Annotated in this window: 42 protein-coding genes, 7 tRNA genes and 1 pseudogene (2 of these 50 cut by a window edge); 8 read left to right on the forward strand and 42 right to left on the reverse strand. The window is 38.8% G+C overall.

Translation table 11 applies throughout. The features are described from left to right. The 14 genes and pseudogenes from ND2E_RS10960 to ND2E_RS10900 form a co-directional block, all read right to left on the reverse strand. Positions 1-2,853, reverse strand: partial view of an NAD-glutamate dehydrogenase gene (locus ND2E_RS10960; protein ID WP_033093865.1) — the 5' portion only. It extends 2,013 nt beyond the left edge of the window; 2,853 of the gene's 4,866 nt are visible here — the first part of the coding sequence; it begins with the start codon at positions 2,851-2,853; its stop codon lies off the left edge, out of view. A gap of 493 nt (positions 2,854-3,346) precedes the next feature. After that, positions 3,347-5,665, reverse strand: coding sequence for an efflux RND transporter permease subunit (locus ND2E_RS10955; RefSeq protein WP_033093866.1), 2,319 nt, complete (start codon positions 5,663-5,665; stop codon positions 3,347-3,349). Between the two features lie 62 nt (positions 5,666-5,727). Next, positions 5,728-6,759, reverse strand: a complete 1,032-nt coding sequence (locus tag ND2E_RS10950; RefSeq protein ID WP_033093867.1) for a WD40/YVTN/BNR-like repeat-containing protein — start codon at positions 6,757-6,759, stop codon at positions 5,728-5,730. 121 nt (positions 6,760-6,880) lie between these two features. Further along, complete coding sequence (locus tag ND2E_RS10945) at positions 6,881-8,242, reverse strand: DUF1329 domain-containing protein (protein ID WP_033093913.1); 1,362 nt, start codon at positions 8,240-8,242, stop codon at positions 6,881-6,883. A 27-nt stretch (positions 8,243-8,269) separates the two neighbouring features. Next, positions 8,270-10,378: a DUF1302 domain-containing protein gene (locus ND2E_RS10940; RefSeq protein WP_033093868.1), complete on the reverse strand. Its 2,109-nt coding sequence runs from the start codon at positions 10,376-10,378 to the stop codon at positions 8,270-8,272. Positions 10,379-10,755: 377 nt separating this feature from the next. Continuing rightward, on the reverse strand, positions 10,756-10,998 hold the full coding sequence (locus tag ND2E_RS10935) for a DUF2835 domain-containing protein (RefSeq protein WP_223303606.1): 243 nt from the start codon (positions 10,996-10,998) through the stop codon (positions 10,756-10,758). Between the two features lie 185 nt (positions 10,999-11,183). After that, complete coding sequence (gene pepN / locus ND2E_RS10930) at positions 11,184-13,802, reverse strand: aminopeptidase N (RefSeq protein WP_033093869.1); 2,619 nt, start codon at positions 13,800-13,802, stop codon at positions 11,184-11,186. Between the two features lie 29 nt (positions 13,803-13,831). Further along, positions 13,832-15,313 carry a Na+/H+ antiporter NhaC gene (nhaC, locus tag ND2E_RS10925; protein ID WP_033093870.1) on the reverse strand — a complete coding sequence of 494 codons (1,482 nt, stop codon included), beginning with the start codon at positions 15,311-15,313 and terminating at the stop codon, positions 13,832-13,834. A 175-nt stretch (positions 15,314-15,488) separates the two neighbouring features. Beyond that, the gene (gene prc, locus ND2E_RS10920) at positions 15,489-17,540 is read right to left on the reverse strand and encodes a carboxy terminal-processing peptidase (RefSeq protein WP_033093871.1); all 2,052 of its coding nucleotides are present in this window, start codon (positions 17,538-17,540) and stop codon (positions 15,489-15,491) included. A gap of 86 nt (positions 17,541-17,626) precedes the next feature. Continuing rightward, a complete protein-coding gene (gene proQ / locus ND2E_RS10915; RefSeq protein ID WP_033093872.1) occupies positions 17,627-18,289 on the reverse strand; it encodes an RNA chaperone ProQ in 663 nt (220 codons plus the stop codon). Positions 18,290-18,398: 109 nt separating this feature from the next. Beyond that, positions 18,399-18,686 (reverse strand): hypothetical protein, encoded by a 288-nt coding sequence (locus ND2E_RS10910; RefSeq protein ID WP_033093873.1) that lies wholly within the window; start codon positions 18,684-18,686, stop codon positions 18,399-18,401. A 42-nt stretch (positions 18,687-18,728) separates the two neighbouring features. Beyond that, on the reverse strand, positions 18,729-19,205 hold the full coding sequence (locus ND2E_RS10905; RefSeq protein ID WP_033093874.1) for a GAF domain-containing protein: 477 nt from the start codon (positions 19,203-19,205) through the stop codon (positions 18,729-18,731). Between the two features lie 116 nt (positions 19,206-19,321). Beyond that, positions 19,322-20,164 (reverse strand): annotated as a pseudogene (locus ND2E_RS22175) (SIMPL domain-containing protein). A gap of 186 nt (positions 20,165-20,350) precedes the next feature. Next, the gene (locus ND2E_RS10900) at positions 20,351-21,016 is read right to left on the reverse strand and encodes a YccT family protein (protein ID WP_033093875.1); all 666 of its coding nucleotides are present in this window, start codon (positions 21,014-21,016) and stop codon (positions 20,351-20,353) included. Positions 21,017-21,173: 157 nt separating this feature from the next. Between ND2E_RS10900 and ND2E_RS10895 the strand changes: the two genes are divergently transcribed. The 3 genes from ND2E_RS10895 to ND2E_RS10885 all read left to right on the forward strand — a co-directional run bounded on the left by ND2E_RS10895 (position 21,174) and on the right by ND2E_RS10885 (position 25,942). Then, positions 21,174-21,722: an RNA polymerase sigma factor gene (locus ND2E_RS10895; protein WP_033093915.1), complete on the forward strand. Its 549-nt coding sequence runs from the start codon at positions 21,174-21,176 to the stop codon at positions 21,720-21,722. Positions 21,723-21,750: 28 nt separating this feature from the next. Further along, positions 21,751-22,872, forward strand: coding sequence for a FecR family protein (locus ND2E_RS10890; RefSeq protein ID WP_033093876.1), 1,122 nt, complete (start codon positions 21,751-21,753; stop codon positions 22,870-22,872). A 223-nt stretch (positions 22,873-23,095) separates the two neighbouring features. Beyond that, entirely contained in the window at positions 23,096-25,942 is a 2,847-nt protein-coding gene (locus ND2E_RS10885) for a TonB-dependent receptor plug domain-containing protein (protein WP_033093916.1), read from the forward strand. 86 nt (positions 25,943-26,028) lie between these two features. Here ND2E_RS10885 and prpF read toward each other — a convergent pair whose 3' ends face one another. The 16 genes from prpF to ND2E_RS10805 form a co-directional block, all read right to left on the reverse strand. After that, a complete protein-coding gene (gene prpF, locus ND2E_RS10880) occupies positions 26,029-27,207 on the reverse strand; it encodes a 2-methylaconitate cis-trans isomerase PrpF (protein WP_033093877.1) in 1,179 nt (392 codons plus the stop codon). 186 nt (positions 27,208-27,393) lie between these two features. Then, entirely contained in the window at positions 27,394-29,997 is a 2,604-nt protein-coding gene (acnD, locus tag ND2E_RS10875; protein WP_033093878.1) for a Fe/S-dependent 2-methylisocitrate dehydratase AcnD, read from the reverse strand. A 205-nt stretch (positions 29,998-30,202) separates the two neighbouring features. Next, entirely contained in the window at positions 30,203-31,327 is a 1,125-nt protein-coding gene (gene prpC / locus ND2E_RS10870) for a bifunctional 2-methylcitrate synthase/citrate synthase (RefSeq protein WP_033093879.1), read from the reverse strand. Between the two features lie 37 nt (positions 31,328-31,364). After that, on the reverse strand, positions 31,365-32,255 hold the full coding sequence (gene prpB, locus ND2E_RS10865) for a methylisocitrate lyase (protein WP_033093880.1): 891 nt from the start codon (positions 32,253-32,255) through the stop codon (positions 31,365-31,367). Positions 32,256-32,268: 13 nt separating this feature from the next. Beyond that, complete coding sequence (locus ND2E_RS10860; RefSeq protein WP_033093881.1) at positions 32,269-32,988, reverse strand: GntR family transcriptional regulator; 720 nt, start codon at positions 32,986-32,988, stop codon at positions 32,269-32,271. A 363-nt stretch (positions 32,989-33,351) separates the two neighbouring features. Then, positions 33,352-33,891, reverse strand: a complete 540-nt coding sequence (locus ND2E_RS10855) for a DUF924 family protein (protein ID WP_033093882.1) — start codon at positions 33,889-33,891, stop codon at positions 33,352-33,354. A 68-nt stretch (positions 33,892-33,959) separates the two neighbouring features. After that, a complete protein-coding gene (gloA2, locus tag ND2E_RS10850; RefSeq protein WP_033093883.1) occupies positions 33,960-34,346 on the reverse strand; it encodes an SMU1112c/YaeR family gloxylase I-like metalloprotein in 387 nt (128 codons plus the stop codon). A gap of 56 nt (positions 34,347-34,402) precedes the next feature. Beyond that, positions 34,403-35,317 carry a patatin-like phospholipase family protein gene (locus tag ND2E_RS10845; protein WP_052056528.1) on the reverse strand — a complete coding sequence of 305 codons (915 nt, stop codon included), beginning with the start codon at positions 35,315-35,317 and terminating at the stop codon, positions 34,403-34,405. Between the two features lie 56 nt (positions 35,318-35,373). After that, positions 35,374-35,793 (reverse strand): GFA family protein, encoded by a 420-nt coding sequence (locus ND2E_RS10840; RefSeq protein ID WP_033093884.1) that lies wholly within the window; start codon positions 35,791-35,793, stop codon positions 35,374-35,376. A gap of 175 nt (positions 35,794-35,968) precedes the next feature. Continuing rightward, positions 35,969-36,044 (reverse strand) — tRNA-Glu (locus tag ND2E_RS10835). Between the two features lie 208 nt (positions 36,045-36,252). Next, a tRNA-Glu gene (locus ND2E_RS10830) sits at positions 36,253-36,328 on the reverse strand. Positions 36,329-36,415: 87 nt separating this feature from the next. After that, a tRNA-Glu gene (locus ND2E_RS10825) sits at positions 36,416-36,491 on the reverse strand. A gap of 87 nt (positions 36,492-36,578) precedes the next feature. Next, a tRNA-Glu gene (locus ND2E_RS10820) sits at positions 36,579-36,654 on the reverse strand. 172 nt (positions 36,655-36,826) lie between these two features. Further along, positions 36,827-36,902, reverse strand: a tRNA-Glu gene (locus ND2E_RS10815). Between the two features lie 191 nt (positions 36,903-37,093). Next, positions 37,094-37,169: transfer RNA gene (locus ND2E_RS10810), tRNA-Glu, on the reverse strand. A gap of 103 nt (positions 37,170-37,272) precedes the next feature. Further along, positions 37,273-37,348 (reverse strand) — tRNA-Ala (locus ND2E_RS10805). A 593-nt stretch (positions 37,349-37,941) separates the two neighbouring features. Between ND2E_RS10805 and ND2E_RS10800 the strand changes: the two genes are divergently transcribed. After that, positions 37,942-38,856, forward strand: coding sequence for a gluconeogenesis factor YvcK family protein (locus ND2E_RS10800; protein ID WP_033093885.1), 915 nt, complete (start codon positions 37,942-37,944; stop codon positions 38,854-38,856). 42 nt (positions 38,857-38,898) lie between these two features. On the opposite strand, the gene dcd is transcribed toward ND2E_RS10800, so the two are convergent. Together dcd and apbC are read right to left on the reverse strand one after the other, a co-directional pair. Next, positions 38,899-39,489, reverse strand: coding sequence for a dCTP deaminase (gene dcd, locus ND2E_RS10795; RefSeq protein WP_033093886.1), 591 nt, complete (start codon positions 39,487-39,489; stop codon positions 38,899-38,901). Between the two features lie 27 nt (positions 39,490-39,516). Beyond that, positions 39,517-40,677, reverse strand: coding sequence for an iron-sulfur cluster carrier protein ApbC (gene apbC / locus ND2E_RS10790; RefSeq protein ID WP_033093887.1), 1,161 nt, complete (start codon positions 40,675-40,677; stop codon positions 39,517-39,519). A 112-nt stretch (positions 40,678-40,789) separates the two neighbouring features. Between apbC and metG the strand changes: the two genes are divergently transcribed. The 4 genes from metG to ND2E_RS10770 all read left to right on the forward strand — a co-directional run bounded on the left by metG (position 40,790) and on the right by ND2E_RS10770 (position 45,028). Beyond that, the gene (gene metG, locus ND2E_RS10785) at positions 40,790-42,916 is read left to right on the forward strand and encodes a methionine--tRNA ligase (protein ID WP_052056530.1); all 2,127 of its coding nucleotides are present in this window, start codon (positions 40,790-40,792) and stop codon (positions 42,914-42,916) included. 163 nt (positions 42,917-43,079) lie between these two features. Beyond that, complete coding sequence (gene rcsF, locus ND2E_RS10780; RefSeq protein ID WP_033093888.1) at positions 43,080-43,502, forward strand: Rcs stress response system protein RcsF; 423 nt, start codon at positions 43,080-43,082, stop codon at positions 43,500-43,502. A gap of 1 nt (position 43,503) precedes the next feature. Beyond that, on the forward strand, positions 43,504-44,250 hold the full coding sequence (tsaA, locus tag ND2E_RS10775; RefSeq protein WP_033093889.1) for a tRNA (N6-threonylcarbamoyladenosine(37)-N6)-methyltransferase TrmO: 747 nt from the start codon (positions 43,504-43,506) through the stop codon (positions 44,248-44,250). Between the two features lie 94 nt (positions 44,251-44,344). Continuing rightward, entirely contained in the window at positions 44,345-45,028 is a 684-nt protein-coding gene (locus ND2E_RS10770) for a carbohydrate-binding family 9-like protein (protein ID WP_033093890.1), read from the forward strand. Between the two features lie 25 nt (positions 45,029-45,053). Here ND2E_RS10770 and ND2E_RS10765 read toward each other — a convergent pair whose 3' ends face one another. The 10 genes from ND2E_RS10765 to ND2E_RS23090 form a co-directional block, all read right to left on the reverse strand. Beyond that, a complete protein-coding gene (locus ND2E_RS10765; protein WP_033093891.1) occupies positions 45,054-45,623 on the reverse strand; it encodes a methyltransferase domain-containing protein in 570 nt (189 codons plus the stop codon). 6 nt (positions 45,624-45,629) lie between these two features. Continuing rightward, complete coding sequence (locus tag ND2E_RS10760; protein WP_150113741.1) at positions 45,630-46,049, reverse strand: hypothetical protein; 420 nt, start codon at positions 46,047-46,049, stop codon at positions 45,630-45,632. 232 nt (positions 46,050-46,281) lie between these two features. After that, a complete protein-coding gene (locus tag ND2E_RS10755) occupies positions 46,282-46,785 on the reverse strand; it encodes an FKBP-type peptidyl-prolyl cis-trans isomerase (RefSeq protein ID WP_033093892.1) in 504 nt (167 codons plus the stop codon). A 179-nt stretch (positions 46,786-46,964) separates the two neighbouring features. Beyond that, a complete protein-coding gene (locus ND2E_RS10750; RefSeq protein ID WP_033093893.1) occupies positions 46,965-47,864 on the reverse strand; it encodes a DMT family transporter in 900 nt (299 codons plus the stop codon). 26 nt (positions 47,865-47,890) lie between these two features. Beyond that, positions 47,891-51,784: an SbcC/MukB-like Walker B domain-containing protein gene (locus tag ND2E_RS10745; RefSeq protein WP_033093894.1), complete on the reverse strand. Its 3,894-nt coding sequence runs from the start codon at positions 51,782-51,784 to the stop codon at positions 47,891-47,893. Continuing rightward, entirely contained in the window at positions 51,781-53,313 is a 1,533-nt protein-coding gene (sbcD, locus tag ND2E_RS10740; RefSeq protein ID WP_033093895.1) for an exonuclease subunit SbcD, read from the reverse strand. The genes ND2E_RS10745 and sbcD overlap by 4 nt, the downstream gene beginning before the upstream one ends. Positions 53,314-53,617: 304 nt before the next feature. After that, positions 53,618-53,845, reverse strand: a complete 228-nt coding sequence (locus tag ND2E_RS10735) for a hypothetical protein (protein WP_052056534.1) — start codon at positions 53,843-53,845, stop codon at positions 53,618-53,620. Between the two features lie 7 nt (positions 53,846-53,852). Then, positions 53,853-54,464, reverse strand: a complete 612-nt coding sequence (locus tag ND2E_RS10730; protein WP_033093896.1) for a hypothetical protein — start codon at positions 54,462-54,464, stop codon at positions 53,853-53,855. 8 nt (positions 54,465-54,472) lie between these two features. After that, positions 54,473-57,232 (reverse strand): hypothetical protein, encoded by a 2,760-nt coding sequence (locus ND2E_RS10725; RefSeq protein ID WP_033093897.1) that lies wholly within the window; start codon positions 57,230-57,232, stop codon positions 54,473-54,475. Between the two features lie 2 nt (positions 57,233-57,234). Further along, positions 57,235-57,671, reverse strand: part of the annotated coding region (locus ND2E_RS23090; protein WP_033093898.1) for a hypothetical protein (this coding region is incomplete at its 5' end). The annotated region continues 2,082 nt past the right edge of the window; 437 of its 2,519 annotated nt are in view.

The following is a 57,671-nucleotide window of genomic DNA, read 5'->3' on the forward strand; positions in this document are numbered from 1 at the left end:
ATGGTCATAACCTACACTACCACCTGAGGCAAAGGCATCACCCAACCAAAAGTTATACTCATCTGATATAGCATTAGCAACATCTGAGAAAGTTGCTGTGCCTTTATCAGCTGCAACAACTAAGTAGGCATCATCTTCATCTAAACGGAGTACATCCTTAGGGGGTACAATTTCACCGCCAACTATATTGTCGGTGATATCTAGTAATGCACGGATAAAGGTACGGTAACACTCTTTACCTGCTTCAAAGATTTCTTGACGAGAGCCATTTGGAAGTTGCTTACAAACAAAACCACCTTTTGCGCCAACAGGCACAATAACACTGTTTTTAACTTGCTGAGCTTTAACTAAGCCAAGTACCTCGGTACGGAAATCTTCACTTCTGTCGGACCAACGTAAACCACCACGAGCAACCTTACCACCTCGTAGATGAACCCCCTCAATTTGAGGAGAATAAACAAATATTTCAAATTTTGGTATTGGCTGAGGCATTTCACTGATTTGATCAGGCACAATCTTAAATGAAATGTACGATTTATCACCTTTAACAGGATCCGCTTGGAAATAGTTAGTACGAATGGTGGCATTAATCATTTCAACAAATCGACGGATTATGCGGTCATCATCTAAATTCGCAACATTATCAAGTGAACTTTCAATGTCAGCTAAAAGCTTATTGGTTGCCTTTTCTTTTGCAACAGCCGTCGATTTACTTTTCGGATCAAAACGTAAGGTAAATAGTTTAATCAGTTGTTCAGCAATTTCTGGGTAACGAGAAAAAGTATTTTCAATATAGCTTTGGCTAAATCGACCAGCAATCTGACGGTCATACTTAGCAAATGCTCGTAAGATTGAAACAGCTCGTCCTTCAATACCTGCACCTAAAATAAGACGGTTAAAACCATCGTCTTCTAAATCACCGCTCCAAACTTTAGCAAATGCATCTTGGAAGAGCGTTCTTACTTTATAAACATCAAACTTCCCTTCGCCCGTCAGATACATTGAAAAATCTAAAATCCAACTCGTATCTTCATCTGTTGTTCTGATGCCATAAGGTCTTTCACCAATAACTCGTAAACCAAAGTTTTCTAACATAGGCAACACATCACTTAAGTGAATAGGTTCGCCTTTATGGAATAACTTCAACTTAACAAACCGGCTATCAGGCTTTTCTTCAAGCGGTTGATAAAACAACATTTCTAGCTCATTGTCAGTACTGATGCTTTCCAGTTTTTCAATATCAACAATGGCTGAGCCTGGTAGCACATCATCTTTATAGGCTTGAGGAAATTTCACGTATTTACGGCTTAAAGCTTTCGCTGCAGCTTCACCACGATTTGCCCCTAAAGCGCTGACTAATTTATCATCCCAATTACGCGCCGCTTCATTTAAATTCTTTTCAATTTCTTTCACATCAATGTCTGCTTTCGTTGAGTTCACTCGAACAATATAATGGGTTCTTGCATGAACCGATTCAGAGAAGAAGGTAGTGAATTCGACTTCTTCATTACTATCAAATACTTCCTGTAATAATTTTTGAGTGTCCATACGTAACTGGGTGTTGTAACGCTCTCTTGGCACATAAACCATACACGAATAGAAACGATCAAAAGTATCACGACGAACAAATAATCCGGTATAATCCCGTTCCTGCATCTGCAAGATACCCGTTACATTATGCAGTAACTCATCAACAGAAGACTGTAGAATTTCATCTCTTGGATACGTTTCTAATATGTTAATTAACGCTTTATAATTATGAGTACCCTTGGCAAAAGGAGACGCCTTACAAACAGACATAACTTTAGAGTTAATAAAAGGCAAATCTAACGCACTATTGGTGTAATAAGCAGAACCGAAAAGTCCGATAAAACGTTCTTCACCAACGACATTTCCTTTGTCATCAAAACGTTTAACACCAATATAATCAAGCTGAGCAGGACGATGAACACGCGAACTAGAGTTGGTTTTAGTTAAAATAAGATGATTTTGACCCAAAGCAACTTCACGCCCTGTTTCACTTAAACTTGATACTAACCGAGACTTTGAACCTTGCGAGTTTTTCATCAAACCAAGGCTTGATTCAATATTCGCTTCTAAAGAAATATCACCCTTAACAGCTTTAACGTCATATGAACGATAGCCCATCAAAGTAAAGTTATTTTCAGAAATCCAATTTAAGAAACTTAACGTATCTTCTTTTTCTGCTTTAGAACCAGGTAATTGCCCTTTTTTAACCTTTGCAATAACGTTGTTTAAACACGCTAACATCGGATTCCAATCACTAACCGTTAAGCGAATATCTTCAACAACTGACAGTAAGGCCGTTTTGATAGTATCTAACTCATCTTGACTAGACTGACGGTCAATTTCGATTAAAAACACGGTTTCTTCTGAACTTGCTTTAATGCTGTTATCTATAATTGGTGCTAATTCAGTCACTTCATGCTTTTTATCACGGATAATTTTAAGCGGAGCGTTTAACATTAAATGCGGTGATACACCTAATCGATTTAAGGCGATACGGATAGAGTCGACTAAAAATGGCATATCCTGAATGATCACTTCAATAATAGTATGACTTGATTTCCAGCCATTTCTACTTACTGAAGGGTTAAATACATGAATAACAGGAGCATCGTCTTTATGCTCGTTTAGTGAACTCCATAAACTTAGCACCGCACCATACATATCACTTTCATTACGATGATCTAGGTCTAAAGATGACAAGTTTCCATAAAGCAAATGGGCGAACTGCTCAACTAAGGGAGCTGTTTTGTCGTTTACTTTGTGTTGGATGAGTTGTGCAACATTGCTAAGTATAACCGAGGGTGAACCGTTTACTAACGCCATGGATGTTCCCTTTTAAAAAAAGCTTGAAATAATTTATTTTTGGTTTTGATAAAGCTTATCTCTTTGACTAAAGCAGTCGCAAGAACAACCTTTATACTTTATATTTTTATGGATTGTCTATCAGAATAGACTATCAATCGGATTTTATGAATAAATTTAGGCTTTTGCGAGTGTTATTTTGTATTTTAGTTAGTTAATTCTTAAGGGATGTAGCACTAATTGAACAGTTTATTTTACAGCTAACTATGTTTATGCAGTTATGATAAATAGATAGTGATTAAACGGCTTTTTTATTGTTTATTTATGCAATATTTCCGAGCAAATTTTATTTATATTTAACCATAAAAAAAGCACTTAAAAATACTGGTAGGTATTTAATTAAGTGCTTTTTTCAATAATAGTTAAACTAGCGGAAATAAACTCGAGTATTTAACAAACGTCGTAAATTTATTATTAACATTGTCGAGCTAAATAAGTTACGACTTTTGTTTGTCTATTTTTTATCATGTCCCTTCGTTGGCCATAAAAAGGCAGAGAGTGCAGGTAAAACAATAATGGCTGCTAACATATTTACCAGAAACATAAAGGTCAGCAATATTCCCATGTCAACTTGAAACTTCAAGTCTGAGAAGAACCAAGTAGAAACACCTATGGCTAACGTTAAGCCGGTAATAAGTACTGCACTACCGCGCTCCTTTAAAGCCTCAAGATATGCATCATGAACATTCAAACCTTCTTTCAGTTTAATACTCATAGTAGACAGTATATAAATACCGTAATCCACACCAATACCTACACCTAGCGCAATGACAGGTAAAGTCGAAACTGTTAAACCTATATCAAGCGCGGTCATTAACCACTGAGCGAGTGTTGAAACGACATATAAAGGTAAAACCACGACTAAGGTTGCTCTGATACTTCTAAAACTAATTAAACATAATGCAATCACAGCACCGTATACATAAAGCATCATTGGTAGTTGTGCTTCTTCCACCGCTTCATTTGTCGCTGCCATCACTCCAACTGGACCAGAGGCTAATTTGAACTGGACTTGTTCACTACCTAATTCATTGGCAGTCGCTTTAACAGCTTCAATTACAGTATTAATGGTATCTGCTTTGTGATCTTCTAAGAATAAAATCACTGGCATAACACTACAGTCACTATTAAGAAGACCGCTAGACGATGGTACTCGTGCAATTGACTGTACTAATGTTTGTTGATTGCGAGGAATAACACGCCATTTAGGATTACCTTCATTATATCCAGCATTAACGATCTTGGATATAGAAGCCAAACTCACGGCAGATTGAACACCTGGAATATTTTCCATCTGCCATTGAAAGCGGTCTATCGTTGACATGGTATCGTAATAAGTACAGGCATTCGCATTAGTTTCAATAATGACTGACATATAATCAACACTGATCGCGTACCTATCTGTAATTAAAAAGGTATCTTGGTTATAACGCGATGATTCATGTAAAGCTGGAGCGCCTGCATGTAATTCACCTATTTTCAAACCTTGACCTTTATAGAAGCCGACAACAAATAAAATTGCCGTTACAAGTAGAATAACTCTCGCAGGGCCTTTACTAGCGAAACCTGCCATAAAAGACCAAACAGCACTTTGTTCACTGAGCTGTCCAACCTTAGCGTTTACTTTAATGTTAGTGAATGAAAGTAAAACAGGAAGTAAAACTAGGTTAGTTAAAATAATCATCGCCACACCGATTGAAGCGGTAATAGCGAGCTCTTTAATGATGCCAATATCAATAGATAGTAGTGTTAAAAAACCAACAGTGTCGGAAAGTAATGCCACACCACCTGGGATCAAGAGTGCTCTAAAACTTGCTTGGGCTGCTGAAGCAGGCGTTAGACCAGAAGCGACTTTTTTAACAACCGAATTTATCATTTGTACACCATGACTAACGCCAATGGCAAAGACTAAAAAAGGGATCAAAATCGACATAGGGTCAAGACCAAAGCCAAGACTTGATAGCATGCCCATTTGCCAAACCACCGCAACTAACGAACATAGAATAGGCAAGATTGTTAACCGAATTGAATGGCTAAAAATGTATACCATCACGGCAGTGATAGCGATTGCTAGGGCAAAAAATAATACTACTCCCTTAGCACCTTCAGCAACATCACCAACCATTTTAGCAAAACCAATAATGTGAACACTAATATTATTATGCTCATACTCTTGGCGAACTTCTTGTTCTAACTTTTCAGCTATCTCAAGGGTATCTAATTTTTCTCCAGTATCTGGATTAAACTCTAGTAAAGCAGCTTTGACCATGGCACAACTGTAATCATCTGCAACAATACTACCAACAATACCTGCTTTTTCGATGTTACCTTTAACAATGGCTAAGCCGGCTTCTGTTGGTTGAAAGTCCGCAGGAATCACTGGACCACCAGCAAAACCATCCTCAACAACTTCAACAAAACGAGTGTTTGGCGAGAATAGAGATTTAACTTGAATTCTATCTACCCCAGGGATGAAAAATAACTTGTCATGTACACCTTTCAATGCGTTAAAGAAGTCCGCATTAAAGATATCGCCATCGCTATCACAGACAGAAATAAGGATATTATTAGCACCGCCAAAATTTGCCCTATGCTTCAAATAGGTTTTCATGTAGCTATGATTTAGCGGTATATTTTTAGTAAACGAAGCGTCGAGTCTAATTTGTGTTGCTTGAAAAAGAAAAAAGGCACTGGTGATAATGAATAACATTAGGACCAGGATTTTATGGCGAAATAGGCCTACTTCAATACGGTTAGCCAGAGAAATTTTCATATTAATACGTTCCGAACTTTAATAAATTGATAATATTGGTGCGTTCTACATCATTGTATTGACTATTGTGCTAAATCAATGACCTTAATACCCACATCAGAGACTGCTATTAGCTTCCCTTTAAACCAGACACCAGCAATCAATGTTTTCCCATCTTGTTGAGGCCTTTTACTAAAGCTTTCGCCATCATCAGTGCTAACAAGCAACATACCATTGTTTCCTAAAATAAAAATACGCTGATCATTAGCAAAAACAATATCATTTAACAATGCCGTGGTATCAGTGGAGATCTCATTCCATTGGGAAGAACGCTTATCGCTACGATAAACATGACCACGAAGACCTGCGACTAAAACATTACCCGCTTTTGTACGAGCCAGTGAAAAAAATGAACCTTGATAAAAAGCATCAAATTGTTGCCAAGTTATGCCAAAATCATCACTTTTAGCTAATAAACCTGTTTCTCCTAATAGAAATAAGCTATGGCCATCTTGAACTAAGCCATTAAAATGCGGAAGAATGAAGGCAATTTCATCTAAATAAGCCGCTTCATCTTCAGCCTTGACTTCATTAAGGTACTCAACATCATCAGCTAATAAAAATTCTTGATGAAACTCACTTTTCCACGTATTCCCGCCATCAAGGGTTCTAAAAACCTGCCCATAAGCACCAACAGCGATCCCTTGTTGTGAGTCCTTAAAATACACATCAAAAAGTGGTTTTTCTAATAAGGGTAAATATTGTTGAACTTGCCAATTTAGCCCGCCGTCCTGGCTGTGTAAAATCGTTGAATCATGACCAACAGCCCAACCGAGTTCTTCATTTAAAAAAAACACACTGGTTAAGGTTACCTGTACAGGCACATTTGCTTGGCGCCATTTGTTACCATCACTGGAGACTAAAATATGTCCATGCTGGCCGACCGCGACTAGCTTATTTTTTCCAATAGGTGAAATATCTAATAATAGTGATTTACTTGCTAATGGTGACTCTGTCGCTGGGATTTGCTTAGCGATAGTTGACGCTGTCGTATCAGCAAAAACAGGAGAAAGGGATATAAAATAAATAACTGCAAAAGCAACTGATAAACGCATAACAACACTCTTTTCTTTTGATTTTCTAATGATAATTATATATGACTGAATTACGGAGATGATTAAAGTGAGCAGTAAAAAAAACGGCTGACATATGTCAGCCGTTGTTTTTAGTTAGTGATTATCTACGACCTTCACGTCTTAATGCTGCAGGGGTAAAGTCCCGTTCATTAAGCTTTTTCGAGAAATCATACATTTTTGTTTCATTATCTAAGCCGATAGCTAAGTAACGACGTGATTGAATATCATGATACACATCTAATGTAGACCAAAGTGTCGGTACTTCATAATAGTTAATTGCATGAGCAATGCCTACGCGGTAAAGCTCATCACGGTTATCATAAATATCAGTTACCGCTACTTGCCAGCTATCTTCATCAATATAAAACACACGCTTTTTATACGTATGACGAGTATTTTCTTTCAGATTCGCTTCAACAACCCACACACGATGCTTTTCATAGCGAACTAGATCTGGATTAATATGTCCTGGCTGTAGAATATCAGCATACTTCACTTTATCACTATGCAGGCGATAGTCATTATAAGGGATCAATAACTCTTGTTTACCCTTTAATGTCCAGTTGTAACGGTTTGGTGCACCGTTATACATATCAAAATCATCTGTTGTTCTTAAACCATCAGCTGCTGTACCTGGTGCATCATAGGCAACATTAGGCGCACGACGAACGCGACGTTGACCTGTATTATAAGTCCATGCTTGACGAGGAGTTTTTACTTGATCCATCGTTTCATGTACCAATAACGCTGTACCGGCTAGGCGTGCAGGCTCAGTAACTTTTTGTTTAAACTTAAATAAAATATTGGTTTTTTCTAATTCCTCTGCTGAAGCTCCCTTCACATTATAAGGTAATAATAATGTTTCATTTAAACCAACATAGGTATAACTACCAGAAGCGGTAGGTGCTGCTTGACCACCAGAACGACTCACACTTTCACCACGATAGCGTAAAGTATGGTTCCAAATGGCTTCTAAACCCGTTGCCGGCACAGGGAAAGGAATACCAACCGCTGCTTGCTTAATGCCATTACCACCTTCAACTAACTCTGAACGAGTAGCATTATCCTTAACCGCTTTATACACATGGTCGGGATAGGAAGCACTACGACGAGTTTGGTAAACATTCATCTTATAAGTATCAGGATATGTTTCAAATAATTTGATTTGACCTGGTGTTAACAACGATTTGTACTCTGCAAGGTTACTCGCGGTGATTGTGTATTGAATCTTGTCTGTTGGATAAGGATCAACGTGATGATCGCCTACAGTGTAGCCTGCTGGAAGCTTAGTAATTCCACCTGTCCACTCAGGAATTGAACCATCTTCATTGGCAGCTCGTGTTGCACCTAATGGGGTTAATTCTGATGATAATGTTGCCGCCTGCTCGGCCGGTATTTTTGCTAAAGCGCCGGCTGATAAGACCATTGAGATGGTCAATGATAAAAGTTTGACTCTATTCATGTTATTTCTCATGATTTCTGCCTTAAATTAGATTGAATATTTGACGCTGAAAGAAACATAATCATGATCTTCCATCTTGTTTGTAGTGCCAACACCACCGAAGAAGCTGTTATAGTTAACATCTGCTGACCAACGACTTTGGTAATCAAAGGTTAATCCTAGCGACATTGACTTTCTGTCCTCAATGAACATAAATAATGGGTCAGGTGTAATGCCTTTAACATCATGAGAAAATACTACGCGCGGTGCAATATTTACACCGGCAAAAACGTTGGTATATTCAAACTTAGCAATGGCACGGTAACCCCAAGCGAATTCCGTTGGGAATGGATTAGTCTCTACACCATCTTGTAAAAGTTTGTTTAAGCCATCTGCGCCATTACTAACACCGCCACTACGTGCAGTACCAGGACCATTTAAACGTAGTTCACTCTGCTCAGGCATATCATTAATATTGATACCACCAACTTCAATGAGACCTACTAATTGACTAGCACCGAAAGTGGGGCCAAATAAATGTGTTAATGTCATCTGTGCTTGTACGGTATCAGATAATATATAGCCATTTGCCGTTTGACCTGGTTGATATGGCGTGCCATCAGCTTGAACCATCTGAGATAAACCGTCTAAAGCAGCATAAGCAGGGTTACCCGTATTGGCAAGTTGTTGAGGTACAGCAGCAAATAAGAGTTCAACATCATCAATTTGCAGTGGCTCATCTTGACGGTAGCTGACTTCACCCGCAAAGGCCGTAGTACCCAATGTTGTGTTAAAGCTCATAGCGTACATTTTAATGTCTTCGACATAATCTAACTCAACACGAGAAAAACTATTTAAATCAGTATAGTTATCTTCGTTAATTTGATTTGCTGTTATGTAGCCTAGATCACCGCCTATTGATGCGGTACTGTAATCGGCAGTCACACCTGAAAATATCGGGCGACGACTATGGTAATTAACATGATATAAACTAATTTCAGTATCGTTTAATTCAGGTAAGAACCAAGATAACCGTAAACCATATTGACCACCATCATCAGGTTCATTTTCAGCTTTAGAACCGGGAGCCCTCAAAGTAAGGTTGCCAGCATAAGCAGAGTACATCCCGCCAGCTTGAGCTTGAGCCTTAGCAATGGTTTCAGGGTCACCTGTTGCTAACGCAGCTCGAACCACATCACCAATTTCATTAAGACCAGCCATTAGGTAATCCAAATTCATATCAGGGTTGCCACCGAAACCAAGTTGAACATTATTGTACTGTCCACCGTCACCGGCAAAATCATTGGTAGAAAAATAACTTCCCGGTGGTGGTAAGACTGTCTTTTCCCAAGAGTATTGGTAAAACATCTCAATGTTAAAGTTATCTGTCACACCTAAAGATGCCCACAAGGCACCAAAAGGAATAAATGCTTCTTTTACTTCAGCGCCGGGCGCACGTAAACGAGCAATATCAACCGGGTTTATCTCACTAATACCGTGAGAAATTAACGTACTTTCACCCCAACTAATCACCTGGTCACCAAGACGTACAGAGAAAGGCATTTCACCAATATCGAAGTCACCATAAACGTAGGCATCAAGAAGGCGAACATCTTTACACACTTGTTCTCGTGCTTCGCTATCTCGGCAAGGATCAAATACATTACCGGTTAATGCATTAGAAGATGCTCGATCGTCATCCATCATGGCATAATCATAAAAATACATACCACGAACAAAGACACCTACATTTTGATAGTGGATGTCTAATTCGTGAACGCCTTTAATAATCTTCGAAAAACTTTCGCCTGCATTGTAATTTAGGTTGCCGTTATCGCCATTAGTAGAATATCCACCGGGCCCCTTCCAAACATCTTCTTTGATAGGATTCGGTGCAAATACTTTATAATTACTAAAATCTAAACCGCTATTCGCATTATTAGACTTGCCTATATTGTCATTCCAGTTTCTATCTTCTGTTCGCCAGCTTGAGCCGACACTGAAAGTAGAATCAAAACTGATCTCTACATCGCCGAGCTCCCATCTTGCTGCTTGAGCAGTATTAACCACTGAAGTTAATAACGACATTGAAAGTGCAGCAGCAATACCTACAGCTAAAGGTTTTTTGGCAAAGCCATGTTGAGGCTTGTTTTTCATCTATTCTCTCCCCTGTTCAGAACATGATGCTAAAAGATAAAATATCACCGAAAGTTCAGATACATTAGTGTAATCAAAAGTTAGTTCTTGTTTTATTATTTATCTAACACCAGCAATAATTACATCATTTCACTTAGGTAGCAAGCGTAAAGATACGAGTTAAAGCGCTATATTTTAATGACTTGCACTCAAGCAATTACGCGCTTGAATTCACCGTTTAAAACGATTGTTTGAAAATTATAAATAGTTAAACTAGGTTTGTTTTATAAGCTCATAAAATAACGATTATTTGTTTATTGTCGAGTAGTAAATGCAGAAGAGTAATGGTCCGACCACTGTTTCAAGTGATTACTCTATTTAACCTTACTCAATCGAAATTAATTCATTTTAGATAAGGATAAAAATTTATTTTGGTGAGTTTGTAAACAAAAATCACCTTGAATGCCATTAACAGTAAGGTATTTTCTTAAGTGCATAGCGGGAAATTGGACTTTAACACCTTTGGTGGTTGTGACCACAACATTCTGAATTGTACCTTGGTAATAAGGAAGGAATTCATTGGTGGTTATCTTGATAGAAAAGTAATATTTCATTTCTTTATATCCGTGATCAGGCAACATATATGCCTTAAATTCAGTGACTCACAAGTATATTTCAATTATTCACTTAAGCTAACATCATTCATCTTGTCCATGAAGTTCAGCTTGCTTAAGTACCTTGAGTAGATGACAGTAACGTGTTTATCCAGTAAACAAACACGTTACTTAAAAAGAATAGACCTATTCCTGGACTCTAATGAGTTAAGTTAGTCTAGGAGTGCAGCATCAAGTTTCTCTTTTAAGTCATTAGACAGGTTAGTTAATCCCTGCAACTTAATAAGTTCTGCTTTCATTAACTTTTGATGTACTGGAGCATAGCTTTTAAATTGAATAAGCGGTGTAATGAGTCTCGAAGCAACTTGAGGGTTAATCTCATTTAATTTAGCGATTTGCTCCGCTAAAAATTGATAACCTCTTCCTGTCTTGCAATGAAAATATTTAGGGTTGTTCATCGCAAAAGCACCAATTAAAGATCGAGCTCTATTTGGGTTTTTCAAACTAAATTGAGGATGTTCTAACAGTTTTTCAAGTTGAGTGAAAACATCTTCACTAACGACACTTGCACTTAAGGCAAACCATTTGTCCATAACCAGAGTTGTTTGTTGCCATTTATTCTCAAAATGCAATAACTGTTCTGACAAGTCATCTAGATTATGCTTTGAACTACAAGTTAAAGCCGCCAGGCTATCAGTCATATTCTCTTGTAAGATGTCATCATTATTCGTAGCTTGCTGATATTGTTGTGTAACCAAGTACTGATATTCTGGTAACTGGCTTAAATAGCTCAAACAAACATTTTTTAATGCCCTATTCGCGACAGCATTTTCTTTTGAACTTTCCTGCTGACAAGCTTTATAGCTTGCTAGTAACTGCTGTTGAGTTCCTCGTGCAATAAAAGCTGACAGCACAGCGATTGCATCTGTCAATGCTATAGGGTCTATATCAACAATTAAACTCGCGGCTTCATCAAAGCTAGGTAATGATAATTGCTCAGCAAGAAAGGCGCGATCACCGCCACTATGCAACATTTCATTAATTGCATTGGTTAACTCTTCAGGGATAGTGTAATTGATATCAAAAGTTAATTGATGAATGTATGACATTAATAGTTTTTGACCTGCATCCCAACGACAAAAACGATTATCTGCTTGCTTCATTATGGTAAATAGACTGGTATTATCTTGCTCAAACATCAACTTAACAGGCGCGCTGAAATCAGCAAGCATCGCTAGAATTGGTTTAGAGCTGAAACCACTGAATTGCCAACTCTGTTCTGTTTGGGTTAATTCTAATAATTGATTTTGAGATGCCTCAACATTATCTTCAGAGATTAACTCTATTTTAATTGGGATATGTAACGCTTGTGGATTTTGCTGATTTTTTGTTACAGGGGATTGCTGCATTAAAGTTAATGTATATACATTAGTTTTCGGATCAAATTTTTCTTGTGCTTTTATGACAGGAGTACCTGACTGGCTATACCACAATTTAAACTGCGACAAATCCTTACCACTCGCATCACTCATCGCATTGATAAAGTCATCACACGTCACCGCCATGCCATCGAAACGGGAAAAATACAAATCCATACCTTGTCTGAATTTATCTACACCAATTAATGTATGCAACATACGAATAACTTCAGAACCTTTTTCATAGACTGTTAAGGTATAAAAATTATTCATTTCAAGTACTTTTTCAGGCCTTATCGGATGAGCCATAGGACCTGCGTCTTCCGCGAATTGCTGTGAACGTAATAAACGCACATTTTGAATACGGGTTACTGCACTTGAATGCATTTGCGCACTAAATTGCTGATCACGGAACACCGTAAGGCCTTCCTTTAAGCTAAGTTGAAACCAGTCTCTACAAGTGACTCGATTTCCTGTCCAATTATGAAAATACTCATGAGCGATGACCGCTTCAATGTTAAAATAATCACTATCTGTTGCACAATGACTGTCTGCTAATACATATTTAGAATTAAAAACATTTAAACCTTTATTCTCCATTGCCCCCATATTAAAAAAGTCCACAGCAACAATCATGTAAATATCTAAGTCATACTCAAGACCAAAAGTCTCCTCATCCCACGTCATTGATTTTTTTAATGACGCCATAGCATGTTCGGCTTTGACTAAGTTGCCTTTATCAACAAATATTTCAAGAGAGACTTCTCGTCCAGATGCTGTCTTGAATTGATCTTCAAGAAGATCAAAGTCACCTGCCACAAGAGCAAAAAGATAACAAGGTTTTGGAAAAGGGTCGTGCCAAGTAACAAAGTGTTTGTTATCTGCTATTTCACCACTTTCTATTTTATTACCATTAGATAATAAATAAGGGTAAAGCGTTTTATCGGCAATAACCTTAGTGGTAAATGTTGCCATCACATCAGGTCGGTCTAAGTAATAACTAATTCGGCGAAACCCTTCTGCCTCACATTGTGTACAAAAAGCATCTCCTGACTTGAATAATCCTTCTAACGCGGTATTTTCTTGAGGATTAATTTCCGTCGTTATAATAAGAGTGAACTTATCCCTTTTAGGTAAGGTACTTGCGGGAATAATTAACAAGGTATCCGTTAATTGGTATTGCTCTTTACTTAATGCTTGATTATCAAGTACCAAAGATACAAGCGTTAAATGTTCACCATTTAGTTGCAAAGCTTGCTGGCTCTCCCCTGCTCTCTCTATAGTCAACTCACTAATAACCTGACTACAGGTATCATCTAAATTAAGAGTTAAATCAACTGTGTTAATTGTATAATCAGCTGGGCGGTAGTCTGCTAAAAAACGTGGTGCAGTGTCTGATGAAATAGTTGACATAATAGAGCCTTACTTTGGGAAATAAAAAATTAAACCGTAGCTTCTTGAATTGTTACTTTAGTCTTCTTAGACGTCAGCTTTTTAATATTAAAACCAATAAAGCCATAAATAACAGCAAGAATTGGATTTATCCAGTTAAAGAAACAATAAAACATATAATCAAGTGGATTCACTAATAGCACACCTGACATATAAACAGCACAAGTATTCCAAGGAATTAAAGGTGAAGTAATAGTAGCTGCATCTTCTAACGTACGACTTAATACCAAAGGGTCTAGACCTCTTCGCTCATATTCTTCTTTATACATTCGACCTGGCATAACTATCGCCATATATTGGTCCGCAGTTAAAATATTGGTACCAATACATGTAGCTACTGTGCTTGCGATCAAGCTTCCTGTTGTTTTAGCCGACGCTAAAATAGTTTCAACAAACTTTTTCAACATGCCTAAGTGCTCTAATACCGCACCAAAACTCAACGCACACATGATCAACCAAACCGTATTTAGCATACTCGACATGCCGCCACCGCTGAGTAATTTATTTAATTCATTATTACCCGTTTCAATGCTAACGCCATCAAAAAATGTCGTCCATACCACCATAATATTTGCAGTTAATGAATCAGTCTCCCCATTGGCTAAACGTAAGATGAGCTCTTGTTGAAAAAATACAGCCCATAAACCACCAATTAATGCACCAATAGCAACCGCGGGAAAAGCAGGTACTTTTTTAATTGCTAAGGCCAACAAGACAAACAAAGGTACCAGATTGAGTAAAGATAAATTAAATTGTTCGCTAAGTTGCTTACTTAATAGTTCAATTGACTGATCATTACTTCCCGTTGTTTCAGTAAAACCTAAAATGAGAAAAAGGACTAATGCTGTTGAAATCGAAGGCATAGTTGTCCAAAACATATAACGTATGTGACTAAACAGCTCGCTGCCTGCAATAGCGGGAGCTAAGTTGGTTGTCTCTGATAAAGGAGATATTTTATCACCGAAATATGCCCCTGAGATCACAGCACCTGCAGTAATAGCAGGCGATAAACCTAACCCTTGCGCTATACCTATTAAAGCAACACCAATCGTAGCGGCTGTTGTCCATGAACTGCCAATACTCATGGACACAATGGCACACATCACACAAGCTGCAGCATAAAACCATGAAGGGTCTAATACCATCAAGCCATAGTAAATCATGGTCGGGACAGTGCCTGATAGTAACCAGGTACCAATAAGTGAACCTACGGCTAATAAAATGAGCACAGCACCTAAAGATAGAGAAATACCATTGATTATAGCTTTTTCGATATCATGCCACTTATAGCCATTTTTAATCCCTATCGCTATAGCGACCCCCATCGAAACTAATAATGCTATTTGATTCGGCCCATATGATGAGTTATCTCCAAAGTAATTGACTGCTAAGGTAAGTAAAGTTATCAGGGTAAAAACAGGAATCAAGGCATCTAACATAGTAGCCTTTTTGGTTTGATTTAACTCAGACATGAAATGTAAACCTTTTTTTATTGTAGTTATTTAACGGTAGGCTATTTTATTGCGTTTAACCCAATTCCCAATCAAACTGCAGGCTTCAAGGAAATTGAATACTTTCAATACAAATGGTTGAATAAATTAACAAACAAAGCCGCCTCGATGGGCGGCTTTAGCTTGCATTTATGCATTATTTTTTGGCGATTTTGCCTAGCGAAACAAAATCAAATGTGATTCGTGCTGCTTCATCCAAAAATGGGTCTAAATCATCAAGTTCATCAGACAGGTCATCTAAATCAGTCACTTTATCTTTACCTAAAAGAGTAAGTTGTTCATTTACACGTACTAAACGTTTCGTTTTACGCTCTTTACGTTCTGATTGTCGAGTCGCAAGATTTAAAGAAATCGTTTTATCATCTTTCTCTGCTTGATAAATACTTATATCTTCTAGTAAATAATTAAATTCTGGATTGTCTTTGATACGCTGTTGATAAAGTGAACTTAAGTATTCAATATCTGTATTAAGTTCATTCAACGGTGTATATCTTGCTTGCTGAATTTGATCCCAAGGTAAGGCGTTTTCTTCTTTACTCTCCCCCCAATCTTCAGGGTTAATTGCAGTAGGAAAAGCTATATCAGGTAAAACTCCACGATGCTGAGTACTACCACCATTTATCCGGTAAAACTTAGCAATAGTATATTGAATACTACCCAGTGGTTTTTCATATAAGTCATATACCCGACCCAAACCGCGATGTTGTTGTACAGTGCCTTTACCAAACGTATGTTCACCAACAATAACACCACGTCCATAATCTTGGATGGCAGCAGAAAATATTTCAGAAGCAGAAGCACTGTAACGGTCAACCATTACAGTTAACGGGCCGTCAAAAAAACTCACACCATCGCGATCACTGTTTACTTGGATACGATTAGCGCCATCTCTGATTTGAACAACTGGCCCCTTATCTATAAACAAACCAGTTAATAACGTTGCTTCACTCAACGAACCACCACCGTTACCACGAAGATCAACTATGATGCCTTCTACTTTTTGCTCTTTAAGTTTAGCTATTTCTTTTTTTACATCTTTTGAAAGATTATTATAAAAACTGGGTATCGTAATAACACCTAATTTTTTGCTATCTGCTACATCTGGGTTTTCAAGATAAACCTCTGACTTAGCGGCTCTATCTTCTAACTTAATAATATCTCGGACAATAGAAACTACTTTGATATTAGCTTCATCATCACTATCACCCGATAAAATCTGCAGACGAACAGTTGTACCTTTCGCACCTTTAATTAATTCGACCACGTCATCTAAGCGCCAACCAATCACATCCTCAAAGTCTTTATCACCTTGAGCAACACCAACGATTTTATCTTTTGATTTTAATTGCTTGGATTTATCTGCTGGGCCACCCGTAACAACACGGTGAATTACAGTATAATCTTCAATTGAGCGTAACTCTGCGCCAATACCTTCAAGTGATAAATTCATATCAACTTGGAATCGTTCTGCATTACGAGGGGATAAATACGAAGTATGTGGTTCAACAACACGTGCAAAGCTATTCATTACAAGTTGGAATGCATCTTCACTTTCACTCTGTTTCAACCGTTTTATCGCATATTCATAGCGTTTAGTTAAGACTTCTTTAATCTTTGGCCATTTTTTCTTAGTTAACGTCAGATTTAACACATCTGACTTAACCTTCAAACGCCATAATTCATTTAACTCAGCTTCACTGGCAGGCCAAGGGGCTTCTTCCCGATCAAACGAATAAATTTCTTCTTTGGTAAAATCGAAAGGATTTTTATCACCTTTAGAACTCAATAAATTGACAGCATATTCATAACGTTCTAAACGTCTTTGCATATTCAAATTATAAATATCGTAAGCAGTATCTAACTTACCACGAGTCAATACAGAATCAAATTCAAGGCGGTACTTTTGAAAATCATCAATATCAGTTGCTAAGAAAATATTTCTTGCATAATCAAGCTGTTTAATAAAGCGATCAAAAATCTCACCTGACAAAGCATCATCAATAGTGACTTTTTTATAATGTGCACGTGTAAATCGTGCCGTAATACGCTTGCTAGCTGTTGCATGCTGAGTTTCAGGCATGAGCACAGGGAGTTCTTCTGGAGTATTCGGTTTTTCAAACGCAATAGCGCTAACAGATAAACCAAACGATAAAGATACGGCGAGAGCGATACGACAAAATTTTTGCATGCATTAACTTCCTATTCTATTTCTATATACCCTAGCATTTATGCTGGGCCTAGCCGCCTACTCTACTGATGGCGACTTTTAACTTCTTATAAGTAGATATTTTGAAGTTGAGTCTTGATCACCATGCCAGAATCAAGCTGAACACTGATATCTTTACCTGATATTTCAGTAATGGTGGCATTCATTGGTGAGTTGCCTAGCTGTACTCTAACTTTACTACCTACACTAATTGTAGTTGATTCGACAGATTTAAGTGGCTCTACTTCTTTTTTTACAGTTTTTTTCGTTGTTGACTTAACTGTTTTAAACTTAGTTGATTCACGTTTTTTGTCAGCTGGCTTGCTATTAGCTGCTTCTGTTGAGCCCTGCTTACCTTTATAAGGCTTTTTAGTGTCATTGTCTGTTGCTTTTTTGTTACCAAATTTTTCTTGGCTTTCTTTAAGCGTTTTGCTGGCATAAGCAGCTTGATCTTCATCAATTTCAGCAACATCTTTACCATCAATGCCCACACGAAAAGTGCCAACTTTGATAACTTTTAGGTAACGCCAACTACTAGTATAATGTCTTAATGCTTGACGTAAACGAGTTTTACTGACCGTTTCATCATCATTAAGTTGTTCTGCTAGATCTTGGAATATACCAATTTTAAGAGGTTTAACGGGACCTTTAATTGAAAAACACTCAGGGAATTTTTCACTTAAATAAGCAATGATATCTTTCGTACTTGTACGTTTAATTTCAGTTTCCATAACTACACTTTTTTACATTTAAATTAAATTAAGCTAACCTTATTTTTGAACAAGAATCACTCTGTAAGAGTTACTCTAGCAAGAAAATAGCGCCACTGTTTATCTTTCTTTATTCTTCAGGATGGAGATATTGCTCTGGATTATCAAGCACATGTTTACACCAATCATAAATATCATTTGTTTCTATTTCAGCAATGGCTTCTTGGCCTATCCAGGTATCCCAAATGAGAGCCAATAACTGTTCTAAAACTTCCGTATCGATGTCTTCATCTGCTAAATCGTACAAGGTATGATAAATTTCATTCATACGCTCAGCAACTTCTTCTTCCCGACCATCCCAATCCCCGACAATCTCTTGGGTGACCAGATAATCATGAATGACCACAAACTCTTTCATTAAACCTTCACTATCTCTCTAAATTTAGACTATTGCTGAAATTTATGCATTAACCATATCAGCAATATTTTGCTCTAAAGCCTGAACTATCAACATAACACCTTGCTCGTCTTGTAAATCAAATCGATCAAATGCCGTGCTATCAATATCTAAAACAGCAATGACTTTACCAGCAACTTTTACCGGGACAACGAGTTCCGCATTACTGCTTGCATCACAAGCGATATGACCATCAAACTGATGAACATCTGAAATACGTTGAACCTCTCCGGTTGATGAACACGTACCACAAACACCAGTACCAACTGGAATTCGAATACACGCAACTTTACCTTGAAATGGACCGAGTACCAATTCATTGTCAATAAGACGATAAAAACCAACCCAATTGACTTCAGTTAATCGCTCAAAAAGCAAAGCGCTAATATTTGCCATGTTAGCAATAATATCAGATTCGTTGTTTATTAGCGCCTTAGTTTGCCCTAATAGCTCTTGATAAAATTCAGCTTTATTACTCATATAAAGACACCATTAAAGAAAGCTTTGATAAAAAGCGCTAACATACCTAAAAACACTCGACAATTAAAGCTTTTCTCGAACAAATGGTGAACTATTACGAGTTATTAGCTCATTATTCAATCTTTAAGACTGAATTTGACTGAAACACTGGCAGTAATGGTCTGACTGCCTGTCAAAGATGCATGTCCTTCTGGACTTGCATCACTCATCATTGCTTTTGCATACATAGGTCGATAATGATTACTTGATTGTTCTCTGATCATTTGTAATTTTTCTATTTTTCGCCCTGCTTGCTTTGCCATTCGTTGTGCTTTTTCCTTGGCATGACTAATAGCTTTCTATAATGCTTGTTGATAGTACTCATCTCTTCCCTCAACACTCATTGACAAAGAAGAGATATGACTGACATTTATTTTAATAATTTGAGTTAGAAACCTGTCGTATTCATCAATGCTGTTAAATTTCACAGTAATTTGTCGGCTTAGTTCAAATAATGGACGTTTATGCTCATTCACACTAGTCGTTTGCTGATTAATACTTTGCCCATCAATATACACACTGCCTTGCCTAGTCTTGTTAACCTCAATGCCTTGTACTTGAATTGATGGTTTTTCTTTTATTATTCGCAAGTTAACTCGAGCGGAAGTAATATTTCTTTCCTTTACTGATAGACTTTTCGCTGCATTGACAACTGAATTACTTTTCTTATCGACTAGTGCTTTTAATTTAGTCGGCACTCTACCACGTTCAGTAATGGTCAACGTTAATGAAAACTGATCTGGGATAACGATGACACTGCCTTGTCCCGAAACTTCTATCCCGGAGTCATCAAAAGAGAAAGCTTTGCTTGGTAGCATTATACAAACTAAGAGTGCCGAGTAAGAGCTAATTTGCTTGAGGTTTAAATGTAAATTCAATAAATTATTGCCTGGCGAACGAATAAGAGATAACAAATGCATGTTAATACCTTAATTGATTAGTTAAATGGGTTGACTTGTAGCCTGTAAAATAATGGTAAGAATAGTTTGCATCCTTTCAATGCAGTAATGAAGTTAGGATTCAGCCTGACATCATTACTGCATTTATCACTATAAAAGGCTAGGTAACGTTTATTAGGATTATGGGTAAAGAACAGAGGTCTATCTCTAATTCTCTGTTTTATTAATAAAATTTAGGAAATCTTCTTTTTCACTTTTATTAGCTTTCTGCCACCAATACTTAAGCATGGGGACAGTGTCTACTTTATTGATGACTTGACTATTAAAGTCTTGCTTATCTGGCATGCTTGCTGTGCCATTATCTTGAACATTAACCGCTGGAGTTGCTAATGTCGTTACCACTTTAGTCACCTGTAGCCCTAATTTGTAATCACTTAGCGTTTCTAGCTCTAAAACCAATTCTTGTTTAACCTCATCGGTCAAAATCAGTTCTGGATTTTTAGCAAAGCGTTCGGCCGAAGCTAAATCACTAATTTTGCTTGTAGATAATAATAATTCTTGCTGATTGGTCACAACAAATTTAACGACGAAATAATCAGACTTTACCAGCCTATCTTCACCCATATCTAAATCTTCAAAAACATCTTTATATTGTATGACTAAAGCATGCTCCCCTTGAGTTAAATCAATCGTTTGCTTTTTTGATAAAAAACCATGTTCAACAGCTTTATTATCAACATCACGCAATACTAAGTTATCGGTAACGGTCAATGAAGCGGCGTTAACCTTAACAGCAACAAAACTGCATAACAGAATAGTGGCACAGAAATAACTTACTAGTGAATTGTTCAAAAATCTTACGGGGTTGGTCATTGTAGTCAAGCTCGAATCCTTTATAGCGATGAAAAGTAATTACTCTTTATAAACTGCCTAGCGAATAAATAAAAGTAAAAAGATGTCAGAAAGGTTAGACATTTGTCCAACCCCATGCGTATTATCCATGCAAGTTAAAAGTATTGAGCAAACATGGATGGCAAGAAACTCGACATTAACAACGCTTTTTCTAAGTACCAAAAGAAATATTGGGCGATTAATTCGTCATATTGTTAAAACTGACGATATCGATGACATAGTTCAAGAAACCTTTATTAAAACTTATGAAGCTGATTTAAAACAAGAGATTAAATATGTTCGTAGCTATATGCTAAAAACGGCTAAAAATCTCGCTTTAAATCATGTTGCTCGTTGGGATAATAAATATAATGATTCTTTAGAGGATTTTGCTCAGCCACCTGTTCAATTAACTAGCCGTAAAATTGAAGACGATTACGAAAGTAAAGAACAGTTCTTATTTTTTTGCCGTGCAACAGACCAGCTATCTGGGTCAGTGCGTAAGTGTTTTATTCTAAAGAAGGTTTATGGTTTAAGCCAAAAAGAGATTGCTAGCTATTTAGATTTAAGTGAAAGCACTGTTGAGAAGCATATAGCGAAAGGTCTACTAAAGAGCACAAAATATATTAAACGAATGAACCTTGATCATGGTGATGTGAGTGTAAACAAGAACATAGCCAGCAAGTAAAAAACAGTTTTGAAATAGAGTATTAAGAATGAGTAATGTCAGCCAACTTTTCGGCGAAGATAAAAAACAACAAACAAATAGCAATAACGATGAAGACAGTATCCAAGACCTCGCTTGCCTTTGGATTAGTCGTATGGATAGAGGCTTAAGTACCGCAGAAAAACAGCAACTTGTTGAGTGGTGTAAGCAAAAAAGCCAACATTATAATGCACTTCTTGAAATGGCTTCTTATTGGGATGATTTAAGTGTTTTGAATGAATTAAGTGATTTATTTCCGTTAATTCACACAAAAATAGATAAAAGAAATAAATACACTGCAATTGCGCTAGCAGCTAGTGTCACCATCATTTCTCTTCTCGGTATCAATACATTCCTCGATAAATCATTTTTACCTTATTTACCTTCTCAACATGAACAAAGATTAACATACACTGACACCTTAAAAGCTGATGTAGGTAAACAAGCAATCTTTACCTTACAAGACGGCTCTCAAGTACAATTAAATACAAATAGTCTGCTCGAAGTAGATTATAGCCCTACAAAACGTCAACTGACACTCGTCAGAGGAGAAGCGCGTTTCGACGTTGCTAAAGATACAAATCGACCATTCACTGTTACCGCAGGTGAGAAATCCTTTACTGCTTTAGGTACGATATTTAATGTCCAAAAAAATACCGACCAAGCTATGGAATTAGTTGTTACCGAAGGAAAAGTATTAATCACCAAAGCAATGACTTCAGTAAGCGATATTAAAGACTCCTTACTCTCTGTTTCTACATCGATAAAGCCAGATAATTTAGAAGCAACCCTGGTTATTTCGGGTGAAAAAGCAGTAATAGCTGAAAACTCAGCTTCACTGGTGAATACGCCTATAGAGAAAATATCTTTAGATCAGATTAATCGAGATCTGGCTTGGCAACAAGGCATGCTTATTTTTGAAGGTGAGCCTTTATCAACAGCATTAGCAGAAATTAGTCGCTATACCTCCAGTAGTTTTGAGATCGTTGATAGCCAACTCGCAGAACTTACTGTCGCTGGTTATTTTAAAGCAGGTGACATTGAAGGGCTATTAAGCTCTTTACAAAGTAGTTTTGGTATTGATTATCACAAAAACTCTCACGGTACTATTTTACTTACCAGCAAAGAATAATTCCCTAGCTACTCCTGTAACCAATTTTATTTCCCTGATAAATAGCTGGTATTTTTACTGGCTATTTCCTCATACATAGAACAAGATGAAAAAAACAAAAAAATAAATTAGAGGAATTCCCCTGCTTAGTTGTTTATTACTATTGCACAGTTGGCGAAAAAATTTTCGTCTGAATCAAGACTCGTTTAAACGTGCATCGTTATTTACTATCATTTTACAAGTGATGTTCTTAACAATGGATCACGCCAATGCGGAGACACTGATTCGCTTTGATATTAATAAACAACGAGCTGATAAAGCTTTAATCGCATTTGCGCAAAAGGCCAATCAAACCATTCTATTTTCTTTTGATTTAGCCAAGCAATATCAAGCAAATACATTAAAAGGTTTTTATCCTGTCAACTCAGGCCTAAAAAAATTATTAAATGGCTCTGGTCTAATCGCTGTTGTTAATACCTCTGGTCAACTGAGCATTCAAGTTGATTCACATAATAAGAGAGATATAACAATGAGAAATAACAACATGCATGCCGCCCTGATACCCGTGTTACTAGGTACAGCCAGTCAAACCGCATTAGCTCAAGAACCTGCACAAATACAAGAAGAAGAGGTAGAAAAAATATCGATAGTTGGCAGCCGAGTAGCTGGTCGCTCCGTCGAAGACTTACCAGTTCCGGTTGATATTTTATCTGCTGAAGCACTCGCAAATACGGGGCAAACAGAAGTTGGCCGAATGCTGCAGTCCATAGCCCCATCATTTAACTTCTCGAGCTCATCTATCAGTGATGGTACCGATGCCTTACGTCCGGCAACTTTACGAGGACTAGGACCAGATCAAACCTTAGTATTAATCAATGGTCGTCGTCGTCATCAAGCTAGCTTAATACATATCAACACATCCGTTGGTCGAGGCACAGCGGGCACTGATATGAATGCTATTCCTGCAGCCTCTATCAAACGCATTGAAGTATTGCGTGATGGTGCTGCTGCACAGTATGGCTCTGATGCAATAGCCGGTGTTATTAATATAGTGCTTAACGATGCCGAAGAAGGTGGTAAAGTTGCAGTATCTTATGGTGAATACTCTGAAGGAGATGGAGAAACAACCAATGTCGATATTTCTAAAGGCTTTAGCTTAGGAGATAATGGTTACCTTAATACTACGCTTAACTTTAGAGACCGTGGTTTCACTAATCGAGCAGGTTTGCATGGCTCATGTCAATTTGCTGGCTGTGTAGAGCAAGCTAATGGTGATTTATTACTCGGTGATCCAAGAGAGGCCACATCGACACGGTCCACGTTTAGAATTGGTGATGCTGATTCCAGCCAGTTTGGTTTAACCATAAATACGGGTTATGCCTTAGGTGATGGGGAATTATACGGTTTCCTGACTTATTCAAACCGAGATAATGAATCTGCAGCATTTTTCCGTCATAATAATAATAATGGTGGTAATGCACCATTGCAGGATGGAGATGCAACAATTCCTGCTGGATTTTTACCAAAAATCAACACAGATATAAGAGATGTTTCTTATAACTTTGGTTATCAAACAGAGTTTTCTGATGGATCATCTTTAGATTTTTCATATACCTATGGTCAGAACAATATTGATTATGTCACCAGTGACACGATTAACTCTTCTTTTGCTAATTCATTGCGCTATAACTCAATGTTAAGTGCTGATGAAATTAGATCATCAATTCCACGCCAAGCATCAGCTTACGGTTTAGAGTTATCTTTACAAACATTAAACCTAGATTATACCCAAGATTATGAATACTTTTCATTAGCCATGGGCGCTGAAATTAGAACTGATGAGTTCAAAGTAACCGCTGGAGATGAATACTCCCATCGAGATTACGATACCGATGAATTTGGTAATAGTCTATACCCTGATGATCGCTCTGCTGGCACGCAAGGCTTTGGTGGCACAGCGCCAATGCAGGCGGTAGATGAAACCCGAGATGTCATCTCGTTTTATGTTGACGCTGAAACTGAAGTTACTGAGGATATTCTCGTTAGTGGTGCTGTACGGTATGATGATTATGAAGGATTTGGTGACAGTACTAATTTCAAACTAGCAGCAAATTGGTCGGTAACTGAAGATATCGCTATTCGTGGAGCTATGAGTACCGGCTTTAGAGCACCATCAATGCAACAACTCTACACTGATAATATCAGTACACAGTTTCAAACTGACCCGTCAAATCCTGGGGGTGATCAAATTGCTGTGCAAGTGGGCACTTTTCGTAACGATTCAAACTTAGCTAAAGCCATCGGTATTCCTGAATTAAAAGAAGAAGAAGCAACAAACTTTAGCTTGGGAACTGTCATCAATATCAGTGATAACATCAACTTAACTATTGACTGGTATTCTATCGATATTGATGACCGCATTGTCTTAAGTAACTCATTAGGTCAAGGGTTGTCACCTGCTTTAGATGCAGCGCTTATTGCCTCTGGTGCCGGAGCTGGCCAGTTCTTTCTTAATGGTGCCGATACTGAAACAAGGGGCGTTGATATCATTGCTACATGGGATACTGAGCTTCTTGGTGGTGATTTTAATTTAACGGCAGCAGCTAATTTTACTGAAACCGATGTAGTAAATATCTATACGCCGCCAGATAGTGCGCTGGGCGGCATTGATCCAAGTGATGTGTTCTCAGAGCAAGCTATTTCTATTATTGAAGAATGGCAACCTCAAGATCGTGTCAGCTTAAGTGGCTTATATACCATTGGTGATGTCAGTGTTAATTTAGCCTTTAATCGTTATGGTGAATACACTGTTACCGATGGCGGTACTCAAACCTACGGGGCTGAAGTATTAACTGACTTACGTGTTAACTATCAAGTAACAGATAGCTTATCACTTAACGTTGGGGGAAATAATTTGTTTGATGTGTACCCTGACAAAAACACCATAGGTAACTCACGTTCAGGTACAATCGTCGATGCTAGCGGTAACGTCGTAGTGTCAAGTCCTGGTGTATTTACCTATTCACGTCGTTCTGCACCTTTTGGCTTTAATGGTGCCTTTTACTATGCTGGCGCTGAATTTACTTTCTAACGTTAACAGCGCGTAGATCAAAAAAGCGCAGAGTAATCTGCGCTTTTTTATTTTAAGGTGGTGACCCACCCTAAGTAAAATTAACGCTATTCAAACACTGGAGGCACTCTTACCCAACCTTCCATTAACACTCGAGCACTTCTGCTCATACTCACTTTTTTCACTGTCCAGTTACCTTCAACACACTCAGCTTGTGCGCCAACCTTTAACGTGCCCGATGGATGACCGAAAGTGACTTCGTTTCTTTCTCCGCCACCTGCCGCTAGGTTTACCAAGGTGCCAGGGATCGCAGCCGCAGTACCAATCGCTACAGCAGCAGTTCCCATCATCGCATGATGTAATTTACCCATAGAAAGTGCACGCACATGCAGGTTAATATCATTAGCAGCAATATCTTTGCCACTTGAAGACGTGTAAGCCTGCGCTGGAGCTACAAACGCCACTTTAGGGGTATGCTGACGAGATGCCGCTTCAGAGATATCTTTAATCAAACCCATTTGTACTGCGCCATAAGCACGAATAGTTTCAAAACGAGCTAAGGCTTGTTCATCGCCATTTATTGCTTCTTGAAGCTCAGTCCCGGTATAGCCTATTTCATCTGCATTTAAGAAAATAGTAGGTATTCCAGCGGTTATCATGCTCGCTTTAAATGTACCAATGTCAGGTACTACAAGATCATCTACCAGGTTACCAGTCGGGAACATCGCCTCACTTGGGTCGACGGGGGCAACAAAGTCTACTTTCACTTCTGCAGCAGGAAAAGTTACGCCGTCTAGTTCAAAATCACCGGTTTCCTGCACTTCACCATTGGTGATTGGAACATGGGCAATAATTGTTTTGCTGATATTTTTTTGCCAAATTCTGACTTCGCAAATACCATTTAATGGCACTCTATCAGCATTGACTAATCCTGAACTAATTGCAAATGAGCCTACCGCCGCAGTAAGGTTACCGCAATTTCCGCTCCAATCAACAAACGCTTTATCAATAGCTACTTGTCCAAAGAGATAATCAACATCGTGATCGGCTTGCTCTGATTTTGCCAATATTACCGTTTTACTGGTACTTGAGGTTGCCCCACCCATACCATCAGTTTGTTTGCCGTATGGATCTGGGCTACCAATAACACGTAATAACATATTATCGCGCGGTTCACCTGGTACCTGACAGCTTTCGGGTAAATCGGTTAAATTAAAAAATACACCTTTAGAAGTCCCACCACGAATGTAGGTAGCAGGGATTTTAACTTGAGGTTCGAAAGCCATTTGCTCTCTCCTTTTGTTTTTTAAAAAAATGGCGCATTATCTTTCATAAGAAAATGCGCCACTTTTAAATTAAATCAATAAAGTTTGATGTCTAGACGAATTATTTATATTAATAGCAAGATGACTGCACGGAGCTTGGTTTACCAAGTGAGTACAGCCAACGCAGCTATCATTAGAAATAAACGTTTAGGCATTAGACTTTAAGAAATCAGTTGCGAATTTTTGAAGTACACCGCCACCGTTGTACACGGTAACTTCTTCAGCTGTATCTAAACGACACTTCACAGGAATTTCAACAACGTCGCCATTCTTACGTGTCATTACAACAGTCATCGCACCACCTGGTGCTGTAGTACCGATAACGTCATAAGTTTCAGTACCGTCAATGCCGTAAGTATTACGTGTATCACCCTTGGTAAATTCAACCGGTAACACACCCATACCAATTAAGTTAGTACGGTGAATACGTTCAAAACCTTCTGAAACGATAACTTCAACACCTGCTAAACGTACACCTTTTGCAGCCCAGTCACGTGATGAACCCTGACCATAATCAGCTCCAGCAATAATAATTAAAGGCTGTTTGCGTTCCATGTAAGTTTCGATAGCTTCCCACATGCGAGACTCTGTACCCTCAGGCTCAATACGTGCGAGTGAACCTTGTTTAACTTCGCCATTATCATCACGACACATTTCATTGAACAATTTCGGGTTAGCGAATGTTGCACGTTGTGTAGTTTCATGATCGCCACGGTGAGTTGCGTATGAGTTAAAGTCTTCGTGTGGCACACCCATTTTATCGAGGTAAGCACCTGAAGCACTGTTCAACTGAATAGCATTTGACGGTGATAAGTGATCGGTTGTGATGTTGTCACCAAGTACCGCCAATGGACGCATACCTTTCATGGTCCGTTCACCTGCTAAGGCACCTTCCCAATAAGGCGGACGACGGATATATGTACTTTTAAGATCCCAGTCATATAAAGGGCTTTCTGCAGGCTCAAACGCGCCTAAGTCAAACATTGGCGTGTAGATTTTTTTGAATTGCTCAGGTTTTACTGCAGAGGTAACAATTGCATCAATCTCTTCATCTGATGGCCAGATATCTTTTAAGGTAATGTCATTACCCTTTTGATCTTGACCAAGCACGTCTTTTTCAATATCAAAACGCATAGTACCGGCAAGCGCATAAGCAACCACTAATGGCGGCGAGGCTAAGAACGCTTGTTTGGCGTGTGGATGAATACGGCCATCAAAGTTACGGTTACCTGATAATACGGCGGTTGAATATAAATCGCGGTCAATAATTTCTTGTTGGATTTTCGGATCTAATGCACCCGACATACCGTTACACGTAGTACATGCATAACCTACAATACCAAAACCTAATTTTTCCATTTCAGCTAATAAACCCGCTTCTTCTAGGTAAAGTTTTGCAACTTTTGAACCCGGAGCGAATGAAGACTTAACCCAAGGCTTACGAACTAAACCTAATTCGTTTGCACGTTTTGCAACAAGACCGGCAGCAACAACATTACGAGGGTTGGAGGTATTTGTACAAGAGGTGATTGCTGCAATAATTACAGCGCCGTCCGGCATTTCGCCATTGGCTTCTTGTGCTTTACATGCATCTAAATCTTTAGCGATGTCTTTTGCCACAAGATCAGCTGTTGCTAAACGACGATGTGGATTTGATGGACCCGCTAAGTTACGACACACTGTTGATAAATCAAATTCAATAACACGTGGGTATTGTGCTTCAACTAAATCATCAGCCCAAAGTCCTGTGTGTTTCGCATAAGTTTCAACAAGCGCAACTTGTTCTGATTCACGACCGGTTAGTTTTAAGTAATCAATGGTCTGTTCATCGATGTAGAACATACCTGCAGACGCACCGTACTCCGGTGTCATGTTTGAGATAGTTGCGCGGTCACCAATGGTTAAATCTTTAGTACCTTCACCGAAGAACTCTAAGTAGCTAGATACAACTTTTTCGTTACGTAAGAATTCAGTGATCGCCAGTACCATATCGGTTGCTGTGATACCTGGTGCACGTTTACCCGTTAATTTAACACCAATGATATCAGGTAAGCGCATCATAGATGGGCGACCCAGCATTACTGTTTCAGCTTCTAGACCACCAACACCAATGGCGATAACACCTAAAGCATCAACGTGTGGTGTATGAGAATCGGTACCAACACACGTATCCGGATAAGCAACGCCGTCACGTGCTTGAATAACTGGCGACATTTTCTCTAAGTTAATTTGATGCATAATGCCGTTACCAGCAGGAATGACATCAATATTCTTAAACGCTGTTTTTGTCCATTCAATAAATTTAAAGCGGTCTTCGTTACGACGGTCTTCAATATCACGGTTTTTCTGAAAAGCATCAGAGTCAAAACCCGGTGCTTCCACTGCCAAAGAGTGATCTACAATAAGCTGTGTTGGTACAACAGGGTTAACTTTTGCTGGGTCACCACCTTGATCGGCGATAGCGTCACGAAGACCGGCTAAATCAACTAAGGCTGTTTGACCTAAAATATCATGACAAACTACACGCGCAGGATACCACGGAAAATCAAGCTCTTGCTTAACATCAATAAGTTGCTTTAATGACTCAGTAAGTGCCGCAGGATCACATTTACGGACTAATTGCTCAGCTAAAACACGTGAGGTATAAGGTAGTTTTGCATAGCTACCAGGGGTAATTGCTTCAACCGCTTCACGGGTATCAAAAAAATCTATATTCGCGCCAGGAAGAGGTTTGCGATAATCATAATTCATAAGTTAATCCAGGAAATATCAAATAAAAGAATTGTCAAATAACATATACCCGTTACCAATCAAGCTATTCATGTAAAGGGGTTATAACTGCCCTTTGAATGGTAACGGGTATACATTGCTTAAATCTTTAAAAGCTCTATTAAGTATTGGTATTTGCCACAGCTTCATTCACATCGATGAAGTTGTGGCAAAAAACCAGTTTCGACTATCTCTCAGAGATAGGCTGAACCTTACGTGGCTCTGCACCCGTATAATCGGCACTTGGGCGAATAATACGGTTATTAGAGCGCTGTTCCATTACATGTGCGGCCCAACCTGTTAGACGTGAGCAGACGAAGATAGGCGTAAACAACTTAGTTGGAATTCCCATATAGTTATAAGTAGAGGCATGGAAAAAATCAGCGTTACAGAATAATTTTTTCGTGTCCCACATAAACTCTTCACAAGCAACAGAGATATCGTAAAGTGAGGTATCACCATTTTCAGCTGCTAACTTTTCTGACCAAGCTTTGATAATGACATTACGAGGATCTGACGTACGATAAATTGCATGTCCAAAACCCATAATCTTTTCTTTACGCTCAAGCATTCCCGCCATTTGTTCTTTAGCATCGGCAGGCGAAGTGAATTTTTCGATCATATCCATAGCAGCTTCGTTAGCACCACCGTGAAGAGGTCCACGTAACGTACCAATTGCACCCGTAATACAAGAGAACATATCTGATAAGGTTGATGCACATACACGCGCAGTAAAAGTAGACGCGTTAAATTCATGCTCTGCATATAAAATTAATGAAACATCCATTACACGTCTATGTTGTGCAGATGGGGTTTCACCATTTAGTAAACGTAAGAAGTGACCACCAAGTGATTCTTCATCAGTCGTACAATCAATTTCAACACCGTCATGTGAATATTTATACCAGAAACACATGATTGCTGGGAACGCTGCTAACAAACGGTTAGCGGCTTTGTTTTGCTCTGAAAAATCAACTTCTGGTTCAACATTACCTAAGAAAGAACAACCCGTACGCATAACATCCATCGGATGAGCTTCTTTAGGAATAAGTTTTAAAACGTCTTTTAATGCTTGAGGAATATCACGCATCGCTAGTAATTCAGCTTTGTATTCTGCTAATTCACCTACTGTTGGTAATTCACCGTTAAATAATAAATAAGCAACTTCTTCAAAGGTAGCATTATCCGCTAAATCTGAAACGTCATAACCACAATAGGTTAAACCACTGCCTGATTGACCCACAGTACAAAGAGCCGTTTCACCTGCGCTTTGACCACGTAAACCTGCACCACCAATTTTTTTCTCTGACATAATTCTTTCCTCATTCTTTAAAATTTTTATAGGTAAATTACTTATTCTTTCCATCAGCAAATAACGAATCTAGTTTTTGCTCATAATCGTGGTAACCAAGGTAATCATATAAATCCATGCGTGTTTGCATGTTCTCAATTTCAGCTTTTTGATCACCATCATTTAATAGTGTTCTATAAACAGACTCTGCTGCTTTATTCATGGCACGAAATGCTGATAATGGGTAAAGCACCATCGCACATCCCCACTCACCTAACTGTTCTTTATTCCAAAGTTCTGTTTGACCAAATTCAGTGATATTAGCAAGTACAGGAACGTCTAAAGCTTCAGTAAAAGCGCGGTAATGCTCTTCCGTTTGAATTGCTTCGGCAAAAATACCATCAGCACCAGCTGCAACGTATGCTTTAGCACGTTCAATAGCAGCTTCTAGGCCTTCTTGAGCAAAAGCATCGGTACGAGCCATGATGAAGAAATCAGGATCTATACGAGCATCAACAGCAGCGCGAATACGGTCTGCCATTTCTTCTGTGGTAACAATTTCTTTATTTGGACGATGACCACAGCGTTTTTGCGCTACTTGGTCTTCAATATGAACCGCGGCAGCGCCTGCCTTTTCCATGTCACGGATAGTTTTAGCTATGTTAAATGCACCACCCCAACCTGTATCAATATCAACAAGTAAAGGTAAGCTTGATGCGCCAGTAATTCTTTGTACATCCGCAATAACATCATTTAATGACGTCATACCAAGATCTGGTAAACCATAAGAAGCGTTAGCTACACCGCCACCTGATAAATATATAGCTTGATGACCTATTTGCTCAGCCATCATTGCGCTGTACGCATTGATTGTGCCGACAACTTGTAGTGGTTTGTTATTTACTAACGCTTGGCGAAATTTTGCGCCTGCAGATAATTGACTAGCCATGATATATTTCCTCTTAAGACTTGATAAGTTGTATTTTATTTTGCTCTTTTTGAGCCATTTCTTTTGCTATTTTATTTTCGATATTTTTACGTGATGCTGCGATATGACGTCTCATTAGCATTTCTGCCAATTCTCCATCCCTATCTGCAATTGCTTGGATTATGCGTGAATGTTCATCAAAAGCACGACTCGCTCTCGGGCTATTCATACCAAATTGACAACGATACATACGAATTAAGTGATATAGCTGGCCACAAATCAATTCAATTAATTGTTTGTTATGACTACCTAAAATAACCTTATAATGGAAATCAAGATCACCCTTTTCTTGATAGTAAGCTACGCCATCTTGTAGTGCTTTATCACCAGCATGCTGTGTTAGCATGTCTTGCATATGCGCTATCTCTTCATCAGTCATGTTCAGTGCCGCTTGGCGACATGCCATGCCTTCGAGTGCTTCTCTCGTTATATATAACTCAAGTAAACCTTCTATAGTGCAATTAACAACCCGTGAGCCAACATTAGGCTTACGTTCTATTAAATGACATTTCTCTAAGCGATTTAACGCTTCACGCAATGTAGAACGACTTATTTGGTAATGCTTGGCAAGTTCGGGTTCACTAATTTTACTGCCTGCTGCCATCTCGCCTTCAACAATGGCAAACTGAAGTTGTTCAAAAACCTTGTCTGCCGTAGTAACGGCGGCTTGTTTGGTTGGATTTTGTAAAAGCATAATGTGCCTTATAAACCTAAATAAAAACGGTATGGTAATGTTGTCTAACTATGTAAAATTGTCGACAAACATAATAATATGAATCAATAATATCTGAAAACATGAATTAATCAAGTAGACTTAAGTATAATTGTCGACAATTTTTAATTTAGGAGTGAAGTGAAGTAAAAATACAGCAATATATAAAGATAATCAGAAAGTATTGTTGACTGCATATTAACTCACAAACAGCGTCAATCATTCAACGCTGTTAAGATTAATGCTACAGATTTGTTCGTTTGCGAGTGTTTAACAAAACCAACCGGCTATGATTTTAAAGCAACAGCGCATGTTAATCAGGCCCCTGCTTTTAGTAAGGCGAAACTAAAATGAAGAATTAGGTTGTGTCAAAAATAAAATCTCTTCATCGCTAGACTGCCGATTTAAAATAATATTACGATGGGGGTAACGACCAAAGCGTTCAATAATGTCCTTATGTTTTCTTTCAAATTCAAGATTACTTGCTATGCCATTCGCCTGATAAAGTGTAATCGCTTTTTCGTGGATAACTAATGATTCACTGTGCATAAAAGGCATATATAAAAAACTATTTTCCAACGGACTTAGTTTTTTATCTGCCTCGTCAGCAATGGCTTCTTGCGCTAATGCTAAGGCAATACCGTCATTGGCAAAAGCTTGTGGGGTATCTCTATACATATTTCGTGAAAATTGATCTAATACAATAACTTCTGCCAGCCGCCCTTGAGCTGTTTTGCGCCAATGCACTAATTCACATTGTTTTGCCGACTGATGAAGCTCAGAAAACCTTGCCGTTATCTCTCTATCAAAGGTAATATCTTTAACCCACCAACGAGAAGGTTCTATTTCTTTAAACCAAAAATCAATTACTTCCTGATAGTGCATCTTATTTCCCCTCTATTATACATAATGCAAAAGTATCGTTGAACGACGGCGCCTGCACACATATCTATTTAATTATGTTGGTACAATTCTAGTGGTAAGTCATCAGGATCACTAATAAAGGTAAACTGCTTGCCCGTAAACTCATCCACTCTTATAGGCTCAACCTCAACACCCAAACTTGCTAAATGATGACAAACTGCTTCAACATTCTCAACAGTAAAAGCCAAGTGCCTTAATCCTTGAGCCTCTGGGTAGCTTGGTCTTTTAGGCGCACTAGGAAAGGAAAACAGCTCGATTTGAGTGCCATCAGCTAAGGCTAAGTCTAATTTATGAGAATCTCGATCTGCTCGATAGTTTTCTGCAACAACTTTAAAACCTAGAATTCGAGTATAAAAGTCTTTCGATTTTTCATAATCAGAGCAGATAATAGCTGCGTGATGAATACCATTTAACACATTATATTTCCTATACTGTAGCTCTACAGTAGTTGACTGAACAATTGTCGACAATGTTAAATTGATGAGTGCATTGATTGCATGCACACTTTAACTTTTAGTGAAGCTAAGGAAGTCTCTGCTGTATCATAACCAAGCTTGATCATTTCATCAGCACGATGAAACTCTAAGGTTCCACATGCATTGCGCGCTATTTCAACAAAATAATCTGCTGGATATGCCGCTAATTTTTGTCGAGCAATAGTACTTTGCATTGCATCGAACGCCTGATTGACAACATCATAAGCGCCCCATTCATTTGAGTTGTGTAACACCGTTTTACTCTTAAACCTTGCTAAAAAACTATCTAATTTACTCTTAGGCTCATCATCGATGAGAGTTACCTTAGTTTCAGTCGCGTTTAACGTTTCAATACTACCACCTAAATTTACTGCAATTGAGAAATCAGTGCTATCACTGAACGTAGGTGCAATGGGTACCGGGTTAAGAACACCACCATCAATTAGATCTACGCCATTGTAATGGAAAGGAGTAAAGAATAGTGGCAGTGAAATAGAAGCCCTAATCGCGCTAAATAAACTCCCTGAGCTTAACCATATTTCTTTTTCATTAGCTATATCAGCAGCAACTGCAGTGTACTTAATGGGGAGATCTTCAATATTGATATCTCCGACTAACTCAGTAAGGGTTGCAATTATTTTGTCCCCTTTAACCAGACCATTTTTTTGCCATGACAAATCTAGTAGGGTAAAAATATCAACTTTACTGATATCTCTTACCCAGTGTTCAAATACATCAAGTTTACCTGCCGCATAAATGCCACCAATGAGTGCGCCCATTGAGCAACCTGAAATAGAAGCTATTTCAAAACCCTGCTCTTCTAACCAATGTATAACACCAATATGTGCAAGTCCTCTTGCACCACCACTACCCAACACAAGGGAGATAGAGGTTTTCTTATTTTCTGACATCCATTTTCCTTTTCATTACTCTCTAGTGATACTTATCTAAATACATAATTTAAAAATTAGAACGGTTGCTTTTCATGGGATGGTAGATCTAAAGGCAACTTAAACCATGCTTGTTTTTCACTGGTCCAAATATGCATAGTGGGTTGTATGACTCTAGTATCTTCTAAAGTACTTGGCTTTAATTTTATTTTATCAGGAAAATTTGGATTGAAATGATAAATACGATTACCACAACAAGGACAAAATTTTGCGCCGTTTGTATTACCATTATCTGCCAAGCGACTCCAATCAGACATTTCTCCAGAAAAAACAACATCGCTAGCATTTACTACGGCAGTAATACTAAAAGCACTGGTTGATAACTTTTGACATTGACGGCAATGGCAAGCTGCGACCATTAGTGGTGCAGCTAATAATTTATAGGTCACCTGTCCACACTGACATGCGCCTTTTATAGGATAGTTAATTTCGAGCATATTACTTCCTTATTAGTAGGTATGATAATACTATAGAGTGAAAAGAAAACGCTGCCAACGATAAATTAGTAGAAAAATAACAGCTAAAATTTTGGCAAAAAAAAACCCACGTAATATTTACATATTACGTGGGTTTTCTTGTGTAGTTACTTACTTGCTTATTACAGAAAGAAAGTGGCATCCCTAAGGGGATTCGAACCCCTGTTACCGCCGTGAAAGGGCGGTGTCCTAGGCCTCTAGACGATAGGGACACTGATTGATTTAACTAATAACACTAAATCATTTCAAACTATCTAGCAGATCACTCTGCTGATTCAATTTATTCAAGGATAGTATAAAACCATTGATAAATTAAAACTCTAAATCTCTTATTGTAAATAATGTACTTAAAATACATTATTCAACAGTAATAAGATAACTGCATGCTCCCTTTAATCCTTTCTTTTAGGTGGATTAAAGTGGCATCCCTAAGGGGATTCGAACCCCTGTTACCGCCGTGAAAGGGCGGTGTCCTAGGCCTCTAGACGATAGGGACACAGAACTAGCTAATCGCTATTTCAGAACAGCTTAATTTTTTAAAAGTTCAAGCAACTTTATTTAATTCTCATTCTCAAAAGAGAATTGGCATCCCTAAGGGGATTCGAACCCCTGTTACCGCCGTGAAAGGGCGGTGTCCTAGGCCTCTAGACGATAGGGACACAGAACTAGCTAATCGCTATTTCAGAACAGCTTAATTTTTTAAAAGTTTAAGCAACTTTATATAATGCTCATTCTCAAAAGAGAATTGGCATCCCTAAGGGGATTCGAACCCCTGTTACCGCCGTGAAAGGGCGGTGTCCTAGGCCTCTAGACGATAGGGACACAGAACTAGCGTTTTCTAAGTGTACTTCGTTAGTTTTGTGTTAGGTGAGTGTTGTTCCTGTGAGACCGAACGACTTTACCCAATACAGAACTAGCTAATCGCTATTTCAGAACAGCTTAATTTTTTAAAAGTTTAAGCAACTTTATTTAATGCTCATTCTCAAAAGAGAATTGGCATCCCTAAGGGGATTCGAACCCCTGTTACCGCCGTGAAAGGGCGGTGTCCTAGGCCTCTAGACGATAGGGACACAGAACTAGCTTTTACGAAGTATACTTCGTTAGTTTTGTGTTAGGTGAGTGTTGAGCCTGTGAGACCGAACGACTTTACCCAATACAGAACTAGCTAATAGCTATTTCAGAACATTGCTTAATGTTTTATAAGTTTAAGCAAACTTAATTGCCCTTACCTCACCTATAAATAGAAGAGATAAAGAAATAGTGGCATCCCTAAGGGGATTCGAACCCCTGTTACCGCCGTGAAAGGGCGGTGTCCTAGGCCTCTAGACGATAGGGACACAAATTAGTGTTTATATTAAAAATAATATTAACAAACCAATTAAACTATCTATTTTTTAAAGATAAAAACTCAAGAGTTTAATATCAATAAAAAACCTAATATGGTGGAGCTATGCGGGATCGAACCGCAGACCTCTTCGCTGCCAGCGAAGCGCTCTCCCAGCTGAGCTATAGCCCCGAAATATTCGAGTCGTTTAATAACTGGCCTAATAGCTATCAAACATGCTCTCAACCAGTGGACCTAACACTTGCTGAAAACGAGGCGCATTCTAAGCAGCAGCTAAGAAACTGTCAACACTTATTTGTAAAAAAAAGCATTTAATTAGAAAGAAATGCATTAACTGATCGCTTAATAACCATCATGCTTATTTATTATCTAATTTAGACTAACTCTCTGTAATGTTAGTGTAATTATTAGACAGCAATAAAAGCATGTCATCTGTCGCTAGCATCTTAATTGTTCTGGTCATTAATTAAATTCACTGAATGTTATCTGATTTAGCGCATTTAATAATATTCACTCGAAAAATATCATTTAATCTTGATGAATCCCTCTACTCAAATTAAAGGTATTCACTATGTCAACTTTACTAACTAGCTAAGATATAACATGCAAGCTTCAATAATGGCTTTTAAGGCACTCTCCCCTTCACTTTATAAGCTATGCATCGAAGTATATTATTTTCCTTACGCTTAGTTACTTTATCTTTCTGCTATTTAACGGTATGGTTTGTCTAACTTAGCCATACAATAATAAAAGCAGTAAACCGTATGCAGCTCAAAAAACTTAATATTGTCGCTATTGGCGGCGGACACGGTTTAGGCCGTGTGCTTTGCACCCTATCTTTTATGGGTAACAAACTTACTGGCATTGTCACAACTACAGACAATGGTGGATCAACAGGTAGATTAAGAAAAAGAAGTAGTACAATTGCTTGGGGCGACTTGCGCAATTGTTTAACTCAATTAGTTGATCAAAACTCAATTGGAAGCCAGCTATTCAATTTTCGTTTTGAAGGGAATGATGAGCTTGGTGGGCATAACCTTGGCAATTTAATTCTATACGGTCTAGGAAGAGTACAATCGAGCCCAATGGATTCTATTAAACTTGTACGTCGAATATTGCGCGTTAAAACCCAAGTATTGCCAATGTCAGAAACGCCAACAGACTTAATGGCCTTCTACCCTGAAGGACGTTGCCGTTTAGGTGAACTTTCTGTCGATGAAATGCCAATAATGCCAACCGATTTAATGCTGGCACCGTTAGTTAAATCGGTTAAGCCCTGCATTAGAGCTATTGAAAATGCAGATCTTATTATTCTAGGCCCCGGTAGTTTTTTAACAAGTGTAGTGCCACCGCTTTTAGTTAGGGACATCACTAAAGCGTTGGACAAACGTAAAGGGCATTGTGTTTTTATCGACAATATTGTTGCTGAACAAAGCCCAGCAGCAAAATTAACATTAGATGAAAAGCTTAACTGGATTGAAAGAAATATCGGCTGTATGCCGATTGATAGCGTTATTTGCCAAGATGAGAAAATCAGCTCAGATCGAGTGAATATCATTTGCCAAGACTTGACTCACAATAAAGTGCCGCATCATCACGATACTGAAAAACTTATTCATGCGCTAGAAACTTGCCTAAACAAAATTTCTAGCCCTACTAACATAGAAATAGCGAGTTAAACTCGCTATTTCTATGTTAATAAACCCTCATAACAACTTGCGTTATGCTTTCTCGTCTTGACTGATACGACTGGCCACAGCGCCTTTTTGATCTCTATATTTAGCATCTTCGCGTTTATTATAAGGACGTGCAGCGCTTGATGACATAGTTTCAAAGTTTAACGCAGCTATTTTCATTTTTGGGCGGAGTGCTAACGGAAGTTTGCCACTATTAAAGAACTCTAATACGATTTGACCAGACCAACCGGGATCAATACGGTGTGCAGTAACATGAACCATTAAACCTAAACGCGCTAATGATGAGCGCCCATCTAACCAGCCAACAATGTCATCAGGCAATGTCACTGACTCATAAGTTACTGCCAATGCAAGCTCACCTGGGTGCAAAAAGAAAGCCTCCCCATCAGCAATGAAAACTTCATCACTCATAATTGAGTTCATGGCTGCTTGGACTTCACCTTTCGGAGCACTTAAATCAATGTAAGGGGCAGTATGATCTTGAAAAACTCTAAATTCATTGCCTAATCTAATATCAACACTAACACCTGAGATCATTGAAGTGTCAGGTTTTGGCTCGATAACGATCTTCTCATTATCAAGGTATTGCTCTATATCTTTATCACATAATCTCATAATGACTAATCTTTACCTTAGTTGCGCTTAAGTGCGCGTTGTTATTGTTGCTGTTAACGGGCTTGCAGTGTCACACTGTAAAAACAATTGCGCCGAAATATTTCGGGCTATTTTACGATAATGATTGGCTATTTCACCAGCGCTATTTTCAATAATGTCAGATTCACCAAAATCAGCATCTTGTCTAATAGCAATATCTAAGGGTAATTGACCCAATAAATGCGTTGCATGGTCTTGTGCCATATGTTCACCACCAGCTTCACCAAAAATATGACTTTGATGACCGCAATTTTCACAAAGGTGATAGCTCATATTCTCAACAATCCCTAAAACAGGCACTTTAACCTTGTCGAACATGGCAATACCCTTAACGGCATCAATTAAGGCAATATCTTGTGGTGTTGTCACTATAACTGCTGCTGCAACAGGAACTTTTTGCGCCAAGGTTAATTGAATATCTCCTGTACCAGGCGGCATATCAATCAGTAGGTAATCAAGCTCTGGCCAGGCTGTTTCATTCAATAATTGGTTAAAAGCAGAACTAGCCATAGGGCCACGCCAAACAGTGGCGTCGGCTTCATCAACGAGAAAACCAATAGACATAGCACTCAACCCTTTGGCATCTAATGGCGTCATCAACTTGCCATCACTAGAACTTGGCTTTTCATTTTTTAGACCTAGCATGGAAGGAATGGATGGGCCATATATATCCGCATCCAAAACCCCTACTCTAGCCCCTTCACACATTAAGGCATAGGCTAGATTTACCGTCGTGGTTGACTTACCTACTCCACCTTTGCCTGAGGCAATGGCAATTATATTAGCGACCTTACCTTGCCCAGCTTCATTTTTATCATTACCCAATGAAAATTGACGCACAGGTTTTATCGCTAAGTCAATTTCAAAGGTAACAGTGCGCGCTAACTGCTCACTTAAGGTTTGCGCGATCAAATCTAATTCACCTTGACAGACAAATGGCATAAGTAACTTGATGGTGATTTTTTTCTTTTGGCTGATGCTCAGTTCCTGACAAACAGATAGAACACCTTGCGGAAAATTATCGGATTTATAATGCGATAATGTGTCTTTAATAAACTGTTCAATCTCAGCTGGGCTAAGTGTTTCACCGTTTGATTTAACGTCAGTTTTAGACGTTTTTTTTGAAAAAATTTTACCAAACATTGTCATTTGGAGACCTTTATAAGAGAAATAGCGAAATTAGTTGCATTCAACTAATGAAAATCATCAGTAAATTCTGTACTATTGCCGACATTATTACCATCAAAAACAACTATTTTTCATGTCTGACACTACATTATCTGAATCTGCATCAAACTCAGCTTCGCAAAAGCGTAAAATTCTAGTCACTTGTGCCTTACCATATGCTAATGGCTCAATTCATTTAGGCCACTTACTTGAACATATCCAAACTGATATTTGGGTACGTTTTCAGCGCATGCGCGGCCATGAAACATATTTTGTTTGTGCTGATGATGCGCACGGCACGCCTATCATGCTTAAAGCACAAGAATTAGGTATCACTCCAGAAGAAATGATCAATGGAGTACGCGAAGAGCATATGGCTGATTTCGCTGACTTCCATATCAGTTTTGATAACTACCACACCACTCATTGTGAAGAAAATCAGGCATTATCAAGTGATATTTACAATAAATTACATGCCAAAGGCCATATTAAAACGCGAGTTATTTCTCAGTTATATGATCCTGAAAAGGGCATGTTTTTACCTGATCGTTTTGTGAAAGGTACTTGCCCTAAATGTAAAAGTGAAGATGAAAACGGCGATAGCTGTGACAATTGTGGTGCAACCTACTCACCGACAGAGGTTATTAACCCTCGTTCGGTCGTATCCGGCGCGACCCCTGTATTAAAAGATTCAGAACATTACTTTTTTGACTTACCAGCATTTGAAGGCATGTTAAAAGAATGGATCCGCAGTGGCGCTTTACAAGAAGAAATGGCGAACAAACTAAGTGAATGGTTTGAGCAAGGTTTAAAGCAATGGGACATCAGTCGTGACGCACCATATTTTGGTTTTGAAATTCCTAATGCACCAGGTAAATTCTTCTATGTTTGGTTAGATGCACCTATTGGTTACATGGGTAGCTTCAAGAATCTTTGTAATAAAGATTCCAGCATAGATTTTGATAGTTTCTGGAAAGACGGCTCTGACGCTGAGCTTTATCACTTTATTGGTAAAGACATTATTTATTTCCACAGCTTATTTTGGCCTGCAGTACTTGAAGGCGCAGGTTACCGTAAACCTACCTCAGTTTTTGCTCACGGTTTTGTTACCGTTAACGGCGCTAAGATGTCTAAGTCTAAAGGCACATTCATCAAAGGCCGCACTTATTTAGAGCATTTAAATCCTGAGTATTTACGTTATTACTACGCGGCTAAATTAACCAGCCGTATTGATGATTTAGACTTAAACTTGGAAGATTTCGCCCAACGCGTGAATTCTGACTTAGTGGGTAAAGTTGTTAACATCGCTTCACGTTGTGCAAGTTTTATTACTAAACGTTTTGATGGCATGTTATCAACTAAGATAGATAATCAAGAGCTTGCCGATGAAGTTATGGCGGCAGGCGACAGTATTGCAGCTCATTATGAATCTCGTGATTTTGGTCGTGGTATGCGTGAAATCATGGCTCTTGCTGATAAAGTTAATGAATATATTGCGGTGAAAGAACCATGGCAGTTAGTGAAAGATGAGACCAAGCAGCAAGAAGTACAAGATATTTGTTCACTTGGCATCAATATGTTCCGTACCTTAGTGATCTATTTAAAGCCTGTATTACCAGTACTTGCAGACAGCACAGCAGCTTTCTTAAATGACGAGTTAATGTGGGATGGACATAAAACCTTATTAACGAATCATAAAATCAACAAGTTTAAAGCGTTATTACAACGTGTTGACATGGACAAAGTTAATGCAATGACAGAGGCATCGAAAGACAGCTTAGGTGCGCCGGCTGAGGAGAAAAAACCAGCCAAGAAAAAGAAAGCCGCTAAAGTAGTTGATAACTCTGCTGCATTGGCTGATCCTTTGGCTGCCGACCCTATCTCTGATGAAATTGAATTTGATGATTTTGCTAAAATCGATTTACGTATCGTTAAAATTATTAATGCTGAGCATGTTGAAAAAGCAGATAAGTTAATACAACTAACGTTAGCACTTAATGAAGAAGGCACTGAAACTCGTCAAGTTTTCGCAGGTATTAAGTCAGCCTACAAGCCTGAAGATTTAATCGGAAAGCACACTGTCATGGTAGCTAACTTAGCACCACGAAAAATGCGTTTTGGACTATCTGAAGGCATGGTACTTGCTGCTGGTCCTGGTGATAAAGACTTATGGATATTAAATCCAGACGATGGCGCTAAAGCGGGTATGCGAGTTAAGTAATAACTTAAGTAAAGATACTTAACAAAATAAAAGGTATGGTGTTTCACTATACCTTTTTTATTATCTAACGCTTTATAGCTCATACCAATATTGTTAAGTTTGACCTTGTTTTGCAAAGTAAATATTAAATTATTAACATTGGTATAAGACCAAAGGAAACTGTATGTACTTCTCCTCTACCCCAACAACACTTTTAAAATCTGCCCTATCGGTTGTTTTCTTTTCATCAATGCTTGGGGGATGCACTGGTAACTATACTTTTGAAAGTAATGTAAAAGCCGAGAATGCAAAAGAGTACTTTAGTGCCAGTAAAGTTAAAATTTATACTGATGAACAAGCGTTTGGCGAAAGTTATCAATATGTCGGTTTAGTTGAAGGAGAAGATTGCCAAAAAGAGCAGCACCTTGCTGCACCAGATCCGATAAATGCGCGTACACAAGCAAGACAAACCGCTTACCTACAAAAAGCTAACGCCATTATTTTTACCAGCTGTGTCGATATAGAAACCAAACATTGCGTCGCTCAAGTTGTTTGTTACGGTAAAGCATATCGCGTTGCTACGCCTAACGAGCAAGCAGAACAATAACATGTCAAAGACAAGCGAAAGCGCTGATGATGTGCAAAGTTTTCAGTTTGATGCCATAGGCGTCATTGAGTCGCCTTATCAAGAGAAGTTTGCTATTCCTCGACAGCCCAATTTAGTCAGTGCGGCAAAAGGCAGAATTATGTTGACTGGCTTAGCAAATAATAGTGAGTTAGTTAGAGATATTGAACAATTTAGCCATCTGTGGGTAATCTTTGTTTTTCATGGCACGCAAGATCAAGGGTGGAAACCTTTAGTACGTCCCCCTCGCCTTGGTGGCAATGTGAAGACGGGAGTATTGGCCACTCGCTCTACTTTTCGACCAAATCCCATTGGCATGTCTGTGGTGAAACTTGATAATGTTGTTACTAATAAACAGCAAACTATTTTACATATCTCTGGTTTGGACCTATTAAATGGCACACCCATTGTCGATATTAAGCCTTATGTGCCCTATTCTGACGCCATAACTGATGCCAATGCTGGGTTTGCCCAAGAGCAACCAGATACATCGTTAACGGTTATATTTAGTGAGCAAATGCAAGCAGATCTCATCAAGTATGAACAAGATGATTGTGATCTTGCATTACTCATTGAGCAAGTGTTAAAACAAGACCCCAGACCAGCATATAAACGCGGAAGAGCAGATGATAAAGTTTATGGTATGAGTTTATATAACTTGAATATCCAATGGCAAGTAATTGCATTAGACACCATATTAGTCCTTAACATGACACAAGTAGATAAGTAGTCTTGAGCAATTAAACAATAAATTAAGCAGCAACTTGAGCTGCTTGTTTTATTACTCGACAGTCGCTCAGTTAACGCCAGTGAAAGAGATAATCATGACACAATATATTATTCAAAAAGCGCTACCTATCGAACAATCAGTACCTACAAGCAATGCTGACCCAGACGAAAAAATAGAGAGCTTTAGCCCTAATTGGGATGCTATAGATGCCTTGGAAATTAATGATTACCCCTGGTATAAAACGGGTAGAAAACAAAATACACAAGTTAAACTAAGCGCGAATAGTGAAACATTATTCATGCAAATTATTGCCCAAGACCACTACAGTTTTGCCAAACAGACCGAACTTAACCATATGCTTATCTGTGAAGATTCTTGTGTGGAATTCTTTTTTAGCCCTTCAGGAGTGCTTGGCAGTAGCTATGTTAATTTAGAAGTCAATTGTTGTGGCACACTTCACCTTGCTTATGGCGAAGGACGTGAAAACCGTCAATTTATCGGCCTTGAAGCCGCGAGTTTAATCCAACGTAAAAGCAGTATTAGCTCGCCAGTTAAAATAGAAAGTGAACACGATAAAGAATGGTGTGTAGAAATAGCGCTCCCCTTTACAGCGATTGAACAACTGACTGGCGAAAACGTGAATAAAGCGAAGTGGTTTGCCAACTTCTATCGCTGTGGCGGTAGAACCGAGCCACAATACGCCGTATGGAATAATATTGATGTACCAAGGCCAGATTATCATCGACCTGAATACTTTGGCCAATTAGTGTTTGCCTAACGCCCTTTCGACAAATTGATGCATGTTACAACAATGGCTTCCTTGCAATGATCTGGGCAATCGCTTGTTTTCCTGAACCATTATTTACCTCAGCGTTTTTTGCATCAATGACGCCTTCAAAACTATAAATAATGTGCCAATCAGCAAACAGTTCAGCTAACTCTCCATGCTTTAACAAAAAATCAGGATTTTTAGGTCGGCCAAATTGTGGCTGATCTACGGTAAAGGTTTCATAAACCACATAGCCACCAGAGATAACCGCTTGTTTGATTTGTTCAAATAGAGGTCGATGTAAATAACGAAAAACTATAACTGCTGAAAAAGACTTATCTGCTAAAGGTTTTAAATTATCTTGTTCAAAATCTATTTGCCAAAAGTTCACCATCGATTTTTCCTCGCAATGATGACGAGTTATTGCATTTTCAACCTGCTCTAGCGCCGACTCTTTGATATCAGCAAAGACCACTGGGATATTTTGATTTACTAGGTAAAGTCCATTTCTGCCACTACCACAGGCAAGATCAAGCACTGGTGCTTGCCTAGTTGCTTGATGTAATAACTCAACAGCTTTTTCTACTAACGGGGAGTGACTCAAGTGAAGTTATCCTTTGGTGTTGTTTAATGAGGTAATTTTTCTACCATGAATAAATGAATAATAACGCACCGAACTCGGTGCATGAGAGATCATGCCTGAGATAATAATTATCGCAACTAAGCAATACCAAGCATATTCATCAAAAAAGAAAACACAGGTAAGCAGGGCCAATTTAATGTACAAAGCAAGCGCCCTGATTTGTACAAACCAGACAAAATTAGATAATGCTTCAAAGCTCAATAAACCTAAGCCACTGACAATAGTAATGCCCCAATAAACATCTTGTTCTGTTGCCGTTAAAATTGAAGCAAAAACCCCTGCAAAGCCAACTAAGTGGACTGTACGTAAGGATATTTTTAACCAGCGTTTACCGGTAAAGTTAGCAATAATAGACAAAGGCACTTCACATTTTAAAGAAAGATTCAAACTGTACAATAACTTATTATAACTAGCTGTTATACCCATTTCATTAAGTTGAATTAAGATGTAATTGTATGAAATTTTCAGGTGAAATAATAATGGCTATTACTTTAAACGCCTATCTTCACCTTAAGAGAGCTATTAAAATCAAAAAAGCACTCAATAGCTTAAACTACTGAGTGCTTTTTATTTAGTCTTTATTCAGCCGTAACAACGACTAATTAATATCGAATCTCGACTAGTGGTCGTGACCACAGCTACTATCGGCGCTGTGCACATGTCCGTGTGTTACTTCTTCTTCAGTCGCTTCACGCACATCTACGATTTCAATATCAAAGGTCAACACTTTACCTGCTAATGGTGGGTTAATATCAACAGTAACCATGAACTTACCCACTTTCACTACGGTAACTTGACGTTGGCCTGCATCCGTTTGCACTGCCGCAGTCATGCCTTTTTTCCATTTAGCATTTTTGCTCACTAAACCCTGTAAGTGCTTAACTGGTACACGTTGCTCTAAGCCTTCCTGATATTCACCGTAAGCTTCTTCCGGTTGTAAAGTTACCGAAAATTTTTCACCTCTTTCTTTACCGGCTAACGCTTTTTCCAAACCTGGTAAGGTATTGTTAGCGCCATGTAAATAAGCTAAAGGCTCATGACCGTCTGATGATTCTATTTCTTCACCCGCTTCATTTTTAAGGGTGTAATGAAAGTGGGCAACGGTTTTATCAGCAATTTTCATAGTAATCTCTTCTCTAATACTTTTGTTAATATTTAAGCGAATACTCAAGGTAGAACTTGAATTGAAACTTAAATTAAATACTTGCGGTGTAAAAATAATATTTAATATTATGGTGAGCAGTGTACCTTGCTTGACTGAGTAATCAAGTCAATTTGACACCCTGTGCTTATGAGCCTACTTTACGACCAGAGTAGTAAGATAACGACACTTAATACAATCAAAAACATACCTAGATACTCTTTTACGGTAATCGTTTCTTTAAACACGCGATAAGTTAACGCTAAAGTAATAAAAAACTCCACTTGTCCCAATGCCTTTACATAGGCCGCATTTTGATAACTCGCGCCAGTAAACCAACCTATTGAGCCTAATACACTAGTAATGCCCACAAATAAGCATAATCGCCAGTGCTTGAGCATAAGAGATAATTGTGACTTATCTTGAAGATACACGTAAATGAGTGAAATAAGTGATTGCACGGTGATCATAAATACCAAAGTGACTGCAGCACTAACCATCAAATCGGTATTTAGCGCTAAACTTGACTCTCGAATAAGTAAAGTTGTTATCGCTAAGCCAAGGCCTGCCGCTAAACCGTAACCCATGCCAATAAGTCCTTGGGAGTCAGCCAAAATATCTCTTAAGTTAAAGCGCACTTTAGACACTAAAAAGACACCTACAACACCGATGACAACACTAAACCAACCTAAACCAGACAATGTCGCGCCAAAAACCAAAGCGCCGACTATCGCCACTTGGATCGCTTCGGTTTTAGCTAAGCTAGTAGCGACAGCAAAGTTACGGTAACGAAACGCAGCAACTAAACAGGCAGTACCCCATATTTGCATCACACAAGCGATTAAAGCATATTGTAAAAAATCATTATTAAGCTCTGGTACGACGACTTGTCTAAAATCAAGCATCCACCACAAGTAGGCCCATGCAAAGGGTAAGGCAAAGAAATAACGCACCCCGGTAGTGGCCATTGAATTGAGCTTACCCGATAATTGCTTTTGTCCTGCGGTTCTTACAGCCTGCATTGTTGCGGCGAGTAAAGTGAAATAAATCCAAACGTCCAAAAATGTATCCTTATACCTAAATATTTTTAGCTAAAGCTCTCAGCATGAAATTCATATTGTTTATCTAAGCTGCTAACTCCAAGCCCGCTAAGTTTTTTCACTTTAATTTGCACGCCAATGCGTTCTTTTAAGGCATCAACGTGACTGATCACACCAATCATTTTACCACTCGCATTTAGGTTATCGAGTGCATCAAGAGCAACCTCAAGGGTGTTATTATCCAAAGTGCCAAAACCTTCATCGAGAAAAAGAGAGTCGATACTGGTTTTATTACTGACTAAATCTGACAGTGCTAACGCCAACGCTAAACTTATTAAGAAGCTTTCACCGCCTGATAAGGTTTTAATATCACGTGCAGTATCCCCCTGCCAAGTATCGAGCACTTCTAATGCTAAGCTATTATTTTGTTGACATTGAAGCTGATATCGACCAAAGAGACGTTCTAATTGTGCATTGGCAAGATGGACTAAATTAGCCAAGGTTAAACCTTGGGCAAACTTTCTAAATTTTGCGCCTGTGGCTGAGCCAATCAACTCATTAAGGTGGCTAAGATCATCCAAAGAATCTTTTGCTAATTTAATTTCTTCTAACAAGATTTTCTGTCGACTTCTGTTACTATTATCCTGTTTGATTTGTTGGCTAAACTGTCCAGTATTTTGCTGACATTGTTTCAACAAATCGGACAAATTCACCAAGGATTCTGACACTGAACTTTCAACAAAATCGACAACTCCTTCTTCACTCAACTGACCCCTTTGAACACTCAATTCAAGCGCTACTTTTTCACTTTGTTCCAGCAAAATTTTTGCTTGTTTTTTACTGTCATCAATGTCATTAGCAAGCTGAGTTAAATTCTGTTTTTTCTCTGCGCTCAACAGTGCTAATAAAAACTGCTCTTCATCAGGAAACACACTGTCGGAAAGTAATGCTAACCAGTCTTTATCTGCCTTGTCATTTTTCGGAATGACACTATCCAATAAAGATTTCGACGTGGTTAATTGCCCTTTATAAAGCTGTTGAGTTGATTTTTTTGCATTATGCTGCTGCTCAGCTGCAGTAAACTCAGCCTCACTCAACTCTCGTTGACTATTGACACTTTCTTTTAATAAAACAGAGTCTTGCATATATTTATCGGTAACACCTAGTTCAACAAAACTAGTAACGCGTAACGCTACAGTCTGCGATAACTCGCTCTCTTGTTGCGCTAATTGGCTTTGCATCTGGTTAACTTGATTTTGCTGCTGAACAACTTGCTGATTTAACAGGCCTAGGTCGTTTACCAGACTATCAAGTTGAGTTTTAGCTGCTTGATGTGTCGTTACAGTTTGCTGATAGTCAGCGCTCTGAGTCGTCAATAATTCAAGCCAATTATCATCAATACATATGTCTAGCTTCTGTGCTTTTTCTTGTTGCAGTCTTTGTTCATTCTCTTGCTCATTATTGCCATTCAATGGCAGTGTAATTTCAGTCGTTACAATGTCTGTTGATAACTGAGTATTTAGTGTCAAAAACGTTTGCTGTTGCAGGCGTAAATCTTCGCTAAATTTATCTTTTGAATCTTGTTGATTTTTGTCTTGTTCTTGTAATAGTTGTAGCTGATTAAACAGCGTCGACAACTGCTTTTCACCTTGGCTAATTTGCTCATTATTTTGCTGTTGCTCTTGACTGTTTTCTTGCAAGGAGCTCTGCAATAAAAGCAACTCTTCAAGCTGGCCAAATACTAGGGTTAATTGATGATTAATTAACTGCTCAACATCACCATTTTGTAATGAAAGTGACTGCTCATTCTGGTTTAATAAAACGTTCTGATTAATATCAAGCGATTGCCAATTTTGCTCTATACTGCTTTGTTCGCTTGTTATGGCTTGCAAACGATTTGTCTGCATTTCAAGTTGCGCAGTTAAGTTCGCTTGCACGCTATTAAGCTCTTTACCCTGTTTTTCAAGTTGTGCTCGCTCACGTGTTAATTGACTTAAACGCTGTTGATGTACATCACTATCAAGTGCTTGATATTCATCAATCGCAGGGTGATCTGTTGAACCACACAAGGGGCAAGACTCTTCAGGCTGAAGTTTTGCTCTATGTTCACTCAGCGCCATAATGGTTTGCTGCTGAGCAAGTAAGGTTTCTACATCTTTTTTCTGCTGTTGCGTAGCGCTATAACGTTGACGAAGTTGTACAAGATCTTGCCCAGTGATGACCAGCTGTTGATTATCTTGGCTCTGCTGGGCAGATAACACCTGTTGTTCTTGAATAAGAACATGAAAACGCTGTGCCAACTGTTGTGCTTGTTTTAGCGCGAGTTGTTGATTTTGGCGATCTAGGATCGCTTGGTTGAGCATGCCGCTGGTTAACTCAGAGGCTGTGCCATCACTTTTATCATTACTTTTTTCAACGTTCGAGAGTATAGCTTGAGCGACATGACTATTTTGTATCAATTGCTGTGTTTTTTCAGCCATTAGCTGTCTATGGCTATTGAGTTGTTTTAATTCACCTTCACTTTGGCTGATCTGCAGTTGTTGCTCTTGCTGCCTAGTTTGTATGGTTAATAACGCTTTTTCAGTGTTATCTTGCTCGTTGATTAATGCCACAACATTTGCTTGCAGTTGACTTAACTGCTGGTATTGGTTTTTCCATAGCGGCAATTTTTCTGGTAGTTTCGCGAACGCCTGCCCTTGCGATAAATACGCTTGTTGCTGTTGAACTGTCTCTATTGCTTTTTGATGCTCTGTTTCTAAGACAATCAGCGCCTTAGTATTCACACCAAGTGTTGTGCTTTGTGCAGCTATAGTGTTTTTTGATTCGGTTAATGCGTTTTGTTGGTGGCTAATGCTATGGTCAAGTGGCAGCACTTTGTCATGTAATACTTGCTCAATAATCTTACGTTGTGTTTCAGCCTCACCCTGGCGATTTTTAAGTAGCGTTAGCGCTTCATCACTCACGACAATATCTTGCTCAAGTATCGCCAATTGCTCTGTTTGACTGGTTACTTGTTGTAAGGATTGCTGAAATTGCTCACGATAATGCACCATCTTTTCATAGGGTGCTTTAATCGGCTCAGCTAAAGACGACAAGGACAGTAAATCGAGATCTTCTTTTGCAGCTAATTCTTTCTTTTCTATTTCAAGCAGTTGTGTTTTCGCTGCTTGCTGGTTTTGTTCATTAGCTGAAAAGCTTGCGCACCAAGCTTTAACTTGTTGCGCTTTTTGTAGTTGCGCATTTAGCGCTTTTTCTTGCTCAGTTGTTTCTATCAGCTGTTGTTCAAGCATCTTTACTTGTTCATCATCAAGTAAGGTGACACCCTCGCTTCTACTTTGTAGCATTTTTAAATCAACGCTTGCACTACGATGATTATCAAAAACCTGCTTAGATATATCACCGTATATTTCTGTACCGGTAAGTTGCTCTAATAATTCTGCACGATCATCCGGTCGGGCATTTAAAAACGCAGCAAAATCGCCCTGAGACAACATCATAGATTTGGTAAAACGTGAGAAATCAAGCCCAGTTAATTCGCTTATATCACTGCGAACCGTTCTAAGTTTGTCTGACACTATGGTGCCATCAAGTTTAGCTAACTCTGCAACAGGCTCTAATAAATTACCATCAAGTTTGTTACGGGCGCGTTTTTGGCTCCAAAAAGCTCTATACCCTTGGCCTTTAACTTCAAATTCAACCTCACTCATGCAATGACTTGTGTGGCGAGTCATTAATTCATTTTGCTTCTTAGAGACACTTAAACGTGGCGTTTCATGATATAGCGCTAAACAAATGGCATCGAGTATGGTGGTTTTACCAGCGCCAGTCGGTCCAGTAATCGCGAATAAACTATTATTATCAAAAGGGGCTTCACTAAAGTCTATTTTCCAACTGCCTTTGAGTGAATTGATGTTCTCAAAGCGTAAACTTAATATTCTCATAAATTTGATTGCTCTAACGATTCAGGCGTAATACTGTCTTTTTCGGTGCTAACACTGTCTTTTTCAGCGATAATAGGTTCTTTGTCAGCATTTGTGCTCTCTTCTTCAGCTAAAACGCTTTGCGTTGTTGCCTCTTTCTCCGCTGAGGTACTAGTCTCTTGCCCTTTATTCGTATCACTTTTTTCATTCGAAAAAGCAGTCGCTTGTTTCCGCTTTAAGGATAATTCAACCGAAAGCTCGGCAAATAGCTGTGTTAAGCGTGTTTTGCGAGCGACTTCTTCATCTGTTTGCCACTCGAGTTGTGATAAGCGTGAATCGAAGACTTCCGTTAACGATAATTCACTCAAGGTGCTATTGTCTTGCTGTGATAATTGCGCTTGTCGTCGTTGGCGCGCTTTTTTACAACGTCGAACCAATAACACTTCAAGAGGCATATTAACGGCTATTTCACTAACCCGCTGCGATAAATCACTTAAGTGATCACCATTATCAATTTCAATATCAAGCCAGGCTTTCATATCTTTAGGCAAATTTTCCGCTGCTTGGCGCTTTTCAAAAGCGACCAGTGTTTCTTGTAGTGAAGCTTCAAGTTCATCGACCGATGTTTTCACCATGTATAACGGTTGAAAACACGGCACAATTACATCTTCTACTTGGCTAAGTTTTCCCGACGTAAACTCCACCATCAACACACGTTTATCTTGCTTGGCTTCATCAAAACTTAACGCAATAGGCGAGCCACAATAGCGAATATGCTCTGATTTCGCCACCTGCTGTGCTCTATGAATATGGCCAAGCGCTATGTAATCTGCCGGAGGAAAAGCACTGGCTGGAAAGGCTTCTAACGATCCAATATAAATATCTCTAACAGAGTCACTTTTACTGTCACTTATTGAAACGCCTAGCGCCGTTAGATGGCCGGTTGCTATAATGGGGACCGCAATGCCCTCAGCTTTTTCATACGCGTCAGCTTGCTTGCGTGCCTGTTGATATAAATACTGATAATGATCGCTAATCGCTTGTTGCAAACTCTGCTGCTTATCACTGGCCGACTGCCCTGCTCGGCTTTTGATCACATCACGGGGACGAACAAAAGGAATAGCACAAATGATGGCAGTGGTTTTGCCACCAGCATCCTGTAAGGGAAATACCTGTTTTGACAGAGTCTTCTCATCAAGTTCACCATCACTAAGTGATGCGGGTATTACCTGGGTAATGACACGAGTAGACAAACTTGCCAGAACCGTTTGAGACTCAGACAACATAGCCACAGAGTCATGATTACCAGCTAAGACAATAAGTTGGCAATTGCTTCCTTGTAATCTCGCGATAAAATCAAAATACATTTCTCGAGCATAACTTGGCGGTGTTGAGGTATCAAATATGTCACCTGCGACAATAATCGCATCAATGTTATGTTGAGCAACTTGTGTTAATAACCAGCTAAGAAATTGTTGATGCTCATTGGCGCGGCTTTTGCCGTAAAAATATTGGCCAAGATGCCAATCTGAGGTATGAATAATGCGCATAAAAACGGTAAGAGACTGTGCAATGGAGAATTATTCATTAGTTTACCTGAACAGGTAAACTAAGTGTAGTAACGGATATTTAATCTGTTGTAGAAGTTAGCTTCAACTGTAGCCGCGCGAAAAAAATGAGAAATGAACCCGCTAAGATTGAGAACCCCACCTCTCACGCTGGCTCACTTATAATGAGAATAAACCGCTAATATTGAGAACTGTTGTTTGCTCTTTTTACTGAATAGCTCTGCTTACATATAGGGATTAATTTTAAAAGGTGTTTAATCTTGGTTAAACACCTTTTAAATAACGCTTAAACCTCATCCCACTCTATAGAGTTTCGACAATGATTCTTATCAAACCAAAATAGTGTATTGATGATTTTCTCTAATGAGAGCCAGTACCATTTATTTGTTTTCTTAGCACGGTAACCGACTCTACCGCTTATTGTGTGGTCTTCATTTCCATTGAGCAGTAATACGTTAAATAACTGATCAACTGCTATTAATAATCGTAAAATATAACTTTTTTCATTTTTCATAAATCACCTAATTAAAAAGCGCATTCCTTGCAGCTAAAAACTGCAAAGCAAAGTTAGAGAATTCAGCAAAGTTATCAAGCCTTATTGATACCGTACCGCTAGCATTATCAGCAATAAAGTTAGTCGGAAATATATCGTCACCCGCTAATTCATAACCCGCCTTAATACTGACTAAACCGTCTGAATTATCTTTATTTAAGCTGACTTGATAACCGTTTATTTTAACCCCTTGCTTTTTATTATATGAATCAAACAAAGCCTTGTTTGCTGACTTAAATTCATCAACTGTTAGCAAAGCTGGTCGGATTGGCTCATCTGGTAAGTCTTTTGGTTCGGCGAAAACATCGTCACCGTTTTCGGCTACAGCGACAACAGGTAAATTAGCGTTAAATTCAAGTATTGCTATGTGTTCATTGTAATCAGCTAGCCAGTGCCACTGCCTTAATTCAATGACTCCTGCACAAAAGCGATCAATCGTTTCTACCTTTGCATTTTGCGCTATTTGCGCTTGTAACGCTTCTAAGGTTTTTGTTATTTGCTTTCGAAGCAATGGTTTTTGGTTAGCATCAAATAAGGTGCTGCCATCAGCATTCTTTTGATAAAAATAAGATAAGTCCATTTTGATTCCTAAAGCTCGTTAATGAAATAAGGTAAAGCGGTTGCTCTAATGTTTGACCCATCAATAACACCTGCATCGTCGCAGTTAAATAGTAAATACGCGACACTATCTTTTACGCCAATAGCAGTAGAGTACTTAACAACAGGTGTTAGCGTTTCTGGAGTATGGCTAATAACATCGCTGGCAGTTTTAGTTATGGCTAATTCTTCGCTTGGGTCGGTGCCTGTTGCAATTTGACTACTTAATGAACTTGTTAAAATTGCATCAGCATTATTATTGGTGGCATAAACGGGTGACCAGTCGGTTAACTGAGTAATACCTGTTGTATTTTGTGTAAAGTGCGCTTGGGTTTCATAGAAAGAAAACCTAACCCTATTTGCAGTGAAATTTGAGTAAACATGATTGAGTTTATCAACTGTAGACCCACCTGTACTAAATGTAACACCGTCATCATCGCTCCAGGTATTATCAACAGTCGCAGATAATACTTTTCGACTATAAGGGAATGAATGGTAAGTACCATCAGAGATAACAGGGATCCATTCTCCCTCAAGACCTTCTGCACCGTAAAATTTTGAATCAGACGTAGTAAATAAAGCCACTATATGCGAGATTTCACCAATGATATTAGTCCAAGTAGGGCTAGCCTGTTGATGGATTTGTTTTTCTATCAGTACGACCCCAGTAATTTCTTCCCTAGCGGTAACATTGACAGTTACGTAGAAAGCATCATCACCAGATACAGAGTCACTAGTCGTATAAGGCTCGATTACATTCCCCCTAAGTAGATAGACTGTTGTATTAGGGCTGTACTTAGAAGCAATACCTGAGCCAGCAATACTGATTTTGGAGCCAGTGCCTGTGTCATCTAAACTCGTAATGTAAAACCTAGTGAAAGGCACCCCCTCGAATCCCCGCAACTCACCAGATATTGCTTTACGCTTATAATTATAATGTAACTCTTCAACAGGCTGTTTACGGCTAGACATGCGTAAATCGAATACATCGCTTGAGTCTATAGCATCGTAGAACTTTCCATCTTTACGGCCTGATGATGTCCCAACATTCCCGCCATAATCAGATGGCCCGAAATCCCCAGCTGAAGCGTCTACTTGGTTTTTTAAGTCGAAACAATCAGACGTACTTTGCATGTTAACACCTGCTACATGCCACCCTCCCGTGAATGATGGGTTAACCGAAGAAAAACGGTAAGGTTTAGTGCCAAATTTGTTTAAATGCTTATGATATCCTCCTTGATTTCTTCGTTGAACAAGTGCGATAGGTATTAAATGACATTCACCGTTATGTCCGTAAAAATCATCCCCATTAAGTGCGCCAAGACTTGTGCCAGCGCTATTAGTTGATAGCGCTGAGTATAGCCCTAAGATAGAGCCTTGTTTTTCTGTGGTATACTTCCTTTCTGAACTGCCTTTACCAACAAACCAGCCGTAATGCCGCTCACCAGCTAAATAACCATAATCAGATAAGTCACCACCTAATATTGAAACCTGTTTTCCTTGCGGTTTTACCCTTTTGCTTGGTGAATATCTTACAGGTGTATTTGTTGCTTCAATCCCTACAGATTGCCAAGCATCACCCAGACCCGCAACCACACGAATACGATAGCGAGCTTGCACCAACTCACCATCGTCACTGTATATTTTGTTCTTATGGTCTTGCACAAACAAAGCTTTCTGTTCATCAGTTAAAGTTGACCAAGTAACACCATGGCCTCTGGTTACTGCATCCCATTCACCTAAAGCAGAATAACGTTGGTCTACTCGTGTATTACTTAGTGCAACACCCTTCCAAGTTGATTTACCGTATTGAACGTTGCCTAACGGGTATACTATGTCCTTGTCGCTAATTTTTTCATGGAATGGCTCTATAAAAGCAAAATCTTTTCTTGATAAAATGCTCGCGCTAAGAGATGTGCCGCCTGCTACAATTGCCGCGGCCAAATCCACAAAGCGCCCCGTACCGTCTGATTTATCTAACCCATCTGGTGCTGGTGGGAAGTTAATTACAATATTATTGTATATTGGGTCACATCCCTGACCCACTAGATTAATATGATGTTCCACCCCATTCGCCATAACTATAGGGTAGTCGCTAATAGATACACCTGACTTATCTTCAAAAGAACGGCCCATTCGGATTGTGTTCGGTGACGTGTATGCTGCCCACATACCTTCATTAACTGAGGCTATAGGATTGTGTTGTTGAGACTTACCCCACTCAGCGAAGCCACTAAGTACATTTTGCGCTGCTAAAGTTAAAAGCTCAGATTTAGTCATCGCTTGCACTGACCCCGTCAAGCCGTTTAATTGACTAATAAGCGCGGTTACCTGGTTAGTTAAGTAACCATACGGTACGGTTTCAATGCTGGTAGTTTGGCCCACAGCAATATCTAATGTTGGGGTAGTAGCGGTTAATAAGTCTTTTAACTTAGTTAATATGCCGCGTGTAACATCATTTAATGAAGTCATGGCTTGTACTGACTCGTAAATTTTTGCAAAGGTAGGGAAAATAAACAACCCTTTATTACTGAGCGTTGCACCAGCCCATGTTTCGACTAAGGTTAGCGTTGAATCGCCGTTCTCATCAGGGGCCGTACCACTGGCAACGGGTAAAACATATAAGCCATTGTCTAACGCCACTAAATAATCATTAGCTTTAGAAAAATCAACATGCTCCCCCGTTACGGTAATTGTTTTACTGTTATTAGCCAGCGTTGCCGCTGTCGCCTTTATGTAAGTAATCGTCATTTTTAACCCTCTGAAGTAGTAATAGATAAACGTTGTGTTGGCGAATAAGACGAGGTGGTAAGCAATCCTGAGCGGCTAGTCATTCTTAATCGGTAGCGACGACTCGCAGTCGTTTTTTTGTTGTCTGTGTAAGTAAACGACCCACCTAAATTCTGGTGCTTTACCGCGCGCCATTTTTTTGATTCTCGCTCATACTCTGAGCCTGATATTGTCCCTGTGCCTGTGTAGCTCATCGTCTGGCGAGCCACCCAAGAACCTCCAACATATTCCTCTAATCGAATTGAACAATAAGGGATTGGCGGGACTGTGGGGGCTGTTGCTGAAAAATAGTTATATTGACTACTTAACGTTACTGAACAGGCGATAGCAATAGAGCCGCCATTGCTGCCAAACGAGCCTAAGTCGACTATCGCTGTTGTTGATAATGACGAGGTAGCCA

The organism is Colwellia psychrerythraea (assembly GCF_000764225.1).
Lineage (GTDB): Bacteria > Pseudomonadota > Gammaproteobacteria > Enterobacterales > Alteromonadaceae > Colwellia > Colwellia psychrerythraea_D.

Bases quoted from the DNA above. Each gene is read 5' to 3' on its own strand.
- prpC (WP_033093879.1), bottom strand. From the start codon at position 31,327: ATGTCAGAGAAAAAAATTGGTGGTGCAGGTTTACGTGGTCAAAGCGCA.
- ND2E_RS10770 (WP_033093890.1), top strand. From the start codon at position 44,345: ATGACACAATATATTATTCAAAAAGCGCTACCTATCGAACAATCAGTA.
- ND2E_RS10855 (WP_033093882.1), bottom strand. From the start codon at position 33,891: ATGCACTATCAGGAAGTAATTGATTTTTGGTTTAAAGAAATAGAACCT.
- metG (WP_052056530.1), top strand. From the start codon at position 40,790: ATGTCTGACACTACATTATCTGAATCTGCATCAAACTCAGCTTCGCAA.
- rcsF (WP_033093888.1), top strand. From the start codon at position 43,080: ATGTACTTCTCCTCTACCCCAACAACACTTTTAAAATCTGCCCTATCG.
- nhaC (WP_033093870.1), bottom strand. From the start codon at position 15,313: ATGTCTGAGTTAAATCAAACCAAAAAGGCTACTATGTTAGATGCCTTG.
- dcd (WP_033093886.1), bottom strand. From the start codon at position 39,489: ATGAGATTATGTGATAAAGATATAGAGCAATACCTTGATAATGAGAAG.
- ND2E_RS10900 (WP_033093875.1), bottom strand. From the start codon at position 21,016: ATGACCAACCCCGTAAGATTTTTGAACAATTCACTAGTAAGTTATTTC.
- ND2E_RS10840 (WP_033093884.1), bottom strand. From the start codon at position 35,793: ATGCTCGAAATTAACTATCCTATAAAAGGCGCATGTCAGTGTGGACAG.
- ND2E_RS10860 (WP_033093881.1), bottom strand. From the start codon at position 32,988: ATGCTTTTACAAAATCCAACCAAACAAGCCGCCGTTACTACGGCAGAC.
- ND2E_RS10950 (WP_033093867.1), bottom strand. From the start codon at position 6,759: ATGCGTTTATCAGTTGCTTTTGCAGTTATTTATTTTATATCCCTTTCT.
- ND2E_RS10745 (WP_033093894.1), bottom strand. From the start codon at position 51,784: ATGAGAATATTAAGTTTACGCTTTGAGAACATCAATTCACTCAAAGGC.
- pepN (WP_033093869.1), bottom strand. From the start codon at position 13,802: ATGTCAACTATTTCATCAGACACTGCACCACGTTTTTTAGCAGACTAC.
- ND2E_RS10940 (WP_033093868.1), bottom strand. From the start codon at position 10,378: ATGAAAAACAAGCCTCAACATGGCTTTGCCAAAAAACCTTTAGCTGTA.
- ND2E_RS10845 (WP_052056528.1), bottom strand. From the start codon at position 35,317: ATGTCAGAAAATAAGAAAACCTCTATCTCCCTTGTGTTGGGTAGTGGT.
- ND2E_RS10895 (WP_033093915.1), top strand. From the start codon at position 21,174: ATGGCAAGAAACTCGACATTAACAACGCTTTTTCTAAGTACCAAAAGA.
- ND2E_RS10955 (WP_033093866.1), bottom strand. From the start codon at position 5,665: ATGAAAATTTCTCTGGCTAACCGTATTGAAGTAGGCCTATTTCGCCAT.
- ND2E_RS10755 (WP_033093892.1), bottom strand. From the start codon at position 46,785: ATGAAAATTGCTGATAAAACCGTTGCCCACTTTCATTACACCCTTAAA.
- prc (WP_033093871.1), bottom strand. From the start codon at position 17,540: ATGCAAAAATTTTGTCGTATCGCTCTCGCCGTATCTTTATCGTTTGGT.
- ND2E_RS10725 (WP_033093897.1), bottom strand. From the start codon at position 57,232: ATGACGATTACTTACATAAAGGCGACAGCGGCAACGCTGGCTAATAAC.
- ND2E_RS10945 (WP_033093913.1), bottom strand. From the start codon at position 8,242: ATGAATAGAGTCAAACTTTTATCATTGACCATCTCAATGGTCTTATCA.
- ND2E_RS10800 (WP_033093885.1), top strand. From the start codon at position 37,942: ATGCAGCTCAAAAAACTTAATATTGTCGCTATTGGCGGCGGACACGGT.
- ND2E_RS10730 (WP_033093896.1), bottom strand. From the start codon at position 54,464: ATGGACTTATCTTATTTTTATCAAAAGAATGCTGATGGCAGCACCTTA.
- ND2E_RS10905 (WP_033093874.1), bottom strand. From the start codon at position 19,205: ATGAGTAATAAAGCTGAATTTTATCAAGAGCTATTAGGGCAAACTAAG.
- ND2E_RS10910 (WP_033093873.1), bottom strand. From the start codon at position 18,686: ATGAAAGAGTTTGTGGTCATTCATGATTATCTGGTCACCCAAGAGATT.
- apbC (WP_033093887.1), bottom strand. From the start codon at position 40,677: ATGACAATGTTTGGTAAAATTTTTTCAAAAAAAACGTCTAAAACTGAC.
- ND2E_RS10935 (WP_223303606.1), bottom strand. From the start codon at position 10,998: ATGTTGCCTGATCACGGATATAAAGAAATGAAATATTACTTTTCTATC.
- prpB (WP_033093880.1), bottom strand. From the start codon at position 32,255: ATGGCTAGTCAATTATCTGCAGGCGCAAAATTTCGCCAAGCGTTAGTA.
- acnD (WP_033093878.1), bottom strand. From the start codon at position 29,997: ATGAATTATGATTATCGCAAACCTCTTCCTGGCGCGAATATAGATTTT.
- ND2E_RS10735 (WP_052056534.1), bottom strand. From the start codon at position 53,845: ATGAAAAATGAAAAAAGTTATATTTTACGATTATTAATAGCAGTTGAT.
- proQ (WP_033093872.1), bottom strand. From the start codon at position 18,289: ATGGAAACTGAAATTAAACGTACAAGTACGAAAGATATCATTGCTTAT.
- ND2E_RS10890 (WP_033093876.1), top strand. From the start codon at position 21,751: ATGAGTAATGTCAGCCAACTTTTCGGCGAAGATAAAAAACAACAAACA.
- prpF (WP_033093877.1), bottom strand. From the start codon at position 27,207: ATGGCTTTCGAACCTCAAGTTAAAATCCCTGCTACCTACATTCGTGGT.
- ND2E_RS10885 (WP_033093916.1), top strand. From the start codon at position 23,096: ATGTTCTTAACAATGGATCACGCCAATGCGGAGACACTGATTCGCTTT.
- sbcD (WP_033093895.1), bottom strand. From the start codon at position 53,313: ATGCGCATTATTCATACCTCAGATTGGCATCTTGGCCAATATTTTTAC.
- tsaA (WP_033093889.1), top strand. From the start codon at position 43,504: ATGTCAAAGACAAGCGAAAGCGCTGATGATGTGCAAAGTTTTCAGTTT.